54 protein-coding genes and 1 other RNA gene (1 of these 55 cut by a window edge) are annotated in these 57235 nt (G+C 56.8%); 27 read left to right on the forward strand and 28 right to left on the reverse strand.

The genetic code is table 11. The annotated features are described in order from the left end of the window. Window positions 1–313 precede the first annotated feature (313 nt). Complete coding sequence (cysQ, locus tag EQV93_RS21135; protein WP_122785305.1) at window positions 314–1156, reverse strand: 3'(2'),5'-bisphosphate nucleotidase CysQ; 843 nt, start codon at window positions 1154–1156, stop codon at window positions 314–316. Beyond that, the gene (gene nudE, locus EQV93_RS21140) at window positions 1153–1719 is read right to left on the reverse strand and encodes an ADP compounds hydrolase NudE (protein ID WP_146426285.1); all 567 of its coding nucleotides are present in this window, start codon (window positions 1717–1719) and stop codon (window positions 1153–1155) included. The genes cysQ and nudE overlap by 4 nt, the downstream gene beginning before the upstream one ends. Window positions 1720–1807: 88 nt before the next feature. Between nudE and yrfG the strand changes: the two genes are divergently transcribed. Beyond that, a complete protein-coding gene (gene yrfG, locus EQV93_RS21145) occupies window positions 1808–2470 on the forward strand; it encodes a GMP/IMP nucleotidase (RefSeq protein WP_122785307.1) in 663 nt (220 codons plus the stop codon). 80 nt (window positions 2471–2550) lie between these two features. Here the strand turns inward: yrfG and lysM are convergent, their stop codons facing one another. Next, window positions 2551–2991: a peptidoglycan-binding protein LysM gene (gene lysM, locus EQV93_RS21150; protein WP_240892397.1), complete on the reverse strand. Its 441-nt coding sequence runs from the start codon at window positions 2989–2991 to the stop codon at window positions 2551–2553. 115 nt (window positions 2992–3106) lie between these two features. On the opposite strand from lysM, the gene EQV93_RS21155 reads away from it, so the two are divergent. The 8 genes from EQV93_RS21155 (at window position 3107) to EQV93_RS21190 (ending at window position 12937) form a co-directional block, all read left to right on the forward strand. Beyond that, window positions 3107–3994 (forward strand): LysR family transcriptional regulator, encoded by an 888-nt coding sequence (locus EQV93_RS21155; protein WP_146384994.1) that lies wholly within the window; start codon window positions 3107–3109, stop codon window positions 3992–3994. Between the two features lie 94 nt (window positions 3995–4088). Next, window positions 4089–4928, forward strand: coding sequence for a formate dehydrogenase accessory sulfurtransferase FdhD (gene fdhD / locus EQV93_RS21160; protein ID WP_122785310.1), 840 nt, complete (start codon window positions 4089–4091; stop codon window positions 4926–4928). Continuing rightward, entirely contained in the window at window positions 4925–7273 is a 2349-nt protein-coding gene (locus tag EQV93_RS21165) for an FdhF/YdeP family oxidoreductase (protein WP_122785311.1), read from the forward strand. Before fdhD ends, EQV93_RS21165 begins: the two co-directional genes overlap by 4 nt. 208 nt (window positions 7274–7481) lie before the next feature. Further along, entirely contained in the window at window positions 7482–7958 is a 477-nt protein-coding gene (locus tag EQV93_RS21170; protein WP_122785312.1) for a YMGG-like glycine zipper-containing protein, read from the forward strand. 230 nt (window positions 7959–8188) lie between these two features. Beyond that, entirely contained in the window at window positions 8189–9121 is a 933-nt protein-coding gene (locus EQV93_RS21175) for a hypothetical protein (RefSeq protein WP_122785313.1), read from the forward strand. A gap of 313 nt (window positions 9122–9434) precedes the next feature. After that, window positions 9435–11228 (forward strand): GspE/PulE family protein, encoded by a 1794-nt coding sequence (locus tag EQV93_RS21180; RefSeq protein ID WP_240892398.1) that lies wholly within the window; start codon window positions 9435–9437, stop codon window positions 11226–11228. Window positions 11229–11307: 79 nt separating this feature from the next. Beyond that, the gene (locus EQV93_RS21185) at window positions 11308–11622 is read left to right on the forward strand and encodes a DUF2388 domain-containing protein (protein ID WP_122785315.1); all 315 of its coding nucleotides are present in this window, start codon (window positions 11308–11310) and stop codon (window positions 11620–11622) included. A gap of 172 nt (window positions 11623–11794) precedes the next feature. After that, window positions 11795–12937: a DegT/DnrJ/EryC1/StrS family aminotransferase gene (locus EQV93_RS21190; RefSeq protein WP_240892399.1), complete on the forward strand. Its 1143-nt coding sequence runs from the start codon at window positions 11795–11797 to the stop codon at window positions 12935–12937. Window positions 12938–13089: 152 nt separating this feature from the next. Here EQV93_RS21190 and gcvH read toward each other — a convergent pair whose 3' ends face one another. The 8 genes from gcvH to EQV93_RS21230 all read right to left on the reverse strand — a co-directional run bounded on the left by gcvH (window position 13090) and on the right by EQV93_RS21230 (window position 22095). Beyond that, the gene (gene gcvH, locus EQV93_RS21195; RefSeq protein WP_240892400.1) at window positions 13090–13473 is read right to left on the reverse strand and encodes a glycine cleavage system protein GcvH; all 384 of its coding nucleotides are present in this window, start codon (window positions 13471–13473) and stop codon (window positions 13090–13092) included. 62 nt (window positions 13474–13535) lie between these two features. After that, the gene (gcvT, locus tag EQV93_RS21200; protein WP_240892401.1) at window positions 13536–14618 is read right to left on the reverse strand and encodes a glycine cleavage system aminomethyltransferase GcvT; all 1083 of its coding nucleotides are present in this window, start codon (window positions 14616–14618) and stop codon (window positions 13536–13538) included. 156 nt (window positions 14619–14774) lie between these two features. Continuing rightward, window positions 14775–16391 carry an ABC transporter permease gene (locus EQV93_RS21205; RefSeq protein ID WP_146385006.1) on the reverse strand — a complete coding sequence of 539 codons (1617 nt, stop codon included), beginning with the start codon at window positions 16389–16391 and terminating at the stop codon, window positions 14775–14777. A gap of 167 nt (window positions 16392–16558) precedes the next feature. Then, a complete protein-coding gene (locus tag EQV93_RS21210) occupies window positions 16559–17560 on the reverse strand; it encodes an extracellular solute-binding protein (protein WP_122785320.1) in 1002 nt (333 codons plus the stop codon). Window positions 17561–17690: 130 nt separating this feature from the next. Continuing rightward, complete coding sequence (locus EQV93_RS21215) at window positions 17691–18908, reverse strand: 2-octaprenyl-3-methyl-6-methoxy-1,4-benzoquinol hydroxylase (RefSeq protein ID WP_199750968.1); 1218 nt, start codon at window positions 18906–18908, stop codon at window positions 17691–17693. Between the two features lie 84 nt (window positions 18909–18992). Continuing rightward, on the reverse strand, window positions 18993–20180 hold the full coding sequence (gene ubiH / locus EQV93_RS21220; RefSeq protein ID WP_146385010.1) for a 2-octaprenyl-6-methoxyphenyl hydroxylase: 1188 nt from the start codon (window positions 20178–20180) through the stop codon (window positions 18993–18995). After that, on the reverse strand, window positions 20177–21511 hold the full coding sequence (pepP, locus tag EQV93_RS21225; RefSeq protein ID WP_122785323.1) for a Xaa-Pro aminopeptidase: 1335 nt from the start codon (window positions 21509–21511) through the stop codon (window positions 20177–20179). Before pepP ends, ubiH begins: the two co-directional genes overlap by 4 nt. Before the next feature lie 29 nt (window positions 21512–21540). Next, the gene (locus EQV93_RS21230) at window positions 21541–22095 is read right to left on the reverse strand and encodes a YecA/YgfB family protein (protein ID WP_240892402.1); all 555 of its coding nucleotides are present in this window, start codon (window positions 22093–22095) and stop codon (window positions 21541–21543) included. Between the two features lie 133 nt (window positions 22096–22228). On the opposite strand from EQV93_RS21230, the gene EQV93_RS21235 reads away from it, so the two are divergent. The 4 genes from EQV93_RS21235 (at window position 22229) to EQV93_RS21250 (ending at window position 23648) form a co-directional block, all read left to right on the forward strand. Then, complete coding sequence (locus tag EQV93_RS21235; RefSeq protein WP_122785325.1) at window positions 22229–22438, forward strand: TIGR02449 family protein; 210 nt, start codon at window positions 22229–22231, stop codon at window positions 22436–22438. Continuing rightward, entirely contained in the window at window positions 22435–22752 is a 318-nt protein-coding gene (locus tag EQV93_RS21240; RefSeq protein WP_122785326.1) for a cell division protein ZapA, read from the forward strand. Before EQV93_RS21235 ends, EQV93_RS21240 begins: the two co-directional genes overlap by 4 nt. Before the next feature lie 31 nt (window positions 22753–22783). Next, a non-coding RNA gene (ssrS, locus tag EQV93_RS21245) (6S RNA) lies at window positions 22784–22961 on the forward strand. 87 nt (window positions 22962–23048) lie between these two features. Then, entirely contained in the window at window positions 23049–23648 is a 600-nt protein-coding gene (locus EQV93_RS21250; protein ID WP_122785327.1) for a 5-formyltetrahydrofolate cyclo-ligase, read from the forward strand. Window positions 23649–23694: 46 nt separating this feature from the next. Here the strand turns inward: EQV93_RS21250 and EQV93_RS21255 are convergent, their stop codons facing one another. Then, window positions 23695–23844, reverse strand: coding sequence for a hypothetical protein (locus EQV93_RS21255; protein ID WP_122785328.1), 150 nt, complete (start codon window positions 23842–23844; stop codon window positions 23695–23697). A gap of 195 nt (window positions 23845–24039) precedes the next feature. On the opposite strand from EQV93_RS21255, the gene EQV93_RS21260 reads away from it, so the two are divergent. The 4 genes from EQV93_RS21260 to EQV93_RS21275 all read left to right on the forward strand — a co-directional run bounded on the left by EQV93_RS21260 (window position 24040) and on the right by EQV93_RS21275 (window position 29421). Beyond that, entirely contained in the window at window positions 24040–24489 is a 450-nt protein-coding gene (locus tag EQV93_RS21260; RefSeq protein WP_122785329.1) for an EVE domain-containing protein, read from the forward strand. Window positions 24490–24617: 128 nt separating this feature from the next. After that, entirely contained in the window at window positions 24618–25583 is a 966-nt protein-coding gene (locus tag EQV93_RS21265) for an HlyD family secretion protein (protein WP_146385016.1), read from the forward strand. Then, entirely contained in the window at window positions 25580–28303 is a 2724-nt protein-coding gene (gene rbbA, locus EQV93_RS21270; protein WP_122785331.1) for a ribosome-associated ATPase/putative transporter RbbA, read from the forward strand. Before EQV93_RS21265 ends, rbbA begins: the two co-directional genes overlap by 4 nt. After that, window positions 28303–29421, forward strand: a complete 1119-nt coding sequence (locus tag EQV93_RS21275; protein WP_146426272.1) for an ABC transporter permease — start codon at window positions 28303–28305, stop codon at window positions 29419–29421. The genes rbbA and EQV93_RS21275 overlap by 1 nt, the downstream gene beginning before the upstream one ends. Before the next feature lie 100 nt (window positions 29422–29521). Here EQV93_RS21275 and EQV93_RS21280 read toward each other — a convergent pair whose 3' ends face one another. From EQV93_RS21280 to EQV93_RS21290, 3 genes are all read right to left on the reverse strand, one after another. Further along, on the reverse strand, window positions 29522–29926 hold the full coding sequence (locus tag EQV93_RS21280) for a flagellar basal body-associated protein FliL (RefSeq protein ID WP_146385019.1): 405 nt from the start codon (window positions 29924–29926) through the stop codon (window positions 29522–29524). A gap of 208 nt (window positions 29927–30134) precedes the next feature. Beyond that, a complete protein-coding gene (locus tag EQV93_RS21285) occupies window positions 30135–30653 on the reverse strand; it encodes a CbrC family protein (RefSeq protein ID WP_146385021.1) in 519 nt (172 codons plus the stop codon). A 17-nt stretch (window positions 30654–30670) separates the two neighbouring features. Beyond that, on the reverse strand, window positions 30671–31351 hold the full coding sequence (locus tag EQV93_RS21290) for an energy transducer TonB (RefSeq protein WP_240892403.1): 681 nt from the start codon (window positions 31349–31351) through the stop codon (window positions 30671–30673). Window positions 31352–31661: 310 nt separating this feature from the next. Here EQV93_RS21290 and EQV93_RS21295 point away from each other — a divergent pair, with 310 nt between their 5' ends. After that, window positions 31662–32870, forward strand: coding sequence for a hypothetical protein (locus EQV93_RS21295; RefSeq protein WP_240892404.1), 1209 nt, complete (start codon window positions 31662–31664; stop codon window positions 32868–32870). A 4-nt stretch (window positions 32871–32874) separates the two neighbouring features. Here EQV93_RS21295 and EQV93_RS21300 read toward each other — a convergent pair whose 3' ends face one another. The 6 genes from EQV93_RS21300 to trxA all read right to left on the reverse strand — a co-directional run bounded on the left by EQV93_RS21300 (window position 32875) and on the right by trxA (window position 40128). Then, window positions 32875–33522, reverse strand: a complete 648-nt coding sequence (locus EQV93_RS21300) for a gamma-glutamylcyclotransferase (protein WP_122785337.1) — start codon at window positions 33520–33522, stop codon at window positions 32875–32877. Window positions 33523–33678: 156 nt separating this feature from the next. Continuing rightward, the gene (locus EQV93_RS21305; RefSeq protein ID WP_122785338.1) at window positions 33679–34647 is read right to left on the reverse strand and encodes a CDP-6-deoxy-delta-3,4-glucoseen reductase; all 969 of its coding nucleotides are present in this window, start codon (window positions 34645–34647) and stop codon (window positions 33679–33681) included. Next, window positions 34647–36113 (reverse strand): 4-hydroxy-3-polyprenylbenzoate decarboxylase, encoded by a 1467-nt coding sequence (gene ubiD, locus EQV93_RS21310; RefSeq protein ID WP_122785339.1) that lies wholly within the window; start codon window positions 36111–36113, stop codon window positions 34647–34649. Before ubiD ends, EQV93_RS21305 begins: the two co-directional genes overlap by 1 nt. Window positions 36114–36182: 69 nt before the next feature. Further along, complete coding sequence (locus tag EQV93_RS21315) at window positions 36183–38186, reverse strand: acyltransferase family protein (protein WP_240892405.1); 2004 nt, start codon at window positions 38184–38186, stop codon at window positions 36183–36185. 118 nt (window positions 38187–38304) lie between these two features. Beyond that, entirely contained in the window at window positions 38305–39564 is a 1260-nt protein-coding gene (rho, locus tag EQV93_RS21320; RefSeq protein WP_003438291.1) for a transcription termination factor Rho, read from the reverse strand. Window positions 39565–39798: 234 nt separating this feature from the next. Then, on the reverse strand, window positions 39799–40128 hold the full coding sequence (gene trxA / locus EQV93_RS21325; protein WP_016783018.1) for a thioredoxin TrxA: 330 nt from the start codon (window positions 40126–40128) through the stop codon (window positions 39799–39801). A gap of 302 nt (window positions 40129–40430) precedes the next feature. Between trxA and EQV93_RS21330 the strand changes: the two genes are divergently transcribed. The 5 genes from EQV93_RS21330 (at window position 40431) to ppx (ending at window position 44948) form a co-directional block, all read left to right on the forward strand. Continuing rightward, window positions 40431–41216, forward strand: a complete 786-nt coding sequence (locus EQV93_RS21330) for a transporter substrate-binding domain-containing protein (RefSeq protein ID WP_240892406.1) — start codon at window positions 40431–40433, stop codon at window positions 41214–41216. 21 nt (window positions 41217–41237) lie between these two features. Further along, window positions 41238–41903, forward strand: coding sequence for an amino acid ABC transporter permease (locus EQV93_RS21335; protein WP_146385029.1), 666 nt, complete (start codon window positions 41238–41240; stop codon window positions 41901–41903). Then, complete coding sequence (locus EQV93_RS21340) at window positions 41900–42550, forward strand: amino acid ABC transporter permease (protein WP_240892407.1); 651 nt, start codon at window positions 41900–41902, stop codon at window positions 42548–42550. Before EQV93_RS21335 ends, EQV93_RS21340 begins: the two co-directional genes overlap by 4 nt. Beyond that, window positions 42537–43271, forward strand: a complete 735-nt coding sequence (locus EQV93_RS21345; protein ID WP_240892408.1) for an amino acid ABC transporter ATP-binding protein — start codon at window positions 42537–42539, stop codon at window positions 43269–43271. The genes EQV93_RS21340 and EQV93_RS21345 overlap by 14 nt, the downstream gene beginning before the upstream one ends. A gap of 174 nt (window positions 43272–43445) precedes the next feature. After that, window positions 43446–44948: an exopolyphosphatase gene (gene ppx, locus EQV93_RS21350; protein WP_122785344.1), complete on the forward strand. Its 1503-nt coding sequence runs from the start codon at window positions 43446–43448 to the stop codon at window positions 44946–44948. A 156-nt stretch (window positions 44949–45104) separates the two neighbouring features. Here the strand turns inward: ppx and ppk1 are convergent, their stop codons facing one another. After that, complete coding sequence (gene ppk1, locus EQV93_RS21355; RefSeq protein WP_122785345.1) at window positions 45105–47342, reverse strand: polyphosphate kinase 1; 2238 nt, start codon at window positions 47340–47342, stop codon at window positions 45105–45107. Window positions 47343–47687: 345 nt separating this feature from the next. Between ppk1 and EQV93_RS21360 the strand changes: the two genes are divergently transcribed. Then, window positions 47688–48308 carry a DedA family protein gene (locus EQV93_RS21360; RefSeq protein ID WP_122785346.1) on the forward strand — a complete coding sequence of 207 codons (621 nt, stop codon included), beginning with the start codon at window positions 47688–47690 and terminating at the stop codon, window positions 48306–48308. A gap of 125 nt (window positions 48309–48433) precedes the next feature. Beyond that, entirely contained in the window at window positions 48434–49099 is a 666-nt protein-coding gene (gene elbB / locus EQV93_RS21365) for an isoprenoid biosynthesis glyoxalase ElbB (RefSeq protein WP_122785347.1), read from the forward strand. Here elbB and EQV93_RS21370 read toward each other — a convergent pair whose 3' ends face one another. The 5 genes from EQV93_RS21370 to EQV93_RS21390 form a co-directional block, all read right to left on the reverse strand. After that, window positions 49100–49552 carry a YaiI/YqxD family protein gene (locus tag EQV93_RS21370; protein ID WP_240892409.1) on the reverse strand — a complete coding sequence of 151 codons (453 nt, stop codon included), beginning with the start codon at window positions 49550–49552 and terminating at the stop codon, window positions 49100–49102. It abuts the gene before it with no gap. 170 nt (window positions 49553–49722) lie between these two features. Next, the gene (locus tag EQV93_RS21375) at window positions 49723–51621 is read right to left on the reverse strand and encodes an FTR1 family protein (RefSeq protein WP_122785349.1); all 1899 of its coding nucleotides are present in this window, start codon (window positions 51619–51621) and stop codon (window positions 49723–49725) included. Between the two features lie 67 nt (window positions 51622–51688). Next, window positions 51689–52321: a LysE family transporter gene (locus EQV93_RS21380; protein ID WP_122785350.1), complete on the reverse strand. Its 633-nt coding sequence runs from the start codon at window positions 52319–52321 to the stop codon at window positions 51689–51691. A 77-nt stretch (window positions 52322–52398) separates the two neighbouring features. After that, the gene (locus EQV93_RS21385) at window positions 52399–52956 is read right to left on the reverse strand and encodes a mechanosensitive ion channel family protein (RefSeq protein WP_122785351.1); all 558 of its coding nucleotides are present in this window, start codon (window positions 52954–52956) and stop codon (window positions 52399–52401) included. After that, window positions 52956–54866: an ATP-binding cassette domain-containing protein gene (locus EQV93_RS21390; RefSeq protein ID WP_122785352.1), complete on the reverse strand. Its 1911-nt coding sequence runs from the start codon at window positions 54864–54866 to the stop codon at window positions 52956–52958. The genes EQV93_RS21385 and EQV93_RS21390 overlap by 1 nt, the downstream gene beginning before the upstream one ends. Window positions 54867–54916: 50 nt before the next feature. Between EQV93_RS21390 and EQV93_RS21395 the strand changes: the two genes are divergently transcribed. Next, complete coding sequence (locus EQV93_RS21395) at window positions 54917–55381, forward strand: TIGR02444 family protein (protein WP_240892410.1); 465 nt, start codon at window positions 54917–54919, stop codon at window positions 55379–55381. Here EQV93_RS21395 and EQV93_RS21400 read toward each other — a convergent pair. Continuing rightward, complete coding sequence (locus EQV93_RS21400; RefSeq protein WP_240892411.1) at window positions 55378–56385, reverse strand: AlgP family protein; 1008 nt, start codon at window positions 56383–56385, stop codon at window positions 55378–55380. The two genes, EQV93_RS21395 and EQV93_RS21400, sit on opposite strands and share 4 nt — an antisense overlap. A 247-nt stretch (window positions 56386–56632) precedes the next feature. On the opposite strand from EQV93_RS21400, the gene EQV93_RS21405 reads away from it, so the two are divergent. Next, window positions 56633–57235, forward strand: the 5' portion of a protein-coding gene (locus EQV93_RS21405) for an FKBP-type peptidyl-prolyl cis-trans isomerase (protein WP_240892412.1). Its footprint extends 63 nt past the window's final position; 603 of the gene's 666 nt are visible here — the first part of the coding sequence; the start codon lies at window positions 56633–56635; its stop codon lies off the right edge, out of view.

Here is a 57235-nt window from a genome sequence, read left to right on the forward strand (position 1 = left end):
CTCAAATTGACAGAGTGACCAAGGTTGTAATATCAGGGAAATCGCTTCGCTAACTGTTCGCTATGTCTCCGAACAAAGTGTTCGCGATGTCCCCGGTCCATACACTCCCGGAGGGAGAGGGAGCTGATGTGTGATGAAGTGAAAATCTGCTTTTGCTTTTAGTCCCCTCTCACTCTGGGAGAGGGAGCTGATGTGTGGTGAAGTGAAAATCTGCTTTTGCTTTTAGTCCCCTCTCCCTCTGGGAGAGGGAGCTGATATGTGGTGAAGTGAAAATCTGCTTTTGCTTTTAGTCCCCTCTCCCTCTGGGAGAGGGTTAGGGTGAGGGGCTCTTGACCTTGGCTAAATCCAGCAAGGCCTTGCGCCACGGCGCCTGAGCCGGCAACGCCAAAAAGCTCTCATTGAGCAACGATTCACGCGCCGGGTAACTGAACGGCTCACCATCGAGTTGCAGCACAACGCCGCCAGCACCTTCCAGTACCCCTTGCGCCGCCGCCGTGTCCCATTGCGAAGTCGGCGCCAGACGCGGATAGCAATCGGCCGCCCCTTCAGCCAACAAGCAAAACTTCAACGAACTGCCAACACTGACCAACTTCAACTCGCCCAACTGTTCAGTCAATCCCGCCAACAGGCGCTCTTGCGCAGGGCTGGAATGCCGACGGCTGGCGACCACCGTCAATGCCTCACCCGCAGGCGGCACGTGACGCACGCTAATAGGCGCAATTACATCGCCATCGGCACGCCAGGCCCCCAAACCAGCACCACCGTAGTAACAACGGCCGCTGGTCGGCATGGATACCACGCCAAACACGACGCGCCCGCGCTCAATCAGCGCAACATTCACGGTGAACTCTTCACTACCGTTGATAAATTCCTTAGTGCCGTCCAACGGGTCAACCAACCACCAGCGCGTCCAGCCAGCACGAATGCCTTGCGCAATATTGGCGTCCTCCTCGGACAATACCGGGATGCTCGGGTCCAGGGCCGTCAAGCCGTCCAGCAGCACATGGTGTGCCGCTAGATCAGCCGCGGTAACCGGTGAGTCATCCGCTTTAGCGGTCACTGCAACATCCGCACGCCAGAACGGCAGAATGGCGTCCCCTGCGGCATGGGCCAGTTTGATAACGCCTTCCAGCAACGGGTGCGGCCACTCACTCACGGTTGAAACTCCCCACGCTGGGTCAGCACATCTCGCGCCAAATACAACGCAGCCAATGCACGGCCTTCGCTGAATTGAGGGTTGAGCACCAAGCTCGACAGCTCACGCAGATTCACACGATCAACGCGCATCGGTTCAGGCTCATCGCCTTCCAGATGTTCTTCATAGAGGTCTGTGGCCAATACCACCTGAATTTTTTGACTCATGTAACCGGGAGACAGTGACAGTTCGGTCAAATGCTCCAACTGACGTGCGCCGAAGCCCGCCTCTTCTTTCAACTCTCGTTCGGCAGCGGCCAGAACGTCTTCGCCCGGCTCAATCAGGCCTTTAGGCAAGGAAATTTCGTACTCGTCGGTGCCGCCGCAATACTCTTCAACCAGAATCGCGTGTTCGGCGTCGACCATCGCCACAATCATGACCGCGCCATAACCGTTACCGCGCCCCACTAACCGCTCATACGTGCGTTCAACGCCATTGGAAAAGCGCAGCTGCACTTCTTCGACTCGAAACAATCGGCTACTGGCAACAATTTCGCGGGCAAGTACGGTGGGTTTTTGGCGCATAGCGGCTCCTCAATATGAACGGGTTACTATACCCCGGCTTTTCCGATTGTCTGTGTCGGATGTTTTTCAATTGCGGGAGAAGTTTTACATGACAGCCTTACCTTGGGGCGACATTGATACTGTATTGCTCGATATGGATGGCACGCTGCTCGACCTGCATTACGACAATCATTTTTGGCTGGAACATTTGCCGCAGCGTTATGCCGACCTGCACGGCATTAGCCGGGCGATGGCCGATCTGGAACTGACACCGCTGTTTGAGCGCAATGCCGGCCTGCTGAAGTGGTATTGCCTGGATTTCTGGAGCGCCGAATTGAAACTACCGGTGCGCGAACTCAAGCTCGAAACAGCGCACTTGATTGCATTGCGCCCCGATGCAGACACCTTTCTGGCCGCAGTCAAGCAAGCCGGTAAACGGGTGATCATGATCACCAATGCTCACCGCGATTCACTTTCATTGAAATTGGAGCGCATTGAGCTGGCGCCCTACTTCGAACGCCTGATCAGTTCCCACGATTACGGCTTCCCCAAGGAAAGCCCGGCATTTTGGGATGCTTTGCAGGCCGATATTGGTTTTGATCCGGGCCGCAGCCTGTTTATCGACGACACCTTGCCGATCCTGCGAAGCGCCCGTGCGTATGGCGTGGCTCACTTGCTGGCGGTCAAACAGCCAGACAGCAACAAGGGCCCGAAAGACACCGAGGAATTTGCCGCATTGGAGGATTATCGAGCGTTGCTGAATGGCCTGTAACCATGCCCGTGTAGCCGTTGCCGAAGGCTGCGATGAGCGTCGACAGCTCATTCGCAGCCTGCGGCAGCGACTACAGAGGTTTATTCAGGAATACGCAGGGTCTGGCCCGGATAGATTTTGTTCGGGTCCTTGAGCAGCGGTTTATTGGCTTCGAAGATTTTGTTGTACAGGTTGGCATCACCGTACACGGTTTTGGAAATGGCACTTAGTGTGTCACCCGCTTTGACCACCACAAAACGCGAGGCCACAACCACTGGCCCGGTAACCGTGATCTTGTCTTCAACACTGCTCACGCCCTGAATGTTGCCCGCCGCCAGAATGATTTTTTCTTTCTCTTCTTGCGTGGCCACTTCACCGCTCACCGTCACTTTGTCGCCTTCAACGGTGGCCGTGATATTTGGATTGCCCAACCCAACTTGCTCGACGTGCTTTTTCAGTTCCTCGCCCGCGTGGGCATTGCCCGGTGTCAGTAAGTCGATCACTTTTTCGCCAGCTTCTTTGATAAAGTTAATAATACTCATGAATCACGCTCCTAGGGTTGAGTTATCCAGATACATAAGCGTAGACCAACATTGGCAGAGTACGTTTCATGGCCGGCACGTTAGAATCTGGCGGTGAGTCACGCGTGGAGCGACGATGGACATTAAACAGCTGAAATTCCTGATTGCCCTCGACGAAACTCGGCATTTCGGACAAGCCGCCGCGCGATGTCACATTACCCAACCCACACTGTCCATGCGCCTGCGCAGCCTGGAGCAAGAGCTCGACTTGCAACTGGTCAATCGCGGCCAGCGCTTTGAAAGCTTTACGGCGCCTGGCGAACGCGTCCTCGCCTGGGCCAGAACGGTGCTTGCTGCCTATGACGGGCTCCAGGCCGAAGCGGCCGCCTGTCGCGGTAACCTGATCGGCACGCTGCGCATGGGTGTGGTGCCTTTGTCGAGTTTCGACCCGTTACCTTTATTACATCGCTTGCACCAAGAGCATCCCGAACTGCGCTTTGAGTTGTCGGCGCTCAGTTCTGAACAAATACTTGAGCAACTCGCCAGTAACCGGCTGGACGTGGGCGTTTCTTACCTTGACCGCCTGGATCACGCACGTTTTGATTTTCAGGCCTTCGGCGAAACACGCATGGGACTGCTTTACGACCAGCGGCATTTCAGCTTCGGCGAGCAGCCGTTGAGCTGGGAAGCGCTGATTGAATTGCCGCTGGGCCTGCTCAGCAGTGGCATGCACTTTCGTCAGTCCATTGATCATAACTTTCACAGTCGCGGCCTTACGCCCAAGCCGTTGATCGAAACCGATGCAGTTCATCAATTGCTTCAAGCCGTTCACGGCGGGCTCTGCTGTGCGGTGATGCCCTTGGATGGCGGCCTTGAAGCACTGACCGATGACTTGCGGCTGCACCCCATTGCAGAGGCTAAAACCCTGTCTCAACTGGGCCTGATCATGCGCCGGGAAGCACCGCGCTCCGCCCTTGCGGAAGCCTGCTTTGCGCTCTACCAAAAATCACTCAAGCCCGATTGATCGACGCCATCTATCGCTAGATCAATGCTAGCGATTAGACGCGACCTTGTGCCGCGCCTAGGCTTAGTACTGACCTCTACGTCGGTATTGCCTTATGAACGCCAAGCGCCCGGTGTGCCCGGCGCCCGCCTCAATGTCGGCCGCGCCCGCTGCCAGCCAGACCTATCAGTACACGGCAATGGACCACAGCAGCCGTGGCGAAACGGCTTTGGCCGAAGAAGTCGCGCTGGCGATTGCCTATAACGGCATCAGTCAGGCCGTGATGCTGGTCACCCCCACAGACCTTGAAGACTTTATTGTCGGCTTCAGCCTGGGCAGCGGCATCATTCATGACGCCAGCGAAATCTATGACCTCAAACTGACCGGTAACGGTTCGGCTCAGTATGCTCAGGTCGAAATCGCCAGCCGTGCCTTCTGGAATCTCAAACAGCAACGCCGCCAGCTGGCTGGCACCAGTGGTTGCGGCCTGTGTGGCGTTGAAGCAGTTGAACAAGCGCTGCCGGATCTCAAGGTGCTGGCGGGCGCAGCGTTGCCTCCCGTGCAGTGGCTAGACGGCTTACGCCAGCGTATCAGCGACTTTCAACCTTTGGGCCAGCATTGCGGGGCCGTACATGCCGCGGTGTTTATGGACGGTCAAGGCCAGTTGGTGATGGGTCGCGAAGACATTGGCCGGCATAACGCCCTCGATAAATTGATCGGCGCACTGGTACGCAAGCAGATCGATCTGACCGGTGGTTCAGCCATTGTCACCAGCCGGTGCAGCCTTGAGCTGATCCAAAAAGTACTGCGCGCGGGCATTCAAACCCTTATCAGCCTGTCTTCACCGACCGGGCTGGCGTTGCAATGGGCCCGCCGGCACAACCTCAACCTTATTCATCTGCCACAAAAAAGCGCGCCTCGGGTGTACAGCCCGGCGCAGGAGAATCAACCGTGAGCACGCATCATCAAGCCGATAAAACCCCAACTCCACGCTACAAGCCCTACAAAGGCCCGGCAGGCGGCTGGGGCGCGCTGATCAGTGTGGCGCAGGCATGGTTGACCAGTGATAACGCGCTGAAAAACCTGCGCATGATGCTCAAGACCAACCAGAACGGCGGTTTCGACTGCCCCGGCTGCGCATGGGGCGACTCGCCTGAAAGCGGCCTGGTGAAGTTCTGCGAAAATGGCGCCAAAGCGGTGAACTGGGAAGCGACCAAACGCCGGGTGGATGCCGCGTTCTTCGCCAAATACAGCGTCAGCGCGTTGTTGGAGCAAAGCGACTACTGGCTGGAATATCAAGGCCGCCTGACTGAACCCATGCGCTATGACGCCGACAGCGACCGCTATGTGCCTATTAGTTGGGAAGCCGCATTTGCGTTGATCGCCCGGCACTTGTTGAATCTCTCTAGCCCTGACGAAGCCGAGTTTTACACCTCGGGGCGAGCCAGTAACGAAGCCGCCTATCTGTACCAACTCTTTGTGCGGGCATTGGGCAGCAACAATTTCCCGGACTGCTCAAACATGTGTCATGAGGCCAGCGGCGTGGCCCTGGCCCAAAGCATTGGGGTGGGCAAAGGCACCGTGACCTTTGACGACTTTGAACACGCCGACGCGATTTTCGTGCTGGGGCAGAACCCCGGCACCAACCACCCACGGATGCTGGAGCCTCTGCGCGAAGCCGTGCAGCGCGGCGCTCAGGTGGTGTGCGTAAACCCGCTCAAAGAGCGCGGTCTGGAGCGCTTCCAGCACCCGCAGCACCCTCTCGAAATGCTCACCAACGGCGACCGCCCGACCAACACCGCTTATCTGCGCCCGGCGCTGGGTGGCGACATGGCACTGCTGCGGGGCATGGCCAAGTTTCTGCTGCAGTGGGAGCGCGACGCTCAAGCCGCTGGCGAGCCAGCCGTGTTTGATCACGGGTTTTTGAATGAGCACACCGCCGGTGTTCTGGATTACACCGCCAGCCTTGATGACACACCGTGGGATCACATCGTCGAACAGTCAGGCCTGACACTGGTCGACATCGAGCGTGCCGCACGTATGTACCTCAAAGGTAAAAACGTGATCATGTGCTGGGCGATGGGTATCACCCAACACCGGCATTCGGTGCAAACCATTCAGGAAATTGCCAACCTGATGCTCCTGCGCGGCAATATCGGCCGCCCCGGTGCAGGTCTGTGCCCGGTACGTGGCCACAGTAACGTGCAGGGCGACCGCACAATGGGCATCAACGAACGCCCGCCCGCAGCGTTTCTTGATGCGCTGGAGCGTCGTTTCCAATTCAAGGTACCGCGTGAAAACGGCCACAATGTGGTTGAAGCCATCCACGCCATGCTTGAGGGGCGCGCCAAAGTATTTATTGCCCTGGGCGGCAACTTTGCCCAAGCCACGCCAGACAGCCCACGCACCGCCGAAGCGCTGCGCAATTGCGACCTGACCGTTCAGATCAGCACCAAACTCAACCGCAGCCATTTGATGCACGGCAAAGAAGCCTTGATTCTGCCGTGCCTGGGCCGCACCGATATCGACATCCAGGCCGAAGGTCCGCAAGCCGTAACGGTTGAAGACTCGTTCAGCATGGTGCATGCCTCAAACGGCCAATTGCAGCCCTTGTCGAATCAGATGCGTTCGGAGCCCGCCATTATTGCTGGCATTGCAGCCGCGACCCTGGGCACTTACCCCATTGACTGGAACTGGACGGTGGCTGACTACAGCCGCATTCGCGACCTGATTGCCGACACCATTCCCGGTTTCAAAGATTTCAACGAGCGGATTAAACACCCCGGCGGTTTCTACCTCGGCAACTCAGCAGGCGCCCGGCAGTGGAACACACCCAGCAAACGCGCCAACTTTCGGCCCAATCAATTGCCCCATGATCTGGTCGATGCCCGCGCCCGCGCCAATGGCCGTCTGCCTGATTTGATTCTGCAATCGATGCGCTCGCACGATCAGTACAACACCACCATTTATGGCCTTGATGACCGCTATCGTGGCGTTAAGGGGCAACGTGACGTGCTCTTCGTGAACGAAGCCGACATCATCCGCCTGGGCTTCAAGCCGGGACAAAAAGTCGACATCGTTTCGATCTGGAATGATGAACGTGAGCGTCGGGTGAAAAACTTCACGTTGCTGGCATTCGATATTCCGGCAGGTCAGGCGGCGGCATACTATCCAGAGGTCAACCCGCTGGTGCCGCTTGAGAGCACGGGGGACGGTAGCCACACGCCGACGTCCAAGTTCGTGGCGATCTATCTGGAGCCCGCGACAGCGTCGAACATGATTGTGGCCAAGGCGGGTTAAACGGCGGGACCTCACCCACAAAAAAGGCCGTTTCCTCACGAAAACGGCCTCATCGAACTAATTAACAGACCGCCAAAAACCCGATAAGTTCCCTATCAAAAACAATAACTTAGAGAATTGTGTACAACTCGTGTTACTGGTCGGATTTCGATTGTAACCAACCCTTTTGAGGCTCAGGATCGCGCCGTCATCCATTTGAGACTCACCTATGAAGCTCACCTCTATTCTCTTGTTGTCCCTTGGCCTGGTCAGTGGCGTTGCCTCGGCCGGTGGCACCACCGAAGCCGGTGTAGGCGGCGCATTAGGCGGAGTTCTTGGCGCCGTAGTTGGACAACAGCTCGGCGGCTCGACCGGCTCTGCCATTGGCGCAGGCGTCGGCGGCGCAGCGGGCAGTGCCGTGGGTGCTGACAAGCGCAGCCGTGGCGAAGCCGCTATTGGTGGCGCGCTCGGGGCCGCAGGCGGCAACGTTCTGGGCCGTAGCGTCGGTGGCAGCACGGGCGCACTGGTCGGTGCAGCAGCGGGCGGAGGTGCCGGCGGTGCGCTGGGCAACTACATGGGTAATAAAAGCGACGCCGATGATCGCCGTTACAACAACCGCGACAACCGCCGCTATTACCGCGACGACCACCGTGGCCGTGGCCATGCGTACGGTCATCGCAAAAAGAACAAACATCGTCATCATTGATACCCAACGACGGGAGCCCACAAGGCTCCCGTTTTTGTTGGCGCTTAAAATTGTTTCAATGCATTACGCCCGCCTGTTTAACCCCTGTCATGCAAGCTGCATGACTCGGCAGAGCCTTTGATTTTTTAACCTGCTGAAAAATAAAGAAAAACCTAAAAACACAGATTGGCACACCCCCTGCAATCTCCTGAGTGAACGTCACAACCAGCCACTTCAGGAGCACAACAAAAATGATCGGGACAACAGAAAACTATCCCGCGGCCCTGCAAGACACCTCAGGACACTCCGGTGTTTCCTGGGCTGCCATCTTTGCCGGTGCCGCTGCCGCTGCCGCACTTTCTTTGCTGCTTTTGATGCTTGGCGCAGGATTGGGCTTTTCCGCCGTATCGCCTTGGGCGAATGAAGGCGTAGGGGCTAAAGGGCTAGGCATTACTGCCATTATCTGGCTCGCTGTGACGCAAATTATCGCTTCGGGCATGGGCGGCTATCTGGCCGGCCGTCTGCGGGTGAAATGGGCCAGCCTGCATGGCGACGAGGTGTACTTTCGCGACACCGCGCACGGCTTTCTGTCGTGGGCAGTAGCTACGCTGGTCACAGCCACATTGGTCGCTGGTTCAGTGAGCAGCGTAATTGGTAGCGGTGTGCAAGCCGGTGCCAGCGTAGCCTCAGGTGCAGCCTCGGCCATGAGCAGTGCAGCCGGTAGCGCCGCAGGCAGCCAAGCGAATAAAGGGGCGGGCAATGGCACTGATTACTTCATCGACACGCTGTTTCGCGATGATCGCGGCACTGCAGTCAGTGAAGACGCTGCCCACGGCATCGTGACCCGCATCTTTGTGCGCAGCCTGGGCAACGATGGCCAACTGAGTAACGAAGACCGTACGTACTTGGCGCAGATCGTCGCCCAACGTACCAACCTGAGCCAGCCAGAAGCTGAGCAACGGGTGGATCAGGTCTACACCAAAGCTCATCAAGCCATCGAAGAAGCCAAAGTAAAAGCCAAGGAAGCCGCAGACACAGCAGCCAAGGTTGCCGCCTGGACCACCCTGTGGATGTTTATCACCCTGTTGATCGGCGCGTTCTTCGCCAGTCTGTGCGCCACCTTCGGTGGTCGCCGCCGCGATGCAGTGACGTACGTAGACCACACCACTACTACCCTTCGTTAATTCTGGAGAATAAAAATGCGCTCACTTCTGCTGTTTTTTCTCGGTATTCCAATCCCGATCATCATCCTGATTGCGCTGTTTGTTCATTGATAACAGTGCAATAAACCAAGAGCGGCCTTCACATTGAAGGCCGTTTTTTTTGCTGACTAAACCGGCAGGCAAGGGCAATCTGGTCCAGCCAATGCATCGGCGGAACAGATTTTGGGGTAATACCTGGCAACGAATCACCACGTGGGTATAAACGCGGTGCATCTAGGCTTTGCAGTTCAGCCCGGACAAGGACCTGTCCGAGCACGTGCTAGCAGGAGCGTTTATGCACACCGCCCCACCCCATGATCAGTGGCTGGAACTCACCCACATTCTCTCTCTGCTGCTCACTCAGGGCCGCGTTCATCCCGCGTGTGCCGAGCAAGCCATGATCCACAGCGGTGAAGCCCCTCACGTGCGCACGCACCCGCTGGTATTTCTGGCCGGCCAGCAGCTCAAGGACCCCAGCCGGCCCGGCAAAACCCTCGATATTGAAACCCTCACCGCCTGGCTCGCCCATCAGTGCCACTTGCCTTATTTGCGCATCGATCCGCTCAAAATTGATGTGACAACGGTCACCGGGCTGATGCCGTTCGCGTTTGCTCAACGGCATCAAATCCTCGTCGTGGCGACAGATGAGCAGACCGTCAGCATTGCCTGCACACAGCCCTGGGTGCGCAATTGGGAGGCAGACCTCAAGCAGGTGCTCAAACGGCCTATCAGGCGAGTCCTGGCCAACCCACAGGAGATTCAGCGGCTGACTGTGGAATTTTACGCCTTGGCAAAATCGGTCACTGGCGCCGCGTTGAATGATCAAAACAACGGCAGCCAGACCGGCCGTGAACAGCTACTCACCCTCGGGTCCCACGATCAAGACGCGGATGCCAATGATGCACACATCGTCAATATCGTGGATTGGCTTTTCCAGTACGCCTTTGAACAACGCGCCAGCGACATTCATATCGAGCCGCGTCGAGAGCAGGGTTGCATGCGCTTCCGGATCGACGGCGCGCTGCATGACGTTTACCCGTTCTCCCCACAGGTCACGATGGCGATAGTTAGCCGCCTCAAAACATTGGGCCGCATGAACGTTGCCGAAAAACGCAGACCGCAAGACGGGCGCCTGAAAACCCGAACCCCGGCCGGTACGGACATTGAATTGCGACTTTCCACGTTGCCCACCGCTTTTGGCGAAAAATTGGTCATGCGTATTTTCGATCCTGACGTGGTGCTCAAAACTTTCGACCAGCTGGGTTTTAGTGCGGATGACCTGCAGCGCTGGGAGCGCATGACCCGTCAAACCAGCGGTATTATTTTGATTACCGGCCCTACCGGCTCAGGCAAAACCAGCACCCTCTACGCGACCCTCAAGCAACTGGCCACGCCGCAGGTCAACCTGTGCACCCTGGAAGACCCAATCGAGATGATTGAGCCGGCCTTTAATCAAATGCAGGTGCAACCCAATATCGACCTGACGTTCGCCAATGGTCTGCGCGCCCTGCTGCGTCAGGACCCGGACATCATCATGCTCGGCGAAATACGCGATCTGGAAACGGCTGAAATGGCGATCCAATCCGCGCTGACCGGCCATTTGGTGCTATCCACCCTGCACACTAACGATGCGCCGAGCGCAATCAACCGCTTACAAGAACTCGGTATTGCGCCTTATCTAATAAAAGCGGCCCTGCTCGGTGTCATGGCTCAACGGCTGGTTAAAACCCTGTGCCCGGAGTGCAAGGTCGAACAGCCCTTGACGCAACATGACTGGCAGAGCTTCGCGGCCAACTGGCACACCTCGGTGCCCGCACACACCTGTCGTGCAAAAGGCTGTCAGGAATGTCGGGGCAGCGGTTACAGCGGGCGAGCCGGGGTTTACGAGATTATGGTGATGAGTGACCGCCTGCGTGCCCTAATTGGCCCGCAAACCGATGTAAGTGCCCTTCGTCGCGAAGCCTGCGCTGAAGGCATGCAACCTTTAAGGCTGGCAGCAGCCAGTAAAGTGGTCGCAGGCCTGACTTCAATGGAAGAAGCATTACGTGTGACGCCCGAGATGGTCTCCCGACGACCCGTTAATATTTAGGGCGATGGCAGGCTTACAGCGGAACTAGACTGACATATGGAGTATCAAACACTCATATAATTTATTCGGAGTCACCGTTATGCGCCTCAAATATGCTGTCGCCGCTATCGCCCTGTTGTCCCTTCCTGTTGGTTCAGCAATGGCCGACACATTTTGGCGTAATGTGTTGTCTTCGGGTGCCACAACAGGGTCCACGTACCTGACCTTCAAAAAAGACCGTAAGGTCATTGCCGCCCAAGATGATGCGGGGAGCTTTGTAGCCAGCAATGGCTCGATTCGTGGCCCGTACCTGGAGTCCGCCATGCAACAAGTGCGCGCGGATAACCCGCAGTTGAATGTGAGCGACATGGAATTGGCCAACGCCATTCTGGCCAAAAACGCTACAGCGGAGTAATCCTCCCGGCTCCCGTAATTACCGGCTCCTGGCCTACGCCGCGGCTGTGTAATTACGGGATGCTGACCTGCCATTCAGCCCTCATACAGAAATTTCACCCGATATGAGTCACGCTCTGGGTATGATCTGAACCTGTGTTCCCATACCTATTCACATCGGACGTCTTGCCGCTATGAGCTCACTGCCTTTCCTGCCGTTTTCCAAACCCACTATTGATGAAGCCACCATTGCTGCCGTGGGCGACGTATTGCGCTCAGGCTGGATCACCAGCGGGCCAAAGGTTCAGGCGTTCGAAGCCCAGCTTTCGGAGTATTTTGGCGGTCGCCCGGTGCGTACCTTCAACTCCGGCACCTGCACGATGGAAATTGCTCTGCGCATCGCGGGCATCGGTGCTGGAGACGAAGTCATCACCACCTCTATTTCATGGGTCGCAACGGCCAATGTGATTCTCGAAGTCGGCGCCACCCCCGTATTTGCCGATATAGACCCGGTGACTCGCAATATTGATCTGACAAAAGTCGAGGCGGCCATCACGCCACGTACCAAGGCAATCATCCCGGTCTATCTGTCGGGCTTGCCAGTGGACATGGAGGCCCTCTACGCACTGGCCAAAAAACACAACCTGCGGGTGGTTGAAGATGCCGCACAAGCCTTGGGCTCAAGCTGGAACGGCCAACGCATCGGCGCACGCGGTGATTTTGTATCCTTCAGTTTTCAGGCCAACAAGAACATCACGTCATCCGAAGGCGGCTGTTTGGTACTGAATAATGAAGAGGAAGCGCGTCTGGCCGAGAAGTACCGCCTGCAAGGCGTTACCCGCAGTGGCTTCGATGGCCTGGACGTGGATGTATTGGGCGGCAAATTCAATATGACGGACATTGCGGCCGCCATTGGTCTGGGCCAGTTTGCCCATATCGAAGCCATTACGGCGCATCGCCGCGAGTTGGCTAAACACTACTTCGACAGCTTCGGCCCTGAGTTTGAGGCGCAGTACGGTGCGCAACTGCCGGTGGCTGACTTCAATAACACCAACTGGCATTTATTCCAGCTCGTGCTGCCTGAACGCAAAGACGGTGAACCTGCCCGCGCTACCTTCATGAAAGAGATGCAGGCGCTGGGTGTCGGCGTGGGTTATCACTACCCGCCGATTCACTTGTTGAGCTTGTATCGCGCGCGAGGGTTTAGCGAAGGCATGCTGCCAATTTCCGAACGGGTCGGGCGCTTGATCGTATCGCTGCCGATGTTTACGGCAATGACCAAAGCCGACGTCGAGCGCTCGGTGGCGGCGGTGAAAGCGGTATTGAAAGACGCGTAAACCACATCCCCCGTAGCAGCTGCCGAAGGCTGCGTCCGGCGACACCGTCGTCGTAAAACCTGTGATCACGGTCTATCAATAAAATCGTGAGCACCGAATTTACGATTGCTGCGCAACCGAACGCCGCCTGCGGCAGCTGCTACAAGAGTGGTTTACTCGCCAATCGCGGCTTTGTAACCGGCAGCGTCCAGCAGTTTGTCCAGTTCAGCGGTATCGCTTGGCTTGAGTTTGAAAATCCAGGACTGGTACGGAGTATTGTTCAGGCTTTCCGGGCTGTCAGCCAGGTCTTCGTTGACCGCAACCACTTCTCCAGACACTGGCGCGTAGATGTCCGAAGCGGCCTTTACCGACTCCACGACACCTGCCGTCTCGCCTGCGGCAAATACTTTACCGATTTCGGCCAACTCAACAAACACCACATCCCCCAAGGCTTCCTGAGCGTGATCGCTAATGCCCACGGTCACCGTGCCGTCAGCTTCCAGGCGGGCCCATTCGTGACTTTCAGCAAAACGCAGCTCGGCAGGGATATTGCTCATATTCAGTGTCCTCAAAAGGAATTGTCGGCGGCTTGCACAGGGTACAAGCCTGCCAGTAAAGGTTAGATCAAGGCTTTGCCCAGACGAACAAAAGTCGGTTTAACCACGCGAACCGGATACCACTTACCCCGAATTTCGACCTCGGCACGGTCTGCCGTAGCCGTCGGAACTCGCGCCAAAGCAATCGACTTGCTTAACGTAGGAGAGAAACTACCACTGGTGATCTCCCCTTCGCCAATACCCGCGATCCGAACAACCTGATGGGCACGCAATACGCCGCGCTCTTCAAGCACCAAACCCACCAGTTTGAGCGGTACGCCGCCGGCTTTTTCAGCCTCCAGCGCAGCGCGCCCAATAAACTGACGTGTGGCCGGTTCCCACGCAATGGTCCAGGCCATATTGGCTGAAAGTGGCGAGACAGACAGGTGAATATCCTGCCCATAGAGGTTCATGCCCGCCTCAAGACGCAGCGTATCGCGGGCACCCAGGCCAATAGGGGATATACCGGCGCCCACCAGATCGTTGAAGAACGCCGGGGCCTGGTCAGCCGGGAGCATAATTTCCAGGCCATCTTCGCCGGTATAGCCGGTACGGGCGATAAACCAGTCACCGCAGCTGTGCCCTTCGAAGGGCTTGAGTTGCTGGATAAGTTGGCCACGGGCCTGATCCACCAGTTCGGCGACTTTGTGCCGAGCGTGTGGGCCTTGTATGGCCAGCAGCGCCAGCTCGGGCCGCTCCAGCAGTTGTACGGCATAACCTTGAGCCTGAGCCGACATCCAGGCCAGATCCTGTTCACGAGTGGCGGCATTGACGACTAGCCGATAACCCGTGGGCATCAGGTAGACAATCATGTCGTCAACCACGCCGCCCTGCTCATTGAGCATGGCGCTATAGAGTGCGCGGCCGGGCGTGTTCAAACGGTCGACATCGTTGGCCAACAAATGCTGGAGCCATTCCTTGGCCTGATCACCGATGACGTCAATCACGGTCATATGCGAAACATCAAAAACCCCACAGTCGCGGCGCACCTCGTGGTGTTCCTCAACTTGCGAGCCGTAATGCAGGGGCATATCCCAACCGCCAAAATCGACCATTTTCGCGCCTAGGGCGAGATGCAGGTCATACAGAGGCGTACGCTGTCCCATGGGTTTCTCCTTCCGGGCGTGGCGAAGGTGCGGACAGGCATGTTAAACATTTCAGATCTCAGGCAGAGACCTTGAACCGTTTAACAGAGAACCCGGCCTGACAGACAAACCGCACCGAATGCGGCGCATTGTAGCCGCATGGGCAAGCACTGGCACCTAACCGTTGCGATGGGCGGAACGGCGAATCAACCCGATGACCGGCAGTAGACCAACCAGCACCAACGTCAGCGCGGGCAAAGAAGCCCGCGCCCATTCGCCTTCACTGGTCATCTCAAAAATACGCACCGCCAGCGTATCCCACCCAAATGGACGCATCAGCAGGGTTGCGGGCATTTCTTTGAGCACATCGACAAACACCAACAATGCGGCGCTCAAGGTGCCGGGCAGTAATAACGGCAGATACACCTTGATAAAAAGTCGTGGGCCACTCACGCCTAAACTCCGGGCGGCCTCAGGCAATGAAGGACGAATGCGCGCCAGACTGCTTTCAAGCGGGCCATAGGCCACAGCGATAAAGCGCACCAGATACGCCAGCAGCAAGGCTGACAGGCTGCCGAGCAAGAGCGGCTTACCCGCCCCACCCAACCAGCCGGACAGTGGAATCACTAGTTCACGATCCAGGTAGCTGAAAGCCAGCATGATGGAGACCGCGAGCACGGAACCCGGCAAGGCATAGCCCAGATTGGCCAGGCTGACCCCGGCCCGAATCGCTGGTGTGGGTGCCTGACGTCGGGCAAACGCCAGCACTAATGCGACGCTGACCGTAATCAACGCGGCCATGGCACCTAAATACAAGGTGTGAAGAATCAGCCCGGTGTAGCGCTCATCCAGATCAAAGCGTCCGCGCTGCCAGAACCACACCACCAGTTGCAGCATGGGAATCACAAACGCACAGGCAAAGACCAACAAGCACCAACCGCTGGCCAACCATGCCTTGGGCCCACGCAAGTGATACAACGCCTTGACCCGTGGCCGCTCGTTGCTGGCCCGGCTGGCACCGCGTGCCCGGCGTTCGCCGTACAGCACCACCATGACCACCAGCAACAACAAACTGGCCAATTGAGCAGCTGTTGAAAGGCTGAAGAACCCGTACCAGGTTTTGTAGATGGCGGTGGTAAAGGTGTCGAAATTAAACACCGACACCGCACCGAAATCAGCAAGGGTTTCCATCAATGCCAGAGCAACGCCCGCCCCAATCGCCGGTCGCGCCATCGGCAAGGCAACTCGCCAGAACGCCTGCCACGGGCTTTGGCCCAGCACGCGAGCGGCTTCCATCAAACCTTTGCCCTGGGCGAGAAATGCCGTACGCGCCAGCAGGTAAACGTAGGGATAAAACACCAGCATCAGCACGATGATCACACCGCCGGTGGATCGCACCCTCGGCAAGCGCAGGCCCATGCCAAACCATTCCCGCAGCAAGGTCTGCACGGGCCCGGCAAAATCCAGCAGGCCGACAAAAACAAACGCCAACACATAGGCCGGGATCGCGAAGGGCAGCATCAGCGCCCAGTCCAGCCAGCGTCTGCCGGGGAACTCACACAAGCTGGTCAACCACGCCAGGCTGACCCCCAGCAGCGTCACGCCAATACCAACCCCGACGATCAATGTCAGGGTGTTGCCCAGCAAGCGTGGCATCTGCGTGTCCCAGAGGTGGCTCCAGATCTGCGAGTCGATACTTTGCCAGGAGAGCAACAGTACGCTCAGCGGTAACAGCACTAGAGCAGCAATGGTAAAAACCAGCGGATACCAGCGACGTTGGGCAGGATGGGCCACAAAAAACTCTCGGAAGGTGGGTAATGCGAGGGAGTGTAGGGCTAATGCTGCCCTCACCCTAGCCCTCTCCCGGAGGGAGAGGGGACTAAATGCAAAAGCAGATTGGCGTGACGCCTGCCATCAGCACCCTCTCCCTCCGGGAGAGGGTTGGGGTGAGGGGCTTTTAATCAATTCCAGCCCGCACGGTCCATCATGCGGATGGCTTCGGCCTGCCGCTTGCCTGCCACTTCAACCGGCAGGGCGTCGGCCTTGAAACTGCCCCAACTGGCCACTTCAGCCGAAGGCGCAACTGCGGGGTTAGCCGGAAACTCCTGATTGGTACCGGCAAAAATCGCCTGCGCTTCTGGCGTAGTCATCCATTCCACGAGCGCCTTGGCAGCTTCAGGATGCGGTGCATATTTGGTCAAACCGATCCCCGACAAGTTGACGTGCACGCCACGATCCGCTTGATTTGGCCAGAACAGCTTCACACCCAGGTCCGGCTTTTGCTTGTGCAGGCGGCCGTAGTAGTAGGTGTTGACGATGCCGACGTCGCATTGCCCGGCGTTGATGGCCTCAAGCACCGCAATGTCATCGGAAAACACGTCAGTGGACAGGTTATTAACCCAGCCTTTGAGAATTTGTTCGGTTTTCTCCGGGCCGTTCACTTCGATCATCGTGGCCGTGAGCGACTGGTTGTAGACCTTTTTAGCCGTGCGCAGACACAAGCGCCCTTCCCACTTCTTGTCGGCGAGGGCTTCGTAGGTCGACAACTCTTCTGGTTTCACCCGGTCGGTGGCGTAGGCGATGGTACGTGCACGCAGGCTAAGGCCTGTCCACTGGTGGGATGAGGAGCGGTACTGAGGAGGGATGTTTTGATCAATCACGTCCGACTTGAGCGGCTGCAGTATGCCCATTTGTTCGGCTTGCCACAGGTTACCGGCGTCTACGGTGAGCAACAGATCGGCGGTGGCGTTTTCGCCCTCGGCCTTAATGCGCTGCATGAGCGGCGCTTCTTTATCAGTGATGAACTTGACCTTGACCCCGGTCTTGGCGGTGTAGGCATCAAATACCGGTTTGATCAGCTCGTCGATACGCGAGGAATACACCACCACTTCATCGGCAGCAGACACACTGCTCGCAAAAACGGTAAGGGCCAGGGCAGTCAGTAGACGCTTGGGTGCCAGCATGGGAGGCGGTCTCTCGTGATGCGAATCGGGTGTAAATGGTAGTGAATCACATTTGCCATCTCAACCGAACTCGCCCTCGAGCCGTTACTAGATGTTACTAAAAAGGCAGGAGCGAAGTAATCGCCCCCCATCACGCCTTGGCCAACGGCGGTAAATCTCCGCTCAAGCCCAGCGCCTGGCGCACGAAAAGGGCTTTTGCTTCAGGCATTTTATCGACCCACTTCAAACCGGTATTACGCACCAGCCGCGCAGTGAGCGAGTCGGACTGGAACAGTCGCTCAAAGCCTTCCATCGCGGCCATCAGCGCCAAATTGTGCGGCATGCGTCGACGTTCATAACGGCTCAGTACCCGTACATCTGCCAGGCGTTCGCCACGGTCCTGCGCATGCAACAGCACATCGGCCAGCACTGCGGCATCCAGAAAACCCAGATTGACTCCCTGCCCGGCCAGCGGGTGAATGGTGTGCGCCGCATCGCCGATCAGTGCGAGGCCTTCAGCCACGTAGCGTTTGGCATGACGTTGACGCAGGGGAACGCATACTCGTGGATCAGCGCTGAGCACGGCGCCCAGTCGGCCTTCAAAAGCCAATTCCAGCGCGCGGCAAAAAGCCTCGTCCTCGAGCCCCATCAACTGTTCGGCCTCTTCAGGCGTGGTCGACCAAACAATCGAACACCAGTCTTGTTCACCTTCGCGCTCCAAAGGCAGGAATGCCAATGGCCCGTTGTCAGTAAAACGCTGCCAGGCGGTTCGCTGGTGAGCCTGCGCGCAACGCACACTGGTCACGATGGCGTGATGCTGGTAATCCCACTCACGGGTCTCACAGCCGGTCAGACGGCGTACTGCGGAGTTGGCGCCATCGGCAGCAATCACCAGCGGAGCACGCAAGGTGCGGCCATCAGCCAGCGTGAGCAGCCAGTCATCACCCGAGCGGCGCATCTGCTCAAGGCGCGCATTGGCCAGCATTTCAATGTCAGCGCCCTGCACACACTCCAGCAACGCGTCCTGCACCACTCGGTTTTCGACAATATGCCCCAGCACCTCGGCATGCACACTGGCTGCCGAGAAGTGGATCTGCCCGGTGCCGCTGCCATCCCACACGTGCATGTGCGAGTACGGACTGACACGCCGCTGAGTAATGCCCTCCCACGCCCCCAGACGCTCAAGGATGCGTTGGCTGGCCGCCGACAATGCGCTCACGCGAGGCTCAAAAGGGGCTTGGGCCGTGAAGGGTTTAACGCTCAACGGGCTGCCATCCAGCAACAGGATGTTCAGTCCGCTATTTTTGAGCGCCAGCGCAAGGGCGCTTCCGACCATTCCGGCCCCAACAATCAGCAAATCTGCGCGCATTTCCATGCTTTAAGCCTGTCTCGTGAGCGGCAATGGCCGCATCTGAAAAAAGGGTTCGACCCGGCACTTGAGCGCCGGTCGTCATCAACTGTCTGCGCGGGTGCCCAGCCCCATGGCCTGACGGGCAAACCAGCGCTTGGCTGGCGGCATCAGGTCGAGGCCCAGCAAGCCGAGGTTGCGGCCCAGGGATACCAGCGTTTGATCGCTGCCAAACAAACGCGTCACCTGGTCCGAGAAACCAATGGTCAGTTGTTGATCAGGCATCTGGTGCTGTTGATAACTCAACAGCGTAGCCAAATCGCCGGGCGTTTTGTCACTCGCCAACAGCACATCCGCCAAAGCCTGAGCATCGCGCAACGAGAGGTTGAAGCCCTGCCCCGCGATTGGATGCAGGCTGTGAGCCGCATTTCCCAGTACCGCAAGGTGCGGCCGTACTTGTTCATCAGCTTCGACCAGTGTCAGCGGGTACAAATGCCGCGCGCCGACTTGCTTAAGCGTGCCCAGACGATAGCCGAACACGCTCTGCAATTCGCGCAAGAAGCTGCGCTCGTCCACATCGGCAAGGCGTTTGGCATCCATTCCCAGACGCGTCCACACCAATGCGCAGCGATTGTCGGGCAAGGGCAGCAAGGCCATCGGCCCTTCGTCGGTGAAGCGTTCAAACGCCATGCCGTCATGGGGCTGGCTGGGAGTGATGTTGGCAATCAACGCACTCTGGTCGTAAGGACGCTTGCGCACATTGATACCCAACTGTTCACGCAAGCCCGAACGCCCGCCATCAGCCAGTACTGCAAGGTCGCAGTCGAGCGAGGTTTCGTCGTTGAGGGTCAACCGGTAGCCCGTCTCCATCGGCTGCATGTGGGTAACTTCGGCCGGACACCGCCAGCTGATCACTTCAGGGTCCAGACCTTTCCACAAACATTGACCCAACCAGGCGTTTTCGACCACGTACCCCAAGGCCGGAACGCCCTCTTCACGAGCGGACAAGCGGGCGGTGGAGAAGCGACCGCGATCAGAAACGTGAATATCCTTGATCGGCTCGGCACGTTCGGCAATCGCCGACCACACGCCCATGCGCTCATAGATAAGACGGGCACCATAACTAAGCGCCGAAGAGCGGGCGTCATAACTCGGCTGGTAAGTGTTGCCGGGCGCAAAGGGTTCGATCAGGACGATTTTCCACCCGCGCGCCTTTGCCCCGGACTGCAACGCCAAGGCCAGGCTGGCTCCGACCAGACCACCACCAATGATTGCCAGACTGACACGGCTCATGCTGCGTTCGTCCGCGCAGAGGCCATCAAGGCTTCGATTTCGGCGACGGTTTTGGGCACGTCGCCCGTCAGAATTTCACAGCCATTTTTAGTGACCACTACGTCATCCTCAATGCGTACACCGATGCCGCGCCATTTTTTTGCGACTTGCATGTTAGAGGGGCTGATGTAGATACCCGGCTCAACCGTCAAGGTCATGCCGGGTTCCAGCACGCGCCATTCACCGCCGACCTTGTATTCGCCAACGTCATGCACATCAAGCCCCAGCCAGTGCCCGGCACGGTGCATGTAAAAGGATTTATAGGCTTCGCTGGCGATCAACTCATCGACATCGCCCTGCAACAAACCGAGTTCAACCAGGCCCGCCGTGATGACCTGCACCGTGGCTTCGTGCGCCTGATTCCAGTGTTTGTTGGGAGCAATCTCGGCAAAAGCCGCTTCTTGCGAGGCCAGCACCAGTTCATAAATGGCTTTCTGTTCCACCGAGAACTGGCCGTTTACAGGGAACGTACGGCTAATATCGCTGGCATAGCAGTCAATCTCACAGCCCGCATCAATCAATACCAGATCGCCGTCCTTGAGCAGGGCGTCATTCTCTTGGTAATGAAGGATGCAGCTGTTATCGCCAGCAGCGACGATAGAGCCATAGGCGGGCATTTTTGCCCCGCTTTTGCGAAATTCGTAATCCAGCTCTGCTTCAAGGCTGTACTCATGCAAACCGGCCCGACTGGCCTGCATTGCACGGATGTGAGCTCGGGCCGAGATCTGCGCCGCATGGCGCATGACCTTGATTTCAGACGCGGATTTATACAGACGCATATCATGCAGCAGGTGATCCAGCGCAACGAATTCCTCTGGTGGCTGGGCCCCCAAATCGGCCTTGGAGCGGATGGTGTTGATCCAGTCCATCAGGTGACGGTCGAAGGGCGGGTTGTTACCCATCGCCGAATACACCCGGTCACGGCCTTCAATCAAGCCCGGCAGGATGTCGTCAATGTCAGTGATGGGGAACGCATCATCTGCGCCGAAGTCACGAATAGCACCTTCTTGCCCGGCGCGCAGGCCGTCCCACAGCTCTCGCTCGGGGTTGCGCTCGCGACAAAACAGCACGTATTGCCCATGGGCACGACCGGGGATCAAAACGATCACGGCCTCAGGCTCGGGAAAACCGCTCAGGTACTGGAAATTGCTGTCCTGACGGTAAAGGTATTCGACATCACGATTGCGAATAGCCACTGGCGCAGCAGGCAATATCGCGATGCTGTTAGGCCCCATCTGCTCCATCAACGCCTTGCGGCGACGTGTGTATTCCGATTTCGGGATATGGATCATGGGCAGACGGGTTCCCTCTTGGCGATCAATCAGTGCAGTGAAGGCTTGGCAGCCGGCGCTTCGGACTTTGTGGTTTCGGTAAACAGCAACAGCGGCGCAACACGCAGGTACTCCATCACTTGCATGTAGTCGGTCTCGGCGTCTTCGGACTCTTCCAGGGCGTCTTGCACCTGAGAAATAGCCGCCAGATCGCGCAGCACTTCGTTGGCTTCATCGCTCATCGCATATTCGCGACGGTTCAGGCCGAAACCGCTGAGGAAACCACGGCACCACTCACCCAGCGCTGCGGCGCGCTCGGGCAGCGGAGCATCGTCGGTCGGCAACAGCAGTACGACGGTCATGTCGTCACTGGTCAGTTCACCTTTGACCATCTCTTGCAAACCGATCAAGGCATTGCGTACGTTGTCCTGCGGCTCACCGGAAAGTAGCTCGGTGGCCTCAGCCAACCAGGCCTCGTGCTCAAAACCGGCGCCAGCACAACTGCGGCCCAGTAAATGGCCGTGCAGTTCAGCAGGCGAGACGGAATGACCGCTGTCAGTGAGCAGGGTTACAAAAGCTTGATACGGGGAATTCTGAATAGGCATGGTCAGCTAGGCGCCAAGCGGCGCTATGTCTAGAATGGAGGCCTTGTATCGTAGCATCGGCAGACGAGCCAGACCATCAAGGCGTCAATACGGTTGGCTTTCACCCTCCATCAGAAAAACACAGTAGGACCTAATGGAAGACACTGACCTGCATGCACTGATGGCTAGACTTGAATTACTGATTGCCCGAGTCGAGCAACTTAACCGCCAAAACGGACTCTTAGTAGCTCAGGAAAAGACTTGGCGCGAGGAACGCGCGCACCTCATTGAAAAAAACGAAATCGCCCGACACAAGGTGGAATCGATGATTTCGCGCCTCAAAGCCCTGGAGCAAGACTCATGAGTTCAAGTAACAGCATCACCGTACAGATTCTCGATAAAGACTATTCGATCATGTGCCCCCAGGAAGAACGCAGCAATCTGGTGAGCGCCGCTCGATATCTGGACGGTAAAATGCGCGAAATTCGCAGCAGCGGCAAAGTGATTGGCGCCGATCGTATTGCCGTGATGGCCGCGCTGAACATCACTCACGATCTGTTGCACAAACAGGAAGTCGCTGAAGTTCAGACCAGCGGTTCCACCCGCGAACAGGTACGCGATCTGCTTGAACGCGTCGATGTGGTGCTCGCCGCTGATCCGAACGAACGTCAAAGCTGATTCAAAAGGTTTCTTTGGGGTATACTCGCGCCACTCCCTGGAGTATTCGCCAGTTAGCGATGTCCCTGAGCCGATTCGCACTACCCTGGAGCTTGCACGTTGGGCCGGTGTGCATGTCCGCTAGACGGAAAGCCTTAAGGTCTACTGCAACTTCCACCTTGAACTTTCGGGTTCAAGGGCCAAGCCGACAGCGGTACGTCGGGGAGCCTGATTTATTAGCGCAATGCCAGCTTCTTGCTGGCATTGGCTTTCACGGGTACACCGTCCGGTGACTCGACCTTGAACTGCACGCCACCATGACCGAACCGGTGACACGCCCACAACTTCGCCGACAATTGCGCAAAGCCCGCCGCGAACTATCGCCCTGCGCGCAACGTCAGGCCGCCCGTGGCCTGTATCGGCAATTGGCGCAACACCCACTGTTTCGCCGCGCCAAACACATTGCCCTGTACTTGCCAACAGACGGTGAAATCGACCCGCGCCTGCTGCTCAAAGAAGCTCAACGACGGGGCAAGATCACCTACCTGCCGGTGCTCAGCGCGTGGCCTAAAACCAAGATGGTGTTTCAGCGTATCGCTCCCGGCGAAAAGCTTATCCCCAACCGTTTTCGCATTCTTGAGCCCCTTATCAATAGCGCACGTCAACGCAAGGTCTGGACACTCGACCTGGTGCTGTTGCCATTGGTTGGGTTTGATGCCACAGGGGGAAGACTGGGCATGGGCGGCGGTTTTTATGACCGCAGCCTGGCGTATCTGGCACGACGTCAATGCTGGCGCAAGCCAACGCTATTGGGGCTGGCCCACGAATGCCAAAAAGTACCGACTCTGGCCCAAGCCAGCTGGGATGTACCCTTGCAGGGCACCGTCTCGGACAGTCGTTGGTACGTCGCCCACTGACAACCAAGGCATCACTGAAATAAGCGATGCCCTAACCAGAAAGTGTTTAGCGTTTAAACGGTGGTATTTGCTGTTGCGCCAACTCAATCGGCGCGTCGGTCGAGTTCGACCAGAGGCTTTGCGCATAACCGGTTGTAACCACGCCCAAACCGAACAAAATAACCAACATCCACAGTAAATCCGGTTTGCGTTTCATTGATTGCCCCCCTTCAGGCACATCAATACGATGAAGCAACGGTTTTTGTTATAGGCCGTGCAGCAGCGTCAAGCTTAAAATCCCGGCATTCTGAGGCAACACGAACAGACACGCAAATACTGACGTCAACCGACTGTCGGTTTACAAACCGCTTGCCAGACAATATGACCACGCCGCATTTAAGGAGTAGGAAAAATGGCCTATTGGTTAATGAAATCCGAGCCTGACGAGTTCTCGATCAAAGATTTACAGAAGCTGGGCGAAGCTCGTTGGGACGGTGTTCGTAACTATCAGGCGCGCAACTTCATCCGCTCCATGGCCGTCGGGGACGAATTCTTTTTCTATCACTCCAGCTGTCCACAACCCGGGATTGCCGGTGTGGGGCGAATCGTTCAGGCGGCTTACCCGGACCCCACTGCGCTTGATCCGCAAAGCCACTACTTCGACCCCAAGGCAACCCCCGAGAAGAACCCGTGGAGCGCCCTGCAAGTGGCCCACGTACACACCTTTGCCAAGGTCATCACGCTCGACTACCTGAAACAACAAACTGCATTGGCCGAGATGCCGCTGGTTCAAAAAGGCAGCCGCCTTTCTGTGATGCCCGTGACACCGGAGCAATGGGCGGTGGTGATGGCTAACGCGTAGCAGCTGCCGAAGGTCGGCAGGCAACATCCTGTTTTAGCGTCTAGGCTCTGGACTTCCTTTGATTGGAATCAAGGTCCATCGGACTTGAAATCGTCAAACTAGAGCGCTCTGTGACACAGGATGTCGGCATGTCCACAAATAACCGTATTTCGCATTACTTTGTTATTCCGTTGGCAATTTTGCTGATCGCAGCAGGCGGGTTCGGTTACTGGAAGTCCCAACATGATCGCCTCCCCGAAGGCATCGCCATGGGCAACGGCCGGCTCGAATCCACCGAAGTGCAAATCGCTGCAAAAATCCCAGGTCGTCTGGCCGAAGTACTGGTTGACGAAGGCGACCACGTCACCAAAGGCCAACTGCTGGCCCGCATGGACACGCGCACGCTGGAAGCCTCCCGCGCGCAGGCCCAGGCCGAAGTACAAAGAGCCCGTGAAACGCTGGCGGCCAACGAAGCCAACGTCAAACTGCGCCAGAGCGAAAAACTGCTCGCCAGCCAGGAACTCAAGCGCATTAGCCAACTGGCCCAGCGCGGGTTTGCCAGCGGCCAACAGCTCGATCAACAACAGGCGAAGTTCAGTACCAGCAACTCCGCCGTCACGGCTGCGCAAGCGCAGGTGGCCGCTGCCAGAGCCGCCATTGTTTCCAGCGAAGCGCAAGTGGCGCAACTGACCAGCGAAATAGAAGACAGCAGCCTGCGCGCGCCTATCAACGGGATCATTCAGTTGCGCCTGGCTGAACCGGGTGAAGTGCTCGGTTCGGGTGGACGGGTCTTTATGATGATTGACCCCAGCGATCAGTACATGAATCTCTACTTACCTGCCGCCGTGGTTGGCAAACTCACCGTCGGTGGCGAAGCCCGTATCGTCCTTGATGCGCTGCCTGATCAGCCGCTGCCGGCCAAAGTCTCATTTGTCGCCGACAAATCGCAGTTCACGCCGAAAGAGGTCGAAACACGCGATGAACGGCAAAAATTGGTGTTCCGCGTCAAACTGCGCCTGACCGATCCTGGCGCCGTACCGCAAGCCAAACCCGGCATGCCGGGGGCAGGCTATGTGCGAACTGCCGACGTAGACTGGCCGGCCAATCTGCAATGACCGCCCCGGCGATCAACGCCAGTGGCATCAGCCACCGGTATGGCAAGCAACAGGCGCTACTGGACGTCACCTTCAGCCTGCCAAAAGGTACGCGCTGCGGATTGATCGGCCCCGATGGCGCCGGTAAATCAAGTCTGCTCGGGCTGATTGCCGGGGTCAAAAAGCTGCAGCAAGGCACGCTGGAGGTGCTCGACGGCCCCATCGATGATCGTAGCCATCGCAACACGCTCTATCCGCTGATCGCCTTTATGCCCCAAGGACTGGGCGGCAACCTGTATCCGGAACTGTCGATCAGCGAAAATATCCGTTTTTTCGGTACGTTGTTCGGCCTGTCAAAAGACGAATGCGAACAGCGAATGGCGCAATTGCTCAAGGCCACCGACCTTGAACGCTTTGCCGAACGCCCGGCGGGCAAGTTATCCGGCGGGATGAAGCAAAAACTCGGCCTGTGTTGCGCCTTGATCCACGAACCCGATCTGCTGATCCTCGACGAACCCACTACAGGCGTAGATCCACTGTCACGCCGCCGTTTCTGGGAGTTGGTCAACGATGTACGCAGCCAGCGACCCCAGTTGACCCTGCTGGTGGCCACGGCCTACATGGAAGAGGCTGAGCAGTTTGAGCACTGCCTGATGCTTGATCGCGGCACCTTGATTGCCACCGGCTTGACCCAGGATTTGGCCGCCGTATCACCCACCGGCAAACTCGATGAAGCCTTCACCCATTTCCAGGGGGACAGCGGTCAAAACAATGAACCGCTGGTGATACCGCCACGCACCCACGACAACAGTGATATCGCGATTGAAGCTCACGACCTGACCCTTAAATTCGGCGATTTCACGGCCGTGAACAACGTCAGCTTTGCCATTGGTCGCGGCGAGATATTCGGTTTTCTCGGCTCCAACGGCTGTGGCAAAACCTCCACCATGAAAGTGCTCACCGGGCTGGTACCTGCCACCGAAGGCAGCGCCGAACTGCTGGGCAACCCGGTTAACGCCAGCGACTTGGCCACACGTAAACGTGTGGGCTTTATGTCGCAGAATTTTTCGCTGTATGGCGAATTGAGCGTGCGCCAAAACCTGGTGTTGCACGCCCAACTGTTTGACATGGATAAAGACGACAGTCGAGCGCGCATCGAAGAGCTGATTGAACGCTTCGACCTCAGCGACGTGGCCGAACAGCAATCCGGCGAACTGCCTCTGGGGCTACGCCAACGTTTGTCACTGGCGGTGGCGGTGCTGCATCGTCCCGAAGTGCTGATCCTTGATGAACCGACTTCCGGTGTCGACCCGGCCGCGCGCGATGATTTCTGGCGCCTGCTCATCGAGTTGTCGCGTGATCAGGGGGTGACAATATTCTTGTCGACTCACTTTATGAACGAGGCCCAGCGCTGTGACCGCATCTCGCTGATGCACGCGGGCAAGGTTCTGGCGTGTGATACGCCGGCCGCGCTACAGCAGCAGTTCAAGGGCGAAACCCTGGAAGCGGCTTTTGTCACCTGCCTTGAGCAAGCGCAAAACGAACAAACACCGACCCCTGCCGAAACCACCGCAAGCCCCGCGGTGAACACACCACCGCCACCGAGTAAAAGTGGTTTTAGCCTCACTCGTTTGTTTGCCGTGGCCAGTCGTGAAACCAAAGAGCTGTTACGCGACAAGGTGCGTATGGCGTTCGCCTTGTTAGGTGCCGTTTTCATGATGGTGATATTTGGCTACGGCATTTCGCTGGATGTGGAAGACCTCGCGTTTGCCGTTTACGACCAGGACCAAAGCCCGCAAAGCCGCGCCTACCTCGAAGCCTTTCGTGGCTCCCGCTATTTTGAAGAGCACGCGCCGATCCACAGCGCCGACGAATTGCACGAACGGCTGCAACGCTCGGAAATCAAAATCGCTTTGGAGATTCCTCCAGGCTTTGGCCGGGACCTCTATGCCGGTCGCCAGCCTACCGTTGCCGCATGGCTCGATGGCGGCATGCCATTTCGTGCGGAGACAAGTCGCAGTTACATTCAGGCCGTGCACCAAGCCAACCTTGAGAAATTGGCCGACTTGAGCAGTCTGGCGCAAAACAAACAGGCGGTGGCAAAGCTCGAAACCCGGTTTCGCTACAACCAGGATGTGATCAGCGTCAATGCCATCGGCCCCGGCGTGATGGCGCTGATTCTCGCCTTTATCCCGGCGATGCTCACGGCACTGGGCATCGTGCGTGAAAAAGAGCTGGGGTCGATCACCAACTTCTACGCCACCCCCCTTACGCGTCTTGAGTTCCTGTTGGGCAAACAAGCGCCCTATCTGGCAGTCAGCCTGGTCAATCTGGCATTGCTGGTGGCAATGAATCGATGGCTGTTTGGCGTTCCGTTCAAAGGCAGCGGCTTCACTCTGGCACTGGGCGGCCTGCTGTATGTGCTGTCGACCACTAGCATGGGGCTGTTGATTTCAGCGTTCACCCGCACTCAAATTGCGGCCATTCTGGGCACCATGATCATTACCAGCCTGCCCACCATTCAGTTTTCCGGATTGCTGGTGCCTCGCTCCTCGCTGGAGGGTGCATCGGCCATGATGGGCATGTTATTTCCGGCAGGGCACTTCCTCGATATCGCGGTGGGCACCTTCACCAAAGCGCTTGATTTACGCCAGCTATGGCCGCAATGCCTGGCGTTGTTCGGCTTTTTTGTCGCCTTTACCGGGCTGAGCCTGATCATGCTCAAGAAGCAGGAGGTTTGATGCACAAGCTCTCTCACATCCTGCGACTTGGCCTTAAAGAGTTCACCAGCCTGCGGCACGACAACGTCCTGCTGCTTTTTTTGCTCTATGCCTTTACCGTGGCGATCTATATGCCGGCATCAAGCTCCATCATCGGCGTGCACAACGCCAGTGTTGGCTTCATTGATGAAGACCACAGCACCCTGTCGCGCAAACTCAGCGAGTCGCTGCTGCCTCCAGAATTCAAGGCACCGCAAGCCTTGCCGTATGACCAGTTTGATCAGGCGATGGATAACGGCCAGTACACGTTTGTGATCAACGTGCCGGCTAACTTCCAGGCTGACTTGCTGGCCGGTCGCGAACCCAGTGTACAAGTTAACGTTGATGCAACTGCCATGAGTCAGGCCTTCATGGGCGCAGGTTACATTGGGCAGATTTTCCAGAGAGCGTTGCTTGATTACGCAGGCCAAGGTAACGCTGCTGCGAACACCCCCGCGCGGATTTCAAGCCGTGCGCTGTTCAACTCCAATCTGGAAGGCGGATGGTTTTTGGCGGTGATCCAGATCGTCAACAACATCACCATTCTGGCAATCGTGTTAACCGGCACCGCGCTGTTGCGCGAGCGTGAACACGGCACCCTCGACCACTTGCTGGTGTTGCCGCTGACGGCACTGGAAATCATGCTGGCGAAAATATGGAGCAATATGCTCGTGGTGGTGGTGTGTACCTGGATATCGCTGGAAGTGATCGTGAAATGGGCGTTGGGCATACCGCTGGCAGGGTCGATGGCTCTGTTTTTGCTGGTCACGGCGCTTTACCTGTTCGCCAGCACGGCGCTGGGGATATTTCTCGCCACACTGGCCCGCTCTACGCCGCAGTTCGGCTTGCTGGCGATTCCGGTGGTCATCCCGATGCTTCTGTTGTCGGGCGGCAGCACCCCGCTGGACAGCATGCCTGAGTGGCTGCAATGGGTGATGCAATGCTCGCCGTCGACCCACTTCGTCAGTTTGAGCACCGCCATATTGTTCCGCGGTGCGGCGGTAGAGGTGGTGTGGCCAGACTTAGTGGCACTGCTCGCCATTGGCCTGGTGTTTTTCGCCATTGCGCTGGGGCGGTTCCGCAAGAGCCTGGCGTCGTAGGCAAGAGGCAGCGGCCGTAAGCAGGGCTCGCAGCCTCGTGCCTGGGCAGCGACTACAGGAAAAACAGGGCGCATGAACCTTGATGCAAAGGTCTCGATTGTTACTGAACAATCAAGTTGTTAAACAGCAAATCGTCCACCATCGGCTTGCCGGTCTCGTCGGTCATGACCTGTTGAATCTGCTTCAACGCCGCTTGGCGCAGGTTTTCCTTGGCCTCAACGCTGCTCAACGTTGTACTGGTCTGCTGGGCAAACAACCCCACCAACTGATTTCGGATCAATGGGTCATTGGCCTTTACCGCTTTAGCCGCCTCATCACCTGTTACTCGCAAGGAAACATCGGCCTTGAACACCTTGAGTTTCGGGCTGCCGTCCAATCCGTAATTACCCACAAAGGGTGGGCTCAAGGTGATGTAGCTGACCTTGGCAGCGCCCTCTTCAGACTCTTCAGCGACTGCCGCCAGTGGCAAACACAGGGCCAGCATCAATACGATCCACGCTTTCACAATTCGCTCCTCTTAGGGTTGGGCAAGCGCTCGGGATACCCCATTCAAAAGCAGCACGGCGACCACCCTTTGAACGCTTCATCGGGTTATCGGCCGTTTTTTTCAGAACAATAGATGGGTCACCAGCGTTCTAGAATGAGGGCTGCTTCAACTCAATAAATGGGTTATCAATGCTAGTGCGCTCAATGGAAAGACAATAAGCCTGCGTTTACGACAAGTCATACACCAGCACTGTCTCCCCACAGTGACGACACTGATACTTGTCCACAACGAAATCTTCATTGGGTCGGCCTTCAATAAACTGCTCCCAATCATCGACACTGCGGCCAAAATCGTCCATCCATGATGCTTTGTTCGAATGGCTGGCATTCGCTAAATCCTGCGCATCAGCCTGACCCAGATAGATGCAGGCATCTTTGCAGTGCACTTCCCAGCTCTGTTGCTGCCAACTGCTAATCCCCGGTGTTTTGTGCTCAATAATGTCTCTGACTGCCGGACTGACATCCTCGTCAATTTCATTAAATACAAGGTCGAATTTTTTGGCAGCCGAACCATCAGCCACACAGGCAGGGCAAATATGGACTTCATCCCCATCGTCGAGATTGGACAATGCTACGTGATGATACGAAGAAACTGCTGAGCAGCAATCGCACAGCATGTCTTCTTGAATGAAAGCATGATGACCATAAGGGTCAAAAAAATACTCAAAGGCAGGTAATTCTTTCATGTACTGATCCTCACTTTTTAAATAGGTGGGCTTTCTGTAAGGGCTTTTACGCTCACCGCGCGCGCCAATAGCGCCTGAACACTCTCTGGCAATTTCTCGACAAATCGGCGGCTGGTGGTTCGCTGACAGGTACGCACGATGCTTCCCGTTGCCTGAGAAAGATCAAACAGTGCGATCGCCAACTCCTCGCTGGAATAACGCTGCGCCACCAATCCGCTAATCAGTTGGTAACGCGTCTTGCTGAATAACCCCAACTGAGCCAAAGGAATATCTACCTTGCGTCGCATGTGGTTCTCAATGTCGGTGTTCAGTTGACGGCACGTTGACGCCTCAAGATCGATGGCGCTCAACGGTTTAATAGTATTGGAGCTGGAATCATCGCTAAACAGCACCGGAGCGATAACCTCGACCTGCTCCGGCCGACCTGCGCCTAATGCCCAAGGGCTAAAGCGCCACTCGCGCACAAGCTTCAAGGTCGCGCCTGCAAACTCCGGATGAGAGCTATAGAGAATGACAGGGTCCGCGACGGTGCCATCGAGATTGACCAACATCTTTACCCGTACGTCACCCACGATGCCCAACCGTACCAACTCTTTCGGGTAGGCGGGTTCCAAGAGGTACACAACGGAAGGCGGAAAACTTTGTGCCCAGGTACTGAACGTCATCAACAAAACTGCCAATCCCATTAAATGCTTCATCACCGTTCTCCAGAACTTGCGGCAAGCCGCGTAGGCATCAGTGCCGTGGGGGCGAATGATATTAATGTGTAGCCAATTCTTTCAGTTCATGGGTTCCGATAGTTCTGTGGGACAACTCCGATTGATTAGCCCGCGTTTTTATTAGGCTACCAGGATTTAAGTACTCCCTGTCACACGAAACACTCTGTTCGCACACGCGATTAACTTATGTTCATCGCAACATTTAAAATACATAACAAGAAACAACATGATAAGAGAATCATGGGAAACATGACGTACCATCTCGAAAAAAATCATGGACGATTTCTAAATGAACAGTGCACACGCCATCAATAAAAAACACTATAAAAAAGCCCTGAATTTCTACACAGCACTGATTGAAAAGATAATGACACCGCACATTACTTCAAAAAAAATAGTGCTGGTCTGTCCACGCTATGGTTCAACCTTGGCCATGATAGAAGTCCTTTCCAGGTATTTTGATTTACGCGGAATAATACTTAAGAACTCGACGAAGAAAAACGATAACACTTTGCAGTTTTTGAGAAGTGCCAACTACCCGGTTCTGGATATATCAAAAACCGACATGGTTACACTTTCGCCGTCCACGATCGAGATACTGGTACAGGCCATTGGACCAAGCTCAAGCTGCGTCGTACTTGACCATGGCGGTTATTTTTCCCTGAACAGACAGGCGTTGAGCATTTTGAAACCGAATTTAATATCCGGAATCGCTGAGTACGCCATTAATGGGGAAAGCCGATACTTCAATGCCTCTACTGGCGACAGACCCTTCATCTCGGTGGGCCGTTCAATGATTAAAAAGAACAGCGATTTAGCCTCCGCAAACAGCATTATGTTGATCGCCGAACTCTACCTGCAAAATCAAGGCATCATGTTATTCGGGAGTGATGTCAGGGTTGGCGTTATTGGTCACGGCACGTTGGGCGGGCGCATACGCAGTCTGCTGCAAGAGCGAGGCGTAAATGATTTCCTTATCCATGATATAGAGCCGAACCGGCTAGGTGACATTCCTTTAAAAAACATTGCACACAGTGCCGCTCATCTTTGCCAACAGTGCGATATTTTATTTTGCGCAACGGGTAATCACGCGTTATCGCGCGATGATTTGAAGTTCATTAAAGATGGCACCATCGCTTTTACAGTAACCTCGCCGGATGACGAACTTGATCTGCACACACTTAAAAAAGAACGTGTCATTACCTTAAATAAAGACCGCAGCCACGCAGACACGGTTGTTTACACCATTGCAGAGACCGGGCATTCATGGGTGCTGCCCTTTGATGGTGAGGCACCCAATACACAAACCAATTTTGGGCTTGCCGATGCGTCCATCCATCAGCCTTGCGCAGCACACATCGTGGCCGCCGTACGCCTGATGCAAGGACAACTCGAACATCGTCTTCAGCACTTGAGCCTGAAGGACGAACAATTGGTTAAACAGCTGTGGGACGAGTACTACCAGCCTTCAAAAACCAGTGAACATGTCCTTACCTGATCATTCAAGACAGGGCCGCACCGCAGCGTTTGAGTCGTGCTTCCAGATTCCGATCGGGCATGGCATGAGTGCGCAGAGCTTTTACAGTCTGCTCAACATAATCGCGAGTGGTACCGAAACGCCCGCTGGCATTGGCTAGAACCTGACGCAGCACGCTATCCGACAGATTGCCTGCATAGCTGGGTAAATGGCGCTCCAGCACAAACCCCAAGGCCTGTACCTCAGTGCCATTGTCCAACCGACAATTAAGCCAGCGAGGTCGATAGGAGGGAACCGGCATTTCCCGCAGCCACAGCGCATGCAACGCAGCTTCCAAGTTGTCTTCTGGCAGCCTGTAAGCAAAGCCACTGCACGAACCACCACGGTCCAGACCAAATACCAGACCCGGCCATTGCGGCGTACCACGATGTTCGTGAGACCACAGATACAAGCCACGGTGGTAGCCATGCACCCGCCCGCGCACGCGCTCGACCGCTGAACATTCGGGGCGCCAGATCAGTGAGCCGTAGGCAAACAACCACACTGGCCCGCCTTTGTGGCGCTCCATGGTGCTGTGCAGGGAATGGTGCAATTGCTCGGGGGTCAATGGTGCCCCGAGGTCGAGTCGCGGCGGATAGTGCGGGTTCAAGCAGGTAGTTTCTATAACAGTCATAACCAGTGATCGCGGCCTTACACGCTTAACATTAAGTAAACAAAATAACGTGTTGATTCTTATAGCACTGAAAAATCAGACGGTGTGGTTTGTCAGATGAACCGTGCAGGCAAGCCAGGCGTTATGCGCTGAACGTAAGGCTTGCCTGCCCTGTTTTCAAGGGCGTGGACAGTAGGCGAACACATCGGCACGCATTTGATGCGGGTCCATACCAGCACTGACCAACGCGTCGAGGGTGCCGTAGATCATGGCCGGAGACCCACTTGCGTAAACATGCACAGCGCTTAAATCACTGATGTCTTCGCACACGGCCTCATGCAGCAAACCACATCGACCCTCCCAGCCACACAGGTCACTGACGACTTTGTGCAGGAACAAATTGGGGGTGTTCTGCCAGGCTTCCCACTCTTGCAGGCCATAAAAGTCCTCGGGACGACGCACGCCCCAGTACAAGTGCACCGGGTACTTGAAGCCTTTCTCTCGGCAGTGCTCGATCAGGCTGTGCATTTGCGCCATTCCGGTTCCGGCGGCGATCAAGACCAAAGGACCGTCTGGCAACTCGGCCAAATGGGTATCGCCATAGGGCAGCTCAAGTCGAACCATCTGGTTGCGCTGCAATTGCTCAATCAAGCTGATCGAGCTGGCCTCACGAGCCAGAACATGCAGCTCCAGCTCACGGCCGGAGTGCGGTGCACTGGCCAGTGAGAAGGCCGATTTTTCACCATTTTCGCGCGTCAGCATTGCGTATTGACCAGCGTGATAACGCGGGAGTTTGCCGGCCGGGGCACGTAAACGCACACGCCAGACATCACCACCCACTTCGACACATTCGACCAATTGACACGCAAGAGTTCGCACCGGTATTTCTCCTAACGCAAGCACGCCATCCCACAGTACTACGCAGTCTTCAAGGGGTGCTGCCAGGCAGGTATACACCTCGCCGTGATCGCGCACTTCCCCCGCCTGCTCAACCTGACCTTCAACCAGCAAGGCTGCACAGACGTGGCAATTACCATTGCGGCAGCTCTGTGGGCATTCATAGCCCAAGCGCTGCGCCGCATCCAGAATTCGCTCGCCAGGCAGGGTTTCTAACACCGCGCCTGAAGGCTGCAAGGTTACACGCATCAATCTATTCCTAATTGATTCCAGATGTCATCGACCCGGCGGGTAACAGCTTCGTCCTTGACGATAACTCGGCCCCATTCACGGGTGGTTTCACCCGGCCATTTGTTAGTGGCGTCCAACCCCATTTTGGAACCCAGACCGGAAACCGGCGAGGCAAAATCGAGGTAGTCGATGGGCGTATTTTCGATCATCACCGTGTCGCGCTTGGGATCCATGCGCGTGGTGATGGCCCAGATCACGTCATTCCAGTCGCGAGCATTGATGTCGTCGTCGGTCACGATCACGAATTTGGTGTACATGAACTGGCGCAAAAACGACCACACACCGAGCATTACCCGCTTGGCGTGCCCCGGATACTGCTTTTTCATGGTCACAATGGCCATGCGGTACGAGCAGCCTTCAGGCGGCAGATAGAAGTCGGTGATTTCCGGGAACTGCTTTTGCAGGATGGGTACAAATACTTCGTTTAATGCCACACCCAAAATCGCCGGTTCGTCAGGCGGACGGCCGGTGTAAGTGCTGTGATAGATCGGTTTGACCCGATGAGTGATGCGCTCAACGGTAAAGACCGGGAAGCTGTCGACCTCGTTGTAATAGCCAGTGTGGTCGCCGTACGGACCTTCAGGGGCCATCTCGCCCGGGTGGATCACACCCTCAAGAATGATCTCGGCAGTGGCTGGCACTTGCAGGTCGTTGCCTCGGCATTTCACCAGTTCGGTCCGATTGCCCCGCAACAAGCCGGCAAAGGCATATTCAGACAAACTATCCGGAACCGGCGTTACTGCGCCCAAAATAGTCGCCGGGTCTGCACCCAAAGCAACAGAAACAGGGAACGGCTGGCCAGGGTGTTTATCGCACCACTCACGGTAGTCCAGCGCGCCGCCGCGATGGCTCAACCAGCGCATGATGACCTTGTTACGGCCAATCACTTGCTGACGATAGATGCCGAGGTTCTGTCGGTCCTTGTTCGGACCTTTGGTCACAGTCAGGCCCCAGGTAATCAATGGCGCCACGTCACCGGGCCAGCAATGCTGAACCGGCAACATGGCGAGGTCGACATCGTCGCCCTCTATCACGACTTCCTGGCACACCGCGTCTTTAACGACTTTCGGGGCCATGGAAATGATCTTGCGGAAGATCGGCAGCTTGGACCACGCGTCTTTCAGACCTTTCGGCGGCTCAGGTTCTTTTAGAAACGCCAGTAACTTGCCGATTTCCCGTAGCTCGCTGACAGACTCCGCCCCCATACCCATCGCCACGCGCTCGGGTGTGCCAAAGAGGTTGCCGAGCACTGGAATGGTGTGGCCGGTCGGGTTCTCGAACAACAACGCCGGGCCTTTGGCGCGCAGCGTGCGGTCGCAGATTTCGGTCATCTCCAGCACTGGAGACACAGGAATCTGGATGCGTTTCAACTCTCCGCGCTGTTCCAGTTGCTGCACGAAGTCCCGAAGATCCTTGAATTTCATTGACGTTGGCACCCTCAAAATAGGCGTACATCCTACCTGCTATACCCGCCGCTGGCAGCTTATCGCTGCTTAACGGACGGTATTGGCATTGCCCAAGTCCGACGAGCCTTTTGCTGACAGCCCCTCGAACAGCGGCTGTAACACAGGAATCATCAATTGAGCCCCTGCTTCAGAGAGGTGATTGTCGTCGGTATATAAGGAGTTACCGCCCTTTTCAGCGCGGCAAAATCCGGCGGCGTCACACAACTGCGGCGTCGGATCCAGCACCTTGACGGCAGGATCTTCTGCCGCGATCTGATCAAACAAGGTGTTGATAAACGCTTTTTGTTTAAGGTGGTCTTGCACCGGCATTCCCACATCGTCGATTGGCTGGTGCAACATCGCCAAACGACTCAAACGGTAAGGCGGATTGAAGGGCTGCAAAGGCGCCTCTTTCATCAGCCACACGCGATAACCGGCCTTGCGTAACTGCCCCACTCTGGCACGCAAGCCTTGGGCGAAGCGCTGCTCGGCAGCGGCGCGGTCATAGCGGCCATTGCTATCGTGCAGGGCATGCTCATGATCACCTTTGGCATCGCCATAGAGGTAGAGGCTCCAGCGCGCCACCAGCATCACATCAGAAATGGTGTCGGTTTGCAGAGCGCGCTCGGCACGGAGGTTGTCATGGGCACAGCGGGCGCCGTACTCCAGCCCCTCAAGGGGCAAGCAACCCGCCGAGCTGGCCAATAGAACATTGACCCCATGCTGTTCAGCGCTGGCTTGCAGTGCCGGAATCAGCGCCGTGCCGTGGCTGTCGCCCCATACCAGCACCTGAGCGGGTGCATCGGCTGCCTTGCCGTAGCGACAAAACGGTGTATCGACCGGCTGCTTGCCATCGGTGATGCACGCCTTCAACTCCGGTCGCCATTCGCTGGCTTTGGCAAAGTGCAAGGCTTGCTCGGACAGGCGCGAGGGCAAACCATCAGTCCAGCGCAGGGCCTGCCCTGCCAAACCCAAGACCAAAATACCAAGACCGGCCGCAGTCAATATCTGGCGACGTTTCGCCAACAGGCGACGCTCCCGGAACGGCGTTTCGACCCAGCGCCATGAGGCATAACCGAGGATCAGTGTCAGTACGATCAACGCGCCCGTTAGCCAAGGGCTGAACTGACCCACACTGATATAACTGGCGAATACAAATACCGGCCAATGCCACAAGTACCAGGAATAGGAAATCAAACCCAGTCCCACCATGGCGGGCATACTCAACACGCGGCCCACCCACGTGGTGTGATGCTCATTGGCCCAAATCAGAGCAATAACGCCCAACACCGGTAGCAAGGCAGCTGCACCGGGGAAAGGCGTGTGTTTGTCGTAACCCAATACGGCGATCAGGATCAAACTGAGGCCCAGCAGACTGATGCACTGTGCCGCTGTGGAAGTGAGACGTTTCTTGTCCGCAGGAGCGACTGCCAGCAGGGCACCGGCCAGCAGCTCCCAGGCACGCATAGGCAATAGAAAGAATGCCTTTTCTGGATGATGCGCAACGGCCCACACACTGAGCCCGAACGACACCAACAAAAGGGTGAGTACTACCAAACGCCAGTGTTTGAAACGGCTGGAGAGTACAGTCAGGACCAGCGGAAAAATAATATAAAACTGTTCTTCAACGGCCAATGACCACGTATGAAGCAACGGTTTTAAATCACTGGCCGCATCAAAGTAGCCGTCCTGACGCATAAACAGGAGGTTGGAAACGAACATCACTTGATAACGGACTGAGCGCCCCAGTTCTTCATAGTCTTTGGGCGCCATCAGGAACCAGCCCACCGCCAGCACGGCAGCCAGCAACACAAACAAGGCGGGAAGAATGCGCCGTGCGCGTCGCGCCCAAAACTCGACAAAACTGAAACGTCCCGCTTCGCGCTGACGCCAGATGATCGAAGTAATCAGGTAGCCGGAGATAACGAAGAACACATCGACGCCTACAAAGCCGCCTGAGAATCCTGGTACACCAAAGTGAAACAACACAACGGCAATCACAGCCACTGCACGCAGACCATCAATGTCTCTGCGATAAACAAGAGAAGTCATAAAGCTTGTAGTCCGTTAGTACATTATTTTTATTGACCCGCGTTGGGCACAAACCTTCCTTTTTTTGATAAAAAAACGGCGCCCTTGTATGGGCGCCGTTTTTATTCGAGAAACCGTATTACTTGCGTTTCATCGACAGGAAAAACTCATCGTTGGTCTTGGTCTGTTTCAGCTTGTCGATCAAGAACTCGATAGCTGCGACTTCGTCCATCGGGTGCAACAGCTTGCGCAGAATCCACATGCGTTGCAGTTCATCATCAGCGGTCAACAACTCTTCGCGGCGTGTGCCGGAGCGGTTGATGTTGATTGCCGGGAAGACGCGTTTTTCAGCGATCTTGCGATCCAGAGGCAGTTCCATGTTGCCAGTGCCTTTGAACTCTTCGTAGATCACTTCATCCATTTTCGAGCCGGTTTCAACCAGCGCGGTAGCGATGATGGTCAGCGAGCCGCCTTCTTCGATGTTTCGCGCCGCACCGAAGAAACGCTTTGGCTTCTCAAGGGCGTGAGCATCGACACCACCTGTCAACACCTTGCCGGAGCTTGGGATGACGGTGTTGTAGGCACGGGCCAGACGGGTAATGGAGTCGAGCAGGATTACCACGTCTTTTTTGTGCTCGACCAGGCGCTTGGCCTTCTCGATCACCATTTCAGCAACCTGCACGTGGCGGGTTGGTGGCTCGTCGAAGGTGGAAGCAACCACTTCACCGCGAACGGTGCGCTGCATTTCGGTAACTTCTTCAGGGCGCTCGTCGATCAACAACACGATCAAGTGCACTTCAGGGTTGTTACGCGAAATGTTCGACGCGATGTTCTGCAGCATGATGGTCTTGCCCGCTTTTGGCGGAGCAACGATCAGACCACGCTGACCTTTACCAATCGGAGCACAGAGATCGATCACGCGGCCGGTCAAATCTTCGGTGGAACCGTTACCGATTTCCATCTTCATGCGTACGGTCGGGAACAGCGGAGTCAAGTTCTCGAAGAGAATCTTGTTTTTCGCGTTCTCTGGACGATCGTAGTTGATCGTGTCGACTTTAAGCAGTGCGAAGTACCGCTCGCCTTCTTTTGGCGGACGGATTTTGCCGACGATAGTGTCGCCAGTGCGCAAGTTGAAGCGACGAATCTGGCTAGGCGAGACGTAAATATCGTCCGGGCCGGCCAGGTACGAAGCGTCAGCGGAACGGAGGAAGCCGAAGCCGTCCTGGAGAATCTCCAGCACGCCATCACCGGAGATTTCCTCGCCGCTTTTCGCGTGCTTTTTGAGCAGGGAGAAAATCACGTCCTGCTTGCGCGAACGGGCCATATTTTCTATGCCCATCTGTTCGGCCAATTCGAGCAGTTCGGTAATCGGCTTTTGCTTGAGTTCAGTCAGGTTCATATAGGAATGACGTAATCATTTATGGGGAGGGAAATTAAGCTTTTGGGCTTAATGAGGCCGCGCCGCAGAGAAGGCGACAGGATCGCGTACTAATTCGATAAGGAGTGCGTCGGCGACGGCTTGCAGGGGGCAGTGGAGAAACCAGTGCGGGGCCGAATGTACCACTTGAGTTTCATAGCGTCTAGTCCTTGAGCCATGAAAAAGCCCCGCATTTAGCGGGGCTTATATCGACGCTTAAATATTTGCGTCGAGGAATGCTGCCAACTGCGACTTCGACAAAGCACCTACTTTGGTGGCTTCAACGTTGCCGTTCTTGAACAACATCAGAGTAGGAATACCCCGTACGCCGTGCTTGGCCGGAGTTTCCTGGTTTTCATCGATGTTCAGTTTGGCAACAGTCAGCTTGCCTTTATAAGTCTCGGCGATCTCGTCCAGAACGGGCGCGATCATTTTGCAAGGGCCGCACCATTCAGCCCAGTAGTCGACCAATACAGCGCCTTCAGCCTTGAGAACATCGGCCTCAAAGCTAGCGTCGGTGACGTGTTTAATAAGATCGCTGCTCATGGAAGTCTCCGTGGTTGTAAGCAAAAACGTAGCACATCATAGCCGTCATCAACGCGTTCAGGAAGCTGAGTGGTGATTGACTCTTACTATAGTGGTGCGCAATCAAACGCATCGATCACGCTTTACAAGGATCATGGCGCGCACAATTAAGGTGCGACTTCACCTTTACCTACGCACCATTGCGGACCTTAACCGGCGCGGGAGCACCCTGAACAGGGGCAAACAATCACTGGAACGCCTCTTGGCATGGCCTGTGCTCTGCTCAATGCAGACCTTCCCCTGCCTGTTTTCGGAGACGTGCCATGACCCAGCGCTACAGCGCCCTGATTTGCGCCTTGTTCGCCAGCCTGATGCTGAGTCAGGCCCCCGCCCACGCCAATGGCCTTGAAGACGTGATGGCACGGGGCACGCTTAAAGTCGCAGTGCCTCAAGACTTCCCACCGTTTGGCTCGGTTGGCCCTGACATGAAGCCTCGCGGGCTGGACATTGACACTGCCAAACTGTTGGCCGACCAGCTCAAGGTCAAACTGGAACTGACCCCCGTTAACAGCACTAACCGCGTGCCTTACCTGACAACCGGCAAAGTCGACGTGGTTATTTCGAGCCTGGGCAAAAACCCGGATCGCGAAAAGGTCATCGACTTTTCCCGTGCTTACGCCCCCTTTTACCTCGCCGTATTCGGCCCACCAGACGCTGACATAAAGACGCTGGACGATTTAAAAGGAAAGACGATCAGCGTGACGCGGGGTGCCATCGAAGATATCGAGTTAACTAACGTGGCCCCGGCAGGTGTCACCATCAAACGCTTTGAAGATAACAACTCAACCATTGCCGCTTATCTGGCCGGTCAAGTTGATCTGATTGCCAGCGGCAACGTGGTGATGGTGGCCATCAGCGAACGCAATCCCAAGCGCATTCCGGCCATGAAACTCAAGCTCAAGGATTCACCTGTCTATGTTGGCGTCAACAAAGACCAGCCAGAACTGCTGGGCAAGGTGAACCAGATTATCAGCGCTGCCAAAGCCGACGGCAGTCTCGAAAAGAACGCGATGCAGTGGCTTAAAGAGCCGCTTCCCGCTGACCTCTGATTGATTTCGACGAGTTTCATCATGGCTTATCATCTCGACTTCATGCCGGTCCTGCAAAACAGCGACCTGTTACTGCGCGGCGCCCTGTTCACGCTCGAGCTGACGGCCATAGGGACAGTGCTGGGCGTTGGTCTCGGCATCGTCGGTGCACTGGCACGGGCGTGGAACATCCGCCCTTTCTCTACGTTGTTCGGGATTTATGTCGAGTTGATCCGCAACACACCGTTTCTGGTGCAGTTGTTCTTTATCTTCTTCGGCCTGCCCGCGTTGGGCCTGCATATCAGTGAGTGGCAGGCCGCCGTGCTGGCGATGGTGATCAACCTCGGCGCTTATTCAACGGAAATTATACGCGCCGGTATTCAAGCCATCCCCAAAGGTCAGCTCGAGGCCGCCTCGGCCTTGGCCATGAGCCGTTTTGAAGCATTTCGCCATGTCGTGCTGCAACCGGCGCTGGCCAAGGTCTGGCCGGCACTGAGCAGCCAGATCATCATCGTCATGCTGGGCTCGGCCGTGTGTTCGCAAATTTCGACTGAAGAGCTGAGCTTTTTTGCCAACTTCATTCAGTCGCGCAATTTTCGGGCCTTTGAAACCTATGCGCTGACCACGCTCGTGTATCTGTTTATGGCCTTGCTGATTCGCCAACTGCTCAACGCTTTTGGCCGCCGCTACCTGACCCGGAGTCGTTGATGGATTTCACGTTCTGGGACATTGTGCGCAACTTGCTGATCGGCCTGCAGTGGACCGTCGGGCTGTCGCTGGCCGCCTTTATTGGCGGCGGCGTGATCGGCTTGCTGGTACTGCTGATGCGCATCTCCAAAAGCCGTTTCGCGCGTGCTCTAGCACGCGGCTATATCGAGCTTTTTCAAGGCACGCCGCTGTTAATGCAATTGTTTTTGATCTTCTTCGGCATCGCCTTGCTGGGTGTCGATATTTCACCGTGGATGGCAGCTGCACTGGCCCTGACGCTTTTTACCAGCGCGTATCTGGCCGAAATCTGGCGCGGTTGTGTTGAATCGGTAGCCCAGGGGCAATGGGAAGCCTCGGCCAGCCTGGCGCTTAGCCCACTGGAGCAATTGCGCTACGTCATTTTGCCGCAAGCCTTGCGCGTAGCCATTGCGCCCACCGTGGGGTTTTCGGTGCAGGTCATCAAAGGCACCGCCGTGACCTCCATCATCGGTTTCACCGAGCTCACCAAGACCGGCAGCATGCTGGCCAACGCAACCTTCGAGCCGTTTATGGTGTATGGGCTGGTTGCGCTCGGTTATTTCCTTCTGTGTTACCCCTTGTCGCTCAGTGCGCGCTATCTGGAAAGGAAACTGCATGCCTCTGCTTAGAGTGACCGCTTTGCATAAATATTACGGGGATCATCATGTCCTCAAAGGCATTGATCTGACCGTGGAACAAGGCCAGGTCGTCGCCATCATCGGGCGCAGCGGTTCGGGTAAAAGTACGCTGCTCAGAACCTTGAATGGCCTGGAGTCCATCAACGACGGTGTCATCGAAGTCGATGACGAATACCTGGATGCCGCCCGCGCCGACTTGCGCAGCCTTCGCCAGAAGGTCGGCATGGTGTTTCAGCAGTTCAATTTATTCCCTCACCTCAGTGTGGGTGAAAACGTCATGCTGGCCCCGCAAGTCGTACAAAAAGTACCCAAGGCCAAAGCGGCTGTATTGGCACGCGAGATGCTGGAGAGGGTCGGGCTTGGCGACAAGTTTGATGCCTTTCCCGAGCGCCTGTCGGGGGGCCAGCAACAGCGAGTGGCGATTGCCCGGGCACTGGCCATGTCCCCCAAAGTGCTGCTGTGTGACGAAATCACCTCAGCGCTGGACCCTGAACTGGTCAATGAGGTGCTCAGTGTCGTGCGCCAGTTGGCCCGCGAAGGCATGACGCTGATCATGGTCACCCACGAAATGCGCTTTGCCCGGGAAGTCGGCGACAAGCTGGTGTTTATGCATCAAGGCAAAGTCCACGAAGTCGGCGACCCGAAGACCTTGTTTGCTAACCCTCAGACCCCGGAACTGGCGAATTTTATCGGTACGGTGAACCTGGTCTGAGACTCGCCCACATCGCGTAGGCATTTTCGTATCCGATAATAAGAAAAACGAATTATCCGGGAACAGCTAATGTCTTTGCTTACGTGTTCCATATCAACGCATCTGACACTACGCGTTGGCGCGAGCCTTTGATCGTGGCACGATGGCGACGTTATCGACCGAGACTTCTCAACTATGCCCCAATCCCAAGCCAAGAGTCCGCCCCTGATCGCCGCCATTGATCTGGGTTCCAACAGTTTTCATATGGTGGTGGCAAAAGCGCAGAACGGTGAAATCCGTATTCTCGAACGTCTGGGTGAAAAGGTTCAGTTAGCTGCGGGCATCGACGAAGAGCGCAAGCTCAACGAAGAATCCATGCAGCGCGGGCTTGATTGCCTGAAGCGTTTTGCCCAACTGATCAACGGCATGCCACTGGGTGCCGTGCGTATCGTGGGCACCAACGCCTTGCGTGAAGCCCGTAACCGTCATGAATTTATCGTGCGCGCCGAAGAAATCCTGGGCCATACCGTTGAAGTTATTTCCGGTCGCGAAGAAGCCCGTCTTATCTATTTGGGCGTGTCGCATACCCTTCCAGACACGCCGGGCAAACGCCTGGTCGCCGATATCGGCGGCGGCAGCACAGAGTTCATTATTGGCCAGCGCTTCGAGCCACTGCTGCGCGAAAGCCTGCAAATGGGCTGCGTGAGTTTTACTCAGCGTTACTTTCGCGACGGCAAGATCACCCCGGCGCGGTACGCTCAGGCCTACACTGCGGCGCGCCTCGAAATCATGAGCATCGAAAACGCGCTGCACCGTTTGGGCTGGGATGAAGCCATCGGTTCTTCGGGCACTGTTCGGGCCATCGGGCTGGCAATCAAGGCGGGTGGGCACGGCAGTGGCGAAGTCAATGCTGAAGGCTTGAACTGGCTAAAACGCAAACTGTTCAAGCTGGGCGAAGTCGACAAAATCGACTTTGAAGGTATCAAACCGGATCGCCGGACTATTTTCCCGGCGGGCCTGGCCATTCTTGAAGCCATTTTCGACTCTCTTGAACTGCAACGCATGGACCACTGCGACGGCGCTCTGCGTGAAGGCGTGCTGTACGACCTGCTGGGTCGCCATCACCACGAAGACGTTCGTGAGCGCACCCTCAGCTCACTGATGGATCGTTATCACGTTGATCGCGAACAGGCGGCGCGGGTGGAAGCCAAAGCCCTGCGGGCTTTCGATCAAGTGGCCAAATCGTGGGACCTCAAGGACGGTGTGTGGCGTGAGCTGCTGAGTTGGGCAGCCAAAGTGCATGAGGTCGGTCTGGACATCGCCCATTACCACTACCACAAGCACGGCGCTTATCTGATCGAGCACTCCGACCTTGCCGGTTTCTCACGCGAAGACCAGCAAATGCTCGCGCTGCTGGTGCGCGGCCATCGACGTAACATTCCAAAAGATAAATTCGCCGAATTTGGCGAAGACGGCATCAAGCTGATTCGCCTGTGCGTGCTGCTGCGCTTTGCGATTCTGTTCTATCACATCCGGGGTAATCAGGAGGCGTCGCAAGTCAAACTGCGCGCCCACGGCGACCACCTTGAAGTGATATTCCCAGAGGGCTGGCTGGCACAAAACCCGCTGACTCAAGCCGACTTCGAGCAAGAAGCACAATGGCTGACCCGAGTCGGGATTGTGCTGACGGTGTCTTGAAAACCTGCGTCCCGTAGCAGCTGCCGAAGGCTGCGTCCGGCGGTGGAACCGCCGTAAAGCCTGATATCGCGGTGTTTCAAATTCACCGGGACTTCAGGGTTTACGAGCGCTTCGCACTCGGACGCAGCCTGCGGCGGCTGCTACGGAGCTGGGCCTTTACACCGACGGGCCGGTGCTGACCGTCAACACCGGCAGGCTCAAACGCTCAAGCAAGGTAGCCTGTGCGCTACGCGGGTTCTGATTGCCGGTCGGTGTGTTACGCACATAACGACCGTCGGACTGCAAAATCCAGCTGTGGGTGTTGTCCGTCAGGTAGCACTCCAGCTCCTTCTTAACCCGCAGGATCAGCTTTTTACCCTCGACCGGGAAGCACGTTTCCACGCGTTTATCGAGGTTGCGTTCCATCCAGTCAGCACTCGACAGGAACATTTGCTCCTCGCCGCCATTGAGGAAGTAGAACACCCGTGTGTGCTCCAGGAAGCGACCAATGATCGAGCGTACGTGGATATTGTGCGAAACGCCTGGAATCCCAGGTCGCAAGCAGCACATTCCACGCACAATCAGGTCAATTCTCACGCCCGACTGACTGGCTTTGTACAGCGCCCGAATGATTTTCGGGTCCGTCAACGAGTTGAACTTGGCAATGATGTGCGCAGGCTTGCCCTCCACCGCGAACTGCGTTTCGCGGGCGATCATGTCGAGCATGCCTTTTTTCAGGGTAAACGGCGCATGCAGCAGCTTTTTCATGCGTAACGTCTTACCCATCCCGATCAATTGGCTGAACAGCTTGCCAACGTCTTCGCACAGCGCATCGTCCGACGTCAGCAGGCTGTAGTCGGTGTAGAGCTTGGCGTTACCGGCGTGGTAGTTGCCCGTGCCCAAGTGCGCATAGCGGACGATTTCGCCCGCCTCACGACGCAAAATCAGCATCATCTTGGCGTGGGTTTTAAAACCGACCACACCATAAATAACCACCGCACCGGCAGCCTGTAGACGGCTAGCCAGTTGCAGATTGGACTCTTCGTCGAAGCGCGCACGCAGCTCAACCACTGCCGTCACTTCTTTGCCGTTGCGCGCAGCATCAACCAGCGCATCAACAATTTCAGAGTTGGCGCCGCTTCGATAGAGCGTCTGGCGCACGGCCAGCACATGCGGATCTTTGGCCGCCTGACGCAACAAATCGACTACCGGGGTAAACGACTCAAATGGGTGGAGCAGCAAAATGTCCTGCTTGCTCACCACACTGAAAATGTTCTCACTGTTCTGCAACAGCTTGGGAATCGCAGGTGTAAATGGCGTGTATTGCAGTTCCGGGTGGCTATCCAGCCCGGTGATGCTGAACAGTCGTGTCAGGTTGACCGGGCCATTGACCGTATACAGCTCGGTTTCGTGCAGGTTGAACTGCTTGAGCAAGTAATCGGACAGATGTTTAGGGCACGTATCCGCCACTTCCAAACGCACGGCATCGCCGTAACGACGAGAGAACAACTCGCCACGCAGGGCGCGGGCCAGGTCCTCTACGTCTTCCGTGTCGACAGACAAGTCTGCGTTTCGGGTCAGTCTGAACTGATAGCAGCCCTTAACCTTCATGCCTTGGAACAGGTCATCGGCATGGGCATGAATCATCGACGACAGGAACACATAGTTGTCCCCCGTACCGCCAACCTCTTCAGGCACCTTGATCACTCGCGGCAACAAACGCGGTGCCGGGATAATAGCCAGGCCCGAATCACGGCCAAAGGCATCAATACCTTCAAGCTCAACAATAAAGTTAAGGCTTTTGTTAACCAGCAGCGGAAACGGGTGCGTCGGATCCAGGCCGATAGGCGTGATGATAGGTGCGATTTCGTCGCGGAAAAATTTGCGAACCCATGCTTTGATCTTGGTATTCCAGTGGCGCCGACGAATAAAGCGCACCTGATGCTTTTCGAGTTCAGGTAACAAAATGTCATTGAGGATCGCGTATTGGCGATCAACGTGACCGTGTACCAACTCACTGATCCGCGCCAGCGCTTGATGCGGCTGCAAGCCATCAGCGCCCGCCTGCTCACGGGCGAAGGTGATCTGTTTCTTCAGGCCTGCGACACGAATCTCAAAAAATTCATCCAGGTTGCTGGAGAAAATCAGCAGAAACTTCAGCCGTTCCAGTAAGGGATAGGACTCATCCAGCGCCTGTTCCAGCACGCGAATATTGAACTGCAATTGAGACAGTTCGCGATGGATATACAGGCTGCTGTCATCCAGGCTCGGAATGGCGATCACTGGGTGCGCCGCCGCAAGTGTTTCCGCCACCGCCGGAGCTTGGGTGTCCTGGGCGGCTGGCGTTTGCGGGGCCGGCTCAACCATAGGCTGGGCCTCGGTAGCAGCGATTTCTGTCAGTCCTTCGGTATTCATTGAATGTTCCTGTAAGAGCGGGTTGACTCTCGTAACAGTTAAGCGGCGCATGCGGTCAAGCTGCCAGAATGCCACCAACGCCGGTGGGTTTAAACCGCTCGAAGGTGCTTTGTGCGAGTCAGAGCCTGTTAGAGGACGATTTGTCGGTTTTGTTCGTGTTAAACACGCCCGCACCTGCGCGCGCCCTTTATACCGACGCACCATGAACACTAGATGACAACGCCTATGATGTAGGTCAAATAGACATCATTTGTAGGAATTGTTAACAACAAGAGACCTTCCGAGACTTTCCTGAACGTGCCTTAAGGCGTAGGCTGCGCGTTCAATTTCGCCAGCTTCCAGACAATGCTCCAACAATTTCTTCAAGAATTTGGCTACTTCGCCCTGTTTCTGGGGACGTTCTTTGAAGGTGAGACCATTCTGGTTCTCGCAGGCTTCTTGGCGTTCCGCGGATACATGGACCTCAAACTGGTCATGATTGTGGCGTTCCTCGGCAGCTATGCCGGCGACCAGCTGTGGTATTTCCTGGGGCGTAAACACGGCCGCAAATTGTTGGCGCGCAAGCCGCGCTGGCAGCTGATGGGCGACAAGGCGCTGGAGCACATCCGCCGGCATCCCGACATCTGGGTACTGAGCTTCCGCTTCGTGTACGGCCTGCGCACGGTCATGCCTGTGGCCATTGGCCTGTCCGGCTATCCGCCGGGTCGCTATTTACTGCTCAACGGTATTGGCGCGGCCATCTGGGCCATCGCGCTGGCGACCGCGGCTTACCACTTCGGAGCAGTGCTTGAGGGCCTGCTGGGCAGCGTTAAAAAGTACGAGCTATGGGTGCTTGGCGCTCTGCTTCTGCTCGGTGTGTGCCTGTGGATACGCCGCCGCATCAAAAATGCCCGTATTGCAAAACAGACGGCTCTGGAAGAAAAAAACAAAGCCGCTGCAACCACTGACACCCCGCCTTCCGAATAGACCTGTCAACTCTCCCGGATGACACCGCCGCCTTGATGATGCAAGCGCTGGCGGTGTACAAAGCCCTATAGCTTCACGCGCCGAATCCGGCGACATTAGGGCCATGTCCAAAGGAGACCTCCCATATGACTCAGAAAAAAGTTGCCGTGATTCTCTCCGGTTGCGGTGTCTACGACGGCGCTGAAATTCATGAGAGCGTTATTACCTTGCTGCGCCTGGATCAACGCGGTGCCAAGGTTCAGTGCTTCGCACCCAACATTGCGCAACATCATGTGATTAACCACCTGACGGGCGAAGAAATGCCGGAGTCGCGCAACGTCCTGGTTGAGTCGGCGCGTATCGCCCGTGGGGATATCAAAGATATTAGCGAGGCCAATGTCGAAGAGTTCGACGCGTTGATCGTTCCGGGCGGCTTTGGTGCAGCCAAAAATCTGTCGAACTTCGCCTTCAAGGGCACCGAATGCGCCGTACAACCTGAGGTGCTGGCACTGGCCGAAGCGTTTGCCGAAGCCGCAAAGCCGATTGGGTTGATGTGCATCTCACCTGCCATTGCCGCCAAAATCTATGGCCCGGGTGTGATTTGCACCATTGGCAAAGACGCCGACACAGCGGCTGCTATCAGCAAAATGGGCGGCGAGCATAAGGAGTGTGACGTGTCTGAAATCGTTGAAGACAGCGCTCGAAAACTCGTCAGCACACCCGCCTACATGCTCGCCAACTCCATTAGCGAAGCGGCTTCAGGCATCAACAAAATGGTCGACCGTGTACTGGAACTGACTCAACAGGAATAATCAGCCCCGCATCAGTCGGGTCAGAATCCGATCAAGTGAATTGGCGAACGCCTGTTTTTCGCGCTCGCCATAAGCCCCCTGCCCGCCGCCCATCTGGCCCTGTTCCCGCAGGTCGGTAAACAGGTTACGCACCGCCAACCGCTCACCCATGTTCTGCGGGTCAAACTCTTTGCCGCGAGGGTCCAGTGCCGCCACGCCTTTCTTTACCAAGCGGTCAGCCAGCGGCACATCGCTACAAATTACCAACTCACCGGGTACGGCATGCTCCACCAGATAGTCATCCGCTGCGTCGGGGCCGCTGGGCACCACGATCAGTTTGACCAGAGCGTACGTGGGCTTGATCTGGCTCTGACCTGCCACCAGCACCACCTCGAAGTGGCGCTTGAGAGCGAACTTGATCACTTGATCCTTCGCAGCCTTTGGGCAAGCGTCTGCGTCGATCCAGACACGCATGGTGGGTACTCCTGATGTGATTAATGGGCCGACAACCGGCGTCCGTAGCAGCTGCCGAAGGCTGCGTCCGGCAGCAAAGCTGTCGTAAAGCCAGGGTCCTCGGTGTGCCGGGAAACCTGGAACTCAGGGTTTACGATCGCTACGCAATCGGACGTCGCCCCCGGCAACTGCTACGAGGCACTCACCCGGCGTCTTTCAGCCAGTTTGCTGCGCCCGAAGAGCACCGCAATCGCCGCCAGCGCCAATACTTGTGCGCCCAGCGAATAGGCGTCCGCATGAATACCCAGCCAATCAAATTCGAAGAACGCCACGGGCCGCGTGCCGAAAATACCGGCTTCTTGCAGGGCCTTCACTCCATGCCCCGCGAACACGACTGACAAGGCGCACAACAATGCCGCATTGATGCCAAAAAACAGCGCCAGCGGCAATTTGGCTGAGCCGCGCAGAATGACCCAGGCCAGACCGACCAACAGCACTAATGCGGTTGCACCACCCGCGAGCACGGCATTGTGCCCGGCCGGGCCGGCTTGCAGCCACAGGGTTTCGTAAAACAGGATGACTTCAAACAGTTCTCGGTAAACCGAGAAGAACGCCAGAATGGCAAAGCCAAATCGACCGCCACCGCTGACCAGGCTGCTTTTGATGTAATCCTGCCACGCCGCGGCATGACGCCGGTCATGCATCCAAACACCCAGCCACAGCACCATGACGCTGGCGAACAAGGCGGTACAACCTTCGAGCAGCTCTCGCTGGGCACCACTGACGTCGATCACATAGGCAGCCAAGGCCCACGTTGCCAAACCCGCCACCAATGCCAACGCCCAACCTGCGTTGACGCTGCGTACCGCAGATTGCTGACCCGTGTTGCGCAAGAATGCAAGAATCGCCGCCAGCACCAGAATCGCTTCCAGCCCTTCGCGCAGCAATATCAATAAACCGGAGATGTAGCTCAATGACCAACTCAGGCCGTCGCTGCCCAACAATCCGGCCGACTCTTTAAGCAAGGCTTTAGCCGCCTCCAGGCGTTGCTCAACCTGTGCAATCGGCAGCCCGTCCTGCAACGATTGCCGATACGCCATCAGCGCTTTTTCCGTATTTTTGCGCACAGTGCTGTCAACGTTGTCCAGAGAGCTTTCAACCAGCTCAAAGCCTTCCAGATACGCGGCTACCGATAGGTCATACGCTTGCTCGTGATCCCCTTCGCGGTAAGCGGCCAAGCTTTTGTCGAGGGTTGCCCCGGTGTAGTCCAGCAACTGCGCCGGACCACGTTTGACCTGCGGTGGCTGGGCCCGTTGGGCGCGGAAGGTTGCCGCCGCTTGCGGGCCTTCGGCTGCCAGCACTTCATTGGGTGTTTGACGGGCAAGGTCGGCAAGGTTGTAGGTTTTATCCGCTTTGGCCGCTGCCGGATCGGCACTCAGCCCTGCGACATAGGTCGCCAGATCCCAGCGCTGGCGCTCGTCCAGTTGGTCGGCAAACGACGGCATGTCGGTGCCTTCAACGCCTAGGGTCAAGGTGTTGAAAATGGCGTAAAGACTCAGACGATCCAGACGCACCGCATCGCGCAGATTGGCGGGTGGCGGTGTCATGCCGACGCTGGCCGGGCCATCGCCCGCACCGGTTTGGCCGTGGCATACCGAGCATTGCTGCGCATATAACGTCGCGCCACGAGCCGGGTCTGGGGTGATAACGGGTGCTTGGCTGACTTCGTAAGCCGCCGCCAGTTTGGCCCCTAGCTGACGCGCGGCGCGGGCCACACTGGTGCCATCGTCATGCCGCTCAATGGCGGCCTGCAATGCATTGACGCCCTGCACCAGCTCGGCATGCTCAGGGCGATCTGGCAAGTCGGCAATCAAGCCCTTGAGCACCGACAAGAATTCCAACTGCTCGCGATACTCGGTCTCGTCGATGACATTGCCATCTTCAACCGTCGGCGGATAGTCAGCCCCAATGTAGTCGATCAGGTGCAGCGCTTGTGAGGCGCCCTCGGGGGAGTTGGCAGATGCGTTAAAGCTGCACAACGCGAGCACTGGCACGATCAGCCAGGTCAAGAAACGCGAGCGGGCGGTCATGAATTGTTCCGGAATGGAAATGAGAAGTAACACATTGTTCACTTCCCATGACCGCGACTCAAGATTTTTAAGTGGTGGCGCGATGCAATGTCGCTAGAAAACCGGCTGCCCCTACGAACAAACCCGCAAAGGTGCGGTTCATTCGCCGTTGCTGTTTGGGGGTACGCAGCAAGCGCAGCACTTTGGAGGCCAGCCCGGTGTAGCCGGCCATGACAATCAGGTCAACGCAGATCATGGTCACGCCCAGGGTCAGGTATTGGCTCACCAACGGCGCGTGCGGATCTACAAATTGAGGCAAGACCGCCAGCATGAAAACCAGGGCCTTGGGGTTGCTGACGTTAACCAGAAACCCGCGAAACATCAGTGCCAGGGGTTTGCCGATGGGGCGTATGGTGGTGTCATCGCTGAGGTCGGCGGGTAGCGCACGCCATTGCTTGACCGCGAGGTAGATGAGGTAGGCAACACCGAACCATTTGATCGCGTAGAACGCGGTGGATGACGCAGCGAGTATGGCCCCGACACCGGCGGCGACAATAGCAATTTGCAGGGCCAGCCCCAATTGCAGGCCCAGCGCGTTCCAGTAGCCCCGCAAGAAGCCGTATTGCAGACCGCAAGACATTGAGGCAATCGCCCCTGCTCCCGGCGACAGGCTGATTACCCAGCAGGCCGCGAAAAAAGCTAACCACGTTTCCAGCGACATATCGCACCCCGGACAATTGTTGTAACAAGTCCACTAAGCTAATGCGCCACTTGGGAAGAATCAACTGGGGTTCGGCGTTAGACGTCGCCTTCGCGCCAGCGGCGTACCGAGCGCTGGAAGAACAAACTGTTGGGAACCTGCACCATGCTGCTACCGCTGCCGGCCTCTACAGGTTCGACCAGAGTGGTATAGAGCAGATTGATGGCCACGACACGGCCTTTGACGCCCGGCTTGTCGAGGGTGTCGAGCAGCTCCACCACATCACCGATCCGGAAGGGCCCGACGGTGAAGATCAGCACAGCGCACAACAGGTTAGAAAGCACGCTCCACATCGCGAAGAAGGCTATCGCGGCCACGGCGACAAAGCCCGAAAGGGCTGTCCACAACACCGTGGCCGAAACACCGAGGCGTTCGAGCACGAAAATCAGTGCGCTGCCCATGATGAGCCAGCGCAACCCACCACGCAGCGGGATCAGCAGTTGCGGCGGCAAAGGGTAACGCTCCCCCATACGGGTCAGGAAACGCGCCACCCCACGCTGCATGAAGTAACCCACCAGCAGGATCAGCAAGATCTGCACGCCAATCCACAGCGGTGCAATCATCTGCCCCGGTACAGACAAGCCAAGGGATTCCATCAGGACAGTGCCTCCAGCTCCGCTTGCAAGGTTTCAAGCAGCTCCAGCGCTTCCATCCAGCGCTCTTCGAGCTGGCCTTCAAGCACTTTGAGCTTGGCCTGTTCGGCCAGCAGCTCACGCAGTTCGTCTTTGCGAGCCGCTTCGTAAACACCGCTGTCGCCCAGACTGGTTTCGATCTTCGCGAGTTTTTCGTTGACCTTACCCAGCTCGCTTTCGAGCTTGTCGGCTTCGCGCTTGTGCGGGGCCAATTGTTGACGCAGCGCTGCCGCTGCCTGACGTTGAGCCTTTTTATCGGTCTTGTCAGGGTTGACCGGCGTATTGCTGGTCGGAGCATTGCGCAAGCGATAGTCGGCCAACCAACGGGCGTAGTCTTCGAGGTCGCCGTCGAATTCCTCAACCTTGCCGTCCGCCACCAACAGAAACTCGTCCGTAGTGCTTTTGAGCAAATGCCTGTCGTGAGAGACCACCAGTACCGCACCGCTGAACTCTTGCAAGGCCATGGTCAGTGCCAGACGCATTTCGAGATCAAGGTGGTTGGTCGGTTCGTCGAGCAGCAGCAGGTTAGGACGGCCCCAAGCAATGAGCGCCAAAGCCAGGCGGGCTTTCTCACCACCGGAGAAATTCAAGACAGGCTCGTCGATGCGTGCACCACGGAAGTCAAAACCACCGAGGAAGTCGCGCAGCGTTTGCTCACGCTCAGTGGGCGCCAGGCGTTGCATGTGCAGCAACGGGCTGGCTTTGGAGTCCAGAGAGTCCAGTTGATGCTGAGCAAAGTAGCCCACCACCAGGTTTTCACCACGGGCCAAACGGCCCGACAGCGGCTCCAACTCGCCAGCAAGGTTTTTGATCAGCGTCGATTTACCGGCACCGTTCGGCCCGAGCAAACCAATGCGCGCACCCGGAACCAGTTGCAGCTTGACCTTCTCAAGGATGGTTTTATCGCCATACCCCAAGCGTGCATCGGACAAGTCGAGCAGCGGGCTGGAGAGCTTCACCGCCTCGCGGAACACGAAGTCGAATGGCGAATCGACATGCGCAGCGCTCAGTTCTTCCATGCGCTCCAGGGCTTTGATCCGGCTTTGAGCCTGACGCGCCTTGGTCGCTTGAGCCTTGAAACGAGCAATGTAGCTTTCCATGTGCGCACGTTGCGCCTGCTGCTTTTCGTAGGCTTGCTGCTGCTGAGCCAGACGCTCGGCACGGGCACGTTCGAAGGCGCTGTAGCCGCCGCGATAGAGCGTAATTTTGCGCTGATCCACGTGGGCGATGTTATCGACCACGGCATCAAGGAAATCCCTGTCGTGGGAGATCAGCAGCAAGGTACCCGGGTAATTTTTAAGGAAGTCTTCAAGCCACAGAATGGCGTCGAGATCCAAGTGGTTGGTCGGTTCATCGAGCAGCAACAGATCCGACGGGCACATCAGCGCTTGCGCCAGGTTCAGGCGCATCCGCCAGCCACCCGAAAAGTCAGCAACCGGACGGTCCATTTGCTCATTGGTGAAGCCCAACCCGGCCAGCATTTTGCGAGCGCGCGCATCGGCGGTGTAACCGTCGGCGCTGTCCAGCTCGGCATGCAGACGCGCCAGCGCGGCGCCGTCCTCTGCGGCTTCGGCTTTGGCCAGATCGGCTTGCACCTGGCGCAAGCGTTGATCGCCATCGAGCACATAGTCGACCGCAATGCGGTCGAGGGTGTCGATTTCTTGCCGCATGTGGGCAATCCGCCAGTCGGCAGGCAGCAGACAATCCCCGGAATCAGGCGTCAACTCACCCAGCAGCAAGGCGAACAAAGTGGATTTACCGGCGCCATTGGCGCCGACCAGACCGGCTTTGTGGCCGGCGTGCAGGGTCAGCTCGGCGTCTTCTAGCAGACGTTGCGGGCCACGCTGTAAAGTCAGGTTCTGAAGTCGGATCATAATGGCGGCGGAGTCTACCAGCTTCCCTCTCAACTGGCGCGAATTGCACTATGCAGAATGACCTGTGGAATTACTGTTTGAACCTTTATGCCCGGCCGGGTGTAGAGCACGCTTGTTTGCGCCTGCAAGACCAAGGCATGGATGTGTGCCTGTTGCTGTGTGCGGCATGGCTGCAACAGCGTGGCATCGCCTGCACTGAGGCCCGGATGGAGCAATTAAAGGATTGCGCCGAACCGTGGCAGCGCGAGGTGGTGCAACCGTTACGGCAATTGCGCACACAGTGGCGCGAAACGTGCGCACAAGATGAGGCGCTGGCAGCGTTGCGCGTGCAGGTCAAAGCATTGGAGTTGGAGGCAGAACGAACGTTGTTGAGTCGCCTGGAGGCGTTGAGCCAGCAATGGCAGCGTGCTCAATCGCAAGACAACTGCGATTGGCCAGCAATGATGGCGGCCAGTATCGACCGCCCGGATTACGGCGCGCTGCAAACACTGCGCGCCGCAATCGACCCCGCTTAGGACGCGCTGGAAGGTGTTGCTGCTGGCGTAGCTGAATTAGCCGGGGATGTTGCAGGAGTGGTGGCTGCTGGCGCTGTAGCAGGTGCTGCAGGCGATTTAGCCGATGCACTTGCAGGCGCTGTAGTCGGCTTGGCCGCCGCGCTGGCAGGTTTGGCTGCCGCGGGTTTTTTAACGGCTGGCTTGGGGGCAGCTTTTACCGCTGGCTTGGCTGCAGGCTTGGCAGCTACCGATGGTTTAGCGGCTGGCTTTGCTGCAACCGCAGGTTTAGCGGCTGGCTTGGCGGCTGGCTTAGCCGCGGCGGTTTTCGGCGCAGGCTTGGCAGTGGCTTTTACTGGCGCCTTAGCAGGTGCTTTGGCTGCTGCGGGTTTGGCAGCAGCCGTTTTAGCAGTACCAGGCTTGGCAGCAGGTTTGGCTGCAGCAGTTTTAGCCGCGGGCTTGGTCGCTGGGGCTTTGGCTGCAACCGGCTTGGCGGCGGGCTTGGCTACACGGGAAGCTGCCGGCTTTTGCGCGGGTGTTTTAGCAGCAGGCTTGGCGGCTGCTTTAGCCGGTGCCTTGGCAGGGGCTTTAGGCGCAGGTTTTTTAGCAGCCGATGCTGGCTTGGCGTCGCGTGTCGACAACGCTTTGCTTACCGCTTCTTTAACGCGGCCCACACCTTGAGCTAACTTCAGGCTTTCTTGAGCATCACGCTTGAGTTGTTGAATGTAATCGCGGGTTTCAGTCTGGCGCTCTTTGAGCGAATCAAGAAGTTGCTCAAGCTCTTTAACCGCAGACTTGGCCTTGGACTGAGCTTTGGACTTGCCTGCACGCGCAGCCTCTTGCAGCTTTTCACGCGACTTGTGCAATTTTTCCTGCGCTTTGCCGCGCTGCTTCTCAAGCTTGGCGAGCAATTTCTCAGCATCAGCCAACGCTTGGGAACAAGCGTTTTCCAAATGCTCAAGCAAGCTGCCTGAGAGCTGTTGGAGCAGGTGCAACGGCGTATTTACTGGCTTCTTTTTGGCCGACATGGTTTACCTCCTGGCTGAAGTGAGTGCGGCTCATACTAGACCTCTGTAGGAACCGCCGCTAGATCATCTTGACACTAACCATAGCTGTGGGTTGCATGCCGTCTAGAAACTTGTGCCGGATCCTTTTTAAATAATCATCGCGCGCAATTCTCAGGGGCCATCAGCGCGTTTGCCAGCCCCGAATAAATACACGTTTCTACGACGGTGCACTGGCATAATCCTGCGCACTTCAGCCCGGAGAGTGTCCATGGCGCGTTACCTTTTATTGACGTTACTGAGCCTCGCACCGTTGGCCCACGCGGCCTCGCCTCCTGGCCCTGACGCCGCCCACGACCTTGCTTACAGCCTGGGCGCCAGCCTCGGTGAGCGCTTGCGTGACGAGGTTCCTGATTTGCAGATCCAGGCATTGGTCGAGGGTCTGCGCACGGCGTATCAAGGCAAACAGCTGGCATTGAGTGATGAGCGCATCGAAGCGATTCTGACTGAGCATCAGGCAAACGCGGAAAACACGAGTACGGCACCACGCAGTGAAATCGCCTTGGCCTCAGAGCGTGATTTTTTAGCGATAGAGAAACGCAAGACGAATGCGCGAGAACTGTCAGAAGGCGTCATTGTGACGGAGTTAAAACCCGGCACGGGCGCCAAGCCGGGTGCGCAGGATTCAGTGTATGTGAACTATGTAGGCCATCTACCAGACGGCACCGTGTTCGATCAAAGCACCCAGCCCCAATGGTTTCGCCTGGACAGCGTTATTGCAGGATGGCGCAGTGCGCTGGTACAGATGCCGGTAGGGGCAAAGTGGCGACTGGTGATTGCATCCAGTCAGGCTTACGGCGCTACGGGAGCCGGG

It is taken from the genome of Pseudomonas sp. TMW22091 (genome assembly GCF_022496705.1).
Lineage (GTDB): Bacteria > Pseudomonadota > Gammaproteobacteria > Pseudomonadales > Pseudomonadaceae > Aquipseudomonas > Aquipseudomonas saxonica.

Excerpts from the sequence above, each read along its gene's own strand:
- nudE (WP_146426285.1), bottom strand. The coding sequence starts at position 1,719 with ATGCGCCAAAAACCCACCGTACTTGCCCGCGAAATTGTTGCCAGTAGC.
- yrfG (WP_122785307.1), top strand. The coding sequence starts at position 1,808 with ATGACAGCCTTACCTTGGGGCGACATTGATACTGTATTGCTCGATATG.
- lysM (WP_240892397.1), bottom strand. The coding sequence starts at position 2,991 with ATGAGTATTATTAACTTTATCAAAGAAGCTGGCGAAAAAGTGATCGAC.
- EQV93_RS21155 (WP_146384994.1), top strand. The coding sequence starts at position 3,107 with ATGGACATTAAACAGCTGAAATTCCTGATTGCCCTCGACGAAACTCGG.
- fdhD (WP_122785310.1), top strand. The coding sequence starts at position 4,089 with ATGAACGCCAAGCGCCCGGTGTGCCCGGCGCCCGCCTCAATGTCGGCC.
- EQV93_RS21170 (WP_122785312.1), top strand. The coding sequence starts at position 7,482 with ATGAAGCTCACCTCTATTCTCTTGTTGTCCCTTGGCCTGGTCAGTGGC.
- EQV93_RS21175 (WP_122785313.1), top strand. The coding sequence starts at position 8,189 with ATGATCGGGACAACAGAAAACTATCCCGCGGCCCTGCAAGACACCTCA.
- EQV93_RS21180 (WP_240892398.1), top strand. The coding sequence starts at position 9,435 with ATGCACACCGCCCCACCCCATGATCAGTGGCTGGAACTCACCCACATT.
- EQV93_RS21185 (WP_122785315.1), top strand. The coding sequence starts at position 11,308 with ATGCGCCTCAAATATGCTGTCGCCGCTATCGCCCTGTTGTCCCTTCCT.
- EQV93_RS21190 (WP_240892399.1), top strand. The coding sequence starts at position 11,795 with ATGAGCTCACTGCCTTTCCTGCCGTTTTCCAAACCCACTATTGATGAA.
- gcvH (WP_240892400.1), bottom strand. The coding sequence starts at position 13,473 with ATGAGCAATATCCCTGCCGAGCTGCGTTTTGCTGAAAGTCACGAATGG.
- gcvT (WP_240892401.1), bottom strand. The coding sequence starts at position 14,618 with ATGGGACAGCGTACGCCTCTGTATGACCTGCATCTCGCCCTAGGCGCG.
- EQV93_RS21210 (WP_122785320.1), bottom strand. The coding sequence starts at position 17,560 with ATGCTGGCACCCAAGCGTCTACTGACTGCCCTGGCCCTTACCGTTTTT.
- EQV93_RS21215 (WP_199750968.1), bottom strand. The coding sequence starts at position 18,908 with ATGCGCGCAGATTTGCTGATTGTTGGGGCCGGAATGGTCGGAAGCGCC.
- ubiH (WP_146385010.1), bottom strand. The coding sequence starts at position 20,180 with ATGAGCCGTGTCAGTCTGGCAATCATTGGTGGTGGTCTGGTCGGAGCC.
- pepP (WP_122785323.1), bottom strand. The coding sequence starts at position 21,511 with ATGATCCATATCCCGAAATCGGAATACACACGTCGCCGCAAGGCGTTG.
- EQV93_RS21230 (WP_240892402.1), bottom strand. The coding sequence starts at position 22,095 with ATGCCTATTCAGAATTCCCCGTATCAAGCTTTTGTAACCCTGCTCACT.
- EQV93_RS21235 (WP_122785325.1), top strand. The coding sequence starts at position 22,229 with ATGGAAGACACTGACCTGCATGCACTGATGGCTAGACTTGAATTACTG.
- EQV93_RS21240 (WP_122785326.1), top strand. The coding sequence starts at position 22,435 with ATGAGTTCAAGTAACAGCATCACCGTACAGATTCTCGATAAAGACTAT.
- EQV93_RS21250 (WP_122785327.1), top strand. The coding sequence starts at position 23,049 with ATGACCGAACCGGTGACACGCCCACAACTTCGCCGACAATTGCGCAAA.
- EQV93_RS21255 (WP_122785328.1), bottom strand. The coding sequence starts at position 23,844 with ATGAAACGCAAACCGGATTTACTGTGGATGTTGGTTATTTTGTTCGGT.
- EQV93_RS21260 (WP_122785329.1), top strand. The coding sequence starts at position 24,040 with ATGGCCTATTGGTTAATGAAATCCGAGCCTGACGAGTTCTCGATCAAA.
- EQV93_RS21265 (WP_146385016.1), top strand. The coding sequence starts at position 24,618 with ATGTCCACAAATAACCGTATTTCGCATTACTTTGTTATTCCGTTGGCA.
- rbbA (WP_122785331.1), top strand. The coding sequence starts at position 25,580 with ATGACCGCCCCGGCGATCAACGCCAGTGGCATCAGCCACCGGTATGGC.
- EQV93_RS21275 (WP_146426272.1), top strand. The coding sequence starts at position 28,303 with ATGCACAAGCTCTCTCACATCCTGCGACTTGGCCTTAAAGAGTTCACC.
- EQV93_RS21285 (WP_146385021.1), bottom strand. The coding sequence starts at position 30,653 with ATGAAAGAATTACCTGCCTTTGAGTATTTTTTTGACCCTTATGGTCAT.
- EQV93_RS21290 (WP_240892403.1), bottom strand. The coding sequence starts at position 31,351 with ATGAAGCATTTAATGGGATTGGCAGTTTTGTTGATGACGTTCAGTACC.
- EQV93_RS21295 (WP_240892404.1), top strand. The coding sequence starts at position 31,662 with ATGAACAGTGCACACGCCATCAATAAAAAACACTATAAAAAAGCCCTG.
- EQV93_RS21300 (WP_122785337.1), bottom strand. The coding sequence starts at position 33,522 with ATGACTGTTATAGAAACTACCTGCTTGAACCCGCACTATCCGCCGCGA.
- EQV93_RS21305 (WP_122785338.1), bottom strand. The coding sequence starts at position 34,647 with ATGCGTGTAACCTTGCAGCCTTCAGGCGCGGTGTTAGAAACCCTGCCT.
- ubiD (WP_122785339.1), bottom strand. The coding sequence starts at position 36,113 with ATGAAATTCAAGGATCTTCGGGACTTCGTGCAGCAACTGGAACAGCGC.
- EQV93_RS21315 (WP_240892405.1), bottom strand. The coding sequence starts at position 38,186 with ATGACTTCTCTTGTTTATCGCAGAGACATTGATGGTCTGCGTGCAGTG.
- rho (WP_003438291.1), bottom strand. The coding sequence starts at position 39,564 with ATGAACCTGACTGAACTCAAGCAAAAGCCGATTACCGAACTGCTCGAA.
- trxA (WP_016783018.1), bottom strand. The coding sequence starts at position 40,128 with ATGAGCAGCGATCTTATTAAACACGTCACCGACGCTAGCTTTGAGGCC.
- EQV93_RS21330 (WP_240892406.1), top strand. The coding sequence starts at position 40,431 with ATGACCCAGCGCTACAGCGCCCTGATTTGCGCCTTGTTCGCCAGCCTG.
- EQV93_RS21335 (WP_146385029.1), top strand. The coding sequence starts at position 41,238 with ATGGCTTATCATCTCGACTTCATGCCGGTCCTGCAAAACAGCGACCTG.
- EQV93_RS21345 (WP_240892408.1), top strand. The coding sequence starts at position 42,537 with ATGCCTCTGCTTAGAGTGACCGCTTTGCATAAATATTACGGGGATCAT.
- ppx (WP_122785344.1), top strand. The coding sequence starts at position 43,446 with ATGCCCCAATCCCAAGCCAAGAGTCCGCCCCTGATCGCCGCCATTGAT.
- ppk1 (WP_122785345.1), bottom strand. The coding sequence starts at position 47,342 with ATGAATACCGAAGGACTGACAGAAATCGCTGCTACCGAGGCCCAGCCT.
- EQV93_RS21360 (WP_122785346.1), top strand. The coding sequence starts at position 47,688 with ATGCTCCAACAATTTCTTCAAGAATTTGGCTACTTCGCCCTGTTTCTG.
- elbB (WP_122785347.1), top strand. The coding sequence starts at position 48,434 with ATGACTCAGAAAAAAGTTGCCGTGATTCTCTCCGGTTGCGGTGTCTAC.
- EQV93_RS21370 (WP_240892409.1), bottom strand. The coding sequence starts at position 49,552 with ATGCGTGTCTGGATCGACGCAGACGCTTGCCCAAAGGCTGCGAAGGAT.
- EQV93_RS21375 (WP_122785349.1), bottom strand. The coding sequence starts at position 51,621 with ATGACCGCCCGCTCGCGTTTCTTGACCTGGCTGATCGTGCCAGTGCTC.
- EQV93_RS21380 (WP_122785350.1), bottom strand. The coding sequence starts at position 52,321 with ATGTCGCTGGAAACGTGGTTAGCTTTTTTCGCGGCCTGCTGGGTAATC.
- EQV93_RS21385 (WP_122785351.1), bottom strand. The coding sequence starts at position 52,956 with ATGGAATCCCTTGGCTTGTCTGTACCGGGGCAGATGATTGCACCGCTG.
- EQV93_RS21390 (WP_122785352.1), bottom strand. The coding sequence starts at position 54,866 with ATGATCCGACTTCAGAACCTGACTTTACAGCGTGGCCCGCAACGTCTG.
- EQV93_RS21395 (WP_240892410.1), top strand. The coding sequence starts at position 54,917 with ATGCAGAATGACCTGTGGAATTACTGTTTGAACCTTTATGCCCGGCCG.
- EQV93_RS21400 (WP_240892411.1), bottom strand. The coding sequence starts at position 56,385 with ATGTCGGCCAAAAAGAAGCCAGTAAATACGCCGTTGCACCTGCTCCAA.